Origin of the sequence: Siminovitchia thermophila, assembly GCF_016909185.1 — a bacterium.
GTDB classification, from domain to species: domain Bacteria; phylum Bacillota; class Bacilli; order Bacillales; family Bacillaceae_C; genus Siminovitchia; species Siminovitchia thermophila.
On the sequence record NZ_JAFBFH010000004.1, the window covers coordinates 1 to 57,671 of the forward strand.

Below are 57,671 nucleotides of genomic sequence, written 5' to 3' on the forward strand. Positions count from 1 at the left end.
TCATCATGTCCTCCATGTGTTTTTCTTGGTCGAAAACATTGTAACATGGTCATGATGGTGACCTATTCTTTTTACACAATTATATGGACTTTATCGGCTACAGGAGTGTGGAGAGCTATCTGTATGCCATCGGGGAGGAAAGAGAACCACGCTTTGACTATCTGATTCCGTATAATACTTATTTGAAGGATAAGACGCGTACATATAAGAATGACATCCGAAATCCCAAAAACTGGACCTATCTGGAGCATGATGATCAGTTCATCTGCCCAAATGGCCGGAAAGTGGTCTTTAAAACATACAAAAATAAAAAGAATACCTCAGGCCATATCCAAAGCTATAAGATCTACGAATGCAAGGATTGTTCGGATTGTCCGCTAAAAGCCCGATGTACAAAAGCCAAAGGTAACAGGCAGGTCCATTTAAATATGATCTATGAAGAAATGAAAACAAAGGCCAAGAGAGCCCTTGAAAGTGAAGAGAACGCGGAAATCTACGCCCGACGCAAAGTTGAGGTAGAAAGTGTGTTCGGTCACATCAAGGGCAATCGGTCGTTCCGCCGATTATTTTCAGGAGGAAACCCTACAAATGCAAAATCAGTCGTAGAAAAATGAACCATTTTTCTACGACTGATTTATTTTAGGGGCTTTTTGGACAGCCCCTACATTAAAGAGCACCACAACACTTTCCAGTGTAAATGAGTTTACCCGTACGTGGATTATAATTAGCATCCAATCTACATTTTTCATCATATTTACAACAGTCTCGTCTCTTTTTAGTACCGCAAACACCAGGTACTTGCTCTGGGGTTACTATATCATTTTTTTGTCGTTTTTGTTCCTTCATCATTTAAGTCACCTCCTCCCTCTTAATTAAGAGTGATTTTTGTTCCCTGAAATTAAAAAAAACAGTATATTTTTTGTTTACTATGTAATCGTCAAATACAACACACAATGGAAAAGGAAGAGCTGGAAGCCAAAATAAAATGGTACGAGGAGCAATTCGGCTTCAGCCAGCAGCGCAGATTTGGGGCTTCCAGTGAGAAGACCTATCCGGACCAGTTCTTCCTTTTCAACGAGGCTGAGGCCACAGCTGATCCGACAGTTGAAGAGCAACTGTCGAGACAATTAGATATAAGAGCAAGAAACAGCGCGGTCAACGTGAATACATGCTTGAAAACCTGCCTACAGAGACCATCGACTATCGTTTGTCTGATGAGGAATAGGTCTGTTCGTGTTGCGTTAGTGCGATGCATGAAATGAGCACAGAAGTACTTCTAAATTTGATTTTTTCTTTTGTTATTTAAGAACATTTATTTCACCTCCTATTGAAAGGAGGATTTTATATGGATGAATCAATAATTCCTGTTTTAGATAAAGAAATGAATTACGGGGTTTTATTAATAAATGCTCCTCGCTTTTGGAGTCAATTTATTTTAGGAACTGGCATTAACATAGCTGTAATAGATTCTGGTTGTTATATTGAACACGAACAGCTAAAAGATCAAATTATCGACAAGTATAACTTTACTGATGATGATAACGGCGATACAAGTAATGTTACGGATTACTTGGGACACGGGACGCACATATCTGGCATTATAGCAGCGCAAAATAAAAAAGCGGTTATAGGTGTTGCTCCCGGGGCTAATTTAGTCATTTTAAAAGTAATCGATAAAAATGGTGAAGGAAGTTATGAAAACATGATAAAAGCTTTAAATTTTGCCTCAGAATGGCGTGGAAATAACAATGAAAAAATAGATGTTATCAATCTTTCTTTAGGTGGACCTAACAAGGACTCAACATTAAGAAGAGCTGTTTTAAATGCAACATCCAATAATATCAGTATTGTTGCAGCAGCTGGGAATTATGGAGATGGTTCTGATTTAACCAACGAAATACTTTATCCCGGGTATTATAAAGATGTTATCCAAGTGGCCGCAGTTGATAAAAATCTGGCACCCACTTCATTCAGCAACACCAACAAAAACATTGATTTTTTAGCACCAGGTCATTTCATCTATTCCACTTATAATGATGGTGATTATAGAAAGCTTTCAGGTACATCAATGGCAGCCCCACACGTTTCAGGGGCAATAGCTTTACTTAAAGAATTTTTCCGTATAAACGATATACCGGCAACGCAGGAACGAATTTATGAATATTTAGTTTCACACTCTCAATTTTTAGAAGGTTATTCCACTAAGATACAAGGGAACGGATTAATTCAATTAGGAGGAGAGTAAAATGGACTCTGTTGATAAAGCAATCATAGAAACGTTTATAAATGCTGTTGGGAATTTCGGTTTTCCGTTAGTATTGGCAGTATATTTATTACTCCGGTTTGAAAAAAAAATAGAAGCTCTAACAGATGCGATTTCCACTTTAAAAGAAGTGATAAATAAACGAGAAGACAGGTAAAAACGAAAAAACGCTTTTAAGTGCTTTTTTATTATGCTGAAAAAAAACGAAAGATGATTTAAATAAATCGAAGAAAGTTAAACTCTGCTCACTTTCTTTTCAGAGTTCATAACGTGATTTCAATCAAATTTTATTTCAAACAAACTCTAAAATTAACAATTTTTTTAGTTTTTGAAAAAAAGTTACACCTGTATATATAGCTGAGAGAGGTGATGCAGAATTCAGAACATAAAAGGGATTATATTATTGGTTTATTAGAAATTTATCACTGAAAAAGGAGAGAGACGATGTTTATTAAATCTAACAAAGTAGATATTGCTACAAAAAATTTATTGACTGAAGAACTAAACAATCATGAGGATTTTGCCTTACTAGTAGCAGAGATTCAAAAGCATCATAAAACCTTATCTGAAAAACAAAAAGATATCTTTGAACTTGAATTTGCAGAAGATGAGGCTAAACAAGGAGTTAAAGTTAATGTAGTTTTTTTCACATTAACAGACGAGGTGATCATCGAAGGGATGAAAGTGGGAGACAAATTGCATGTTAAAGCTTATTTTTCCGCTGAGAATGATGAAGGTGAAAAAGTATTTCGCCAGGCGGTTGTAGAAGGTGGAAATGTTGAAATTGAGTCTGAAATGCAGTTTGATCCAGAAAAATTTATGTTTGTAAATGAACTTAAAAACCCACAAGGTGTAGAAGAACAGAAAGTCACACCTCAAGCATGGTACGAGGGGTGTTTAGTATTTTACAACTCCGGTAATGGCAAAACCTATAAGTACAGATATTGTGGTGCTAAATGTAGCGGTAAAAATTTCACACAAACACCTATTAATGCGCTTGATAAATGTTGTCAAGCACATGATCGCTGCTATAAGAACTTTGGAAAAGGTGACAATGGTTGTGATAAAAACCTTCAAAGTTGTGCGGATAGAACCAGTGATCCTGGATGGTGGATGGTTTCAGAGTTTGCAAGAAGATGCTCCTTAAATGAACTATCTTTCTGTTAAAAACAGCAAAATACCCTTTTTCATTGTGAAAAGGGGTATTTTGGCATTTTGATAACTTAAGTGTTTATTCAACCACCCATTGCTCTTACTAAGTAGTAGATAAAAGAATAGTAACCTAATGAGGGAACACATAAACATATCACAATGATTGATAGAAAGTAATAAATAGGGTTCTTTGAGTTATTTTTTAGAATGATATAAACCCCATAGGCTACACCTAATAAAAATAACAAAGGCCAATAATAAGACATTAGGTTAATAGGGATATATTCAGTTATTACACTAACAAAATCAGATGTTGAACTAACAAAAAAAACTAAACAGATTAATACGAAAATTAAAGAGATTATTACATTAAAAGTTAGTTTGATTTTTTCACCTTTCACAATCATCACCCCTCCATACGTTAATATTCCCTTTTTTAGTAAATTGTTCCCCCTTATATTAACAAAATAATTCGCAAAGTCAAAAAAAGAGCAATTTCCACTGTATGGTTATTTTGTTAGACATTTAAAAAGCCCTCCCCAATGAGCACGGTTTGAAGTGGATTTAATCTTCATATGCCCACTTTTGATTTATATAAAACAAATTTCACCTTTAGTATTGATTGATATTTAAAGGAGGAAGAAAAATGAATTCAACTATTACTGTTTTCATCAATCCTGCTTGTGGACCTTGTAATGCTCTTAAAGATTGGTTAAAGAAAAAAGGAATCTCATTTATTGAAAAAGATATTATAAATGATGAGGGCGTAGCCAGAGAGTTCAGGGAAGCAGGTGGGATGTACACTCCAACATCTTTTGTTGAAGTCGGGGAAGAAAAAATTGAAATCATAGGTGCGGATTTTGGGAAATTTGAGAAAATAATAAAAAACATTGGTTTAAGGAGGCGAGTTAAATGTCTATGAAACCTCCTATTGAAAAAGAACTTGAACAATACACTCAATTAAAAATTGATCTATTAAAGATTTCGAACTGTATTGAATATTGTGAAAAGAAAAAATATAAGGAAATTTATCAAAACATTGCTCTGGAATACAGTAAAGAGATGAAAAACCTAAAGGACACAATTGAAAAAGAATATCAAGTTATTCTTTGTAAATGTTGTAAATAGTAAAATTCCAGGTTCCGGAGCCTGTTGATATAAATACGCTTTTTGTACGTGCCCAACAAGCCTTTAATTGTTGATTGGTGAAAGGTCAATCTTAAAGCATGCAACTCTCAATCGAGAGTTGTTTTTAATTGTTGTTTTAAAATACTAAAACCTTTTTATGTTAGTTTCCTATTCCTTGTCTCTAATGATACTATGTCAAGAAAGTAGACACTGATTTTCTACCGCGCTTTCGTTTGGTGGCCTTCATAGAAAAATTTAAAAGAAGAACATTTTTAAACTTTTCTATGAAGGAAAATTCTATGTCACCGATTGTCGACCAAACATTTTCTCATATTCATTCGGGTATGATAATCAAGCGTTGAATGAATCCTCTTTGAATGATAGAAAAATTCTATGTGCTCAAAGAGTAATCTTCTTGCTTCACATCTTGTTTTATACCTCGTTTGATAAACGAGTTCACGCTTAAGAATGCCGTGAAAGGATTCGATACATGCATTGTCGTAGCAGTTTCCTTTTCGACTCATGCTACCTATCATATTGTATTGTTTTAGTAGCTTTTAATAGTCGCTGGAAGCGTACTGGACACCACGATCTGAATGATGAATAAGCTCAAAGAATGGGCAATTTCGCAAAGGGTGGTCAGCATCATGCTGGAGACGCAACACAATAATGTTGAGACATGCCGATTTTAATGAGCACTATGGCTTTTTATTGGGGGCATGGACAAGTATCTCTATAAAGGCATGGAAAACCACAATGGAGAAGTCGCTCTATTTTACTGTTTAAATGATTCATATAGGAACCCCTTACGCTACTTATCGAGGGTTATAGGCTGCCGAGAAAAGTATCGGCAGCTTTTTTTACCTCTTGGTATAATATGCAAGCAATTTTTTACCATATATTTACATGTAAAAACCATGTTGTCTCACTTAATGTGACAAATCAAAATATGTAAAAAAACCTAATTCTCTTTCTGTTTTATCTTTATTGAGGAATTAGACTTTTGATCTGCAACAATCACGCCCATTCGTTGAATAAGCTTAGTATTTGACATTAAAAATTCAAATGGATATTATAGATACATTAAATCTACAATAGGACTGATCATATGAAGTTAACAAAAGCAACGAACTATGCTCTCCACACCATGCTATTTTTAGCTGTTAATCCCTCCGATGAGCATATTGGAGTGGCAAAATTAGCTGAACGCCAAAAAGTTTCAACGACATATTTATCTAAAATACTAACAAAGTTAGTAAAGTCGGGTATGATTGAATCTGTCTCAGGTGCAAATGGGGGTTATAAATTAAAACCGGGTTGGGAAGAACTTTCATTACTCGATGTAATAAAAGCTATTGAAGGTTTGACACCTATTTTTGATTACTGCCTCAACCATAATCCTGATTGTTTAATTCAGAAGGCGATTGAATCAGCCGAGGAAAAGCTTTTGGATGAATTGAATCAAACACGTATAGTTGACCTGGCTAACAAAATGAATAAGGCATTATCAAATGAAGATGGCTCTTATTTAAATTGCAGATATTAAAGCTCTATGATATATATTTTAAGTGCGGAGGAACATCATAATGAAAAAATATGATTGTATTGTCATTGGTGGAGGACCTGCTGGACTAAGTGCAACCTTAACTTTAGGAAGAGCGCGTAGAAAGATTGCCTTATTTGATAACGGAACTAATCGAAATCGTGTGACTCAAGAGTCACATGGATTTTTAACAAGAGATGGCATTAAACCGCAACAATTCAAAAATATCGCCATTAAAGAATTAGAATCTTATCCTTCTGTTTCAGTTTTGAATGAGACGGTTATGGGGGTCAATAAAGATGACCAACATGATTTATTTTTAGTTCATACATCGAATAATCAGTCTTATATAACAGAAAAAATACTGTTAGCAACTGGTATACAAGAGGAATTTTCCTTAACACAGATTAGACAATATTATGGTAAAAGTTTATTCAGCTGTCCATATTGTGATGGTTGGGAATTGAGAGACAAGCCGTTAGCTATAATAGCAGAAAATGATGAACACATAAATCATCTGACTAAATTGGTTTTTAATTGGTCGAAGGATTTAATCGTTTTTACTAATGGTCATCAGCTCTCCAATAAAGTGCAAAATGATTTTAAAAGTAAAAAGATTAAGGTTTATACAGCTGTTATAAAAAATTTACACGGAAATCATGGGTACTTGGAAAGTGTTGAATTAGAAACAGGTGAAAACATTCTAAGAAGTGGTGGCTTCGTCGTTCCAAGTTTTTATCGCCCTAATAAATTTGCTAAACAATTAAAATGTCAAGTTGATGAAAACGGAGGAATGATTACAGACGATGCTGGACGAACAACAGAGAGTGGGGTATATATTGCAGGTGAAACTGAAAAGGCAGGCCCCTCTTCTTTGATGATCGCTGCCGCTGACGGCAATAAGGCTGCTTTTAGCATAAACATGGATATAACATTGGATAGATTTTAATTCGATTTTTTATAGATCTTACCTATGAGGAATTGAAACGTATCCCAAAACTTGTTAGCCCTTGGGTTTCCACCAGGTTTGATCCTCTAAGTACCTCCTAAAACACGGCTGAGGGAAAGCGATTGTGAGATTACCAATGGAATTAGAGGGTTTGGTTACTTGGAGGAAGAACATTGTCATAGGACTGGATGGACGCAGTCCGGTTTGTCATGGCTTTGAAAAGTAATTATCTGTGAGAAATCCGAATAGGTTCCAGTAACATATTTCATGGATCAACTTGAAAAAGATGTACAGAACCATCTTAAAAAATAAAAAGTTGGGCGCCAACATCATAAAGGTTGAAATTGGCCAATTGGAAAAAATGTCAGCGGCCCATCGGACTGTTTTATACGAGGCATATCAGGTTTATAAGGATGGGCTGGAGGAAATGGAACAAGGAGAGGTGAAAGAGCGCGTAACAGCAGGCGGCACAATAAGTTTATGGAGGGATGACGGGTGTGAAAGGTAAAAAATCAAATTAACTTTCAATGTAATAGCCTCTTTAACTTTCGAATTAATCTGTTTAGTTTTTTTATTAGTCTAACATCTGAGTATCTTCCTCTTAATTTAATGTCATATTATTGGCCATTGTTATTTTTATTAGGTGTATTCTATGGGAGTTATATCATTTTAAAAAACAAGGCAAACGATTCAATTTATCACACCCTGGAAATTTTTGGTATTTCTTCATGTGTTCCCTCACTAGGTCTCTATTCCTTTTTCTATTTCTTAGGAAAGACCATGGGAGGTTGAATAGACGCTCAAGTTATTAGAAAGCAAAATACCTTTTCAGAATGAAAAAGGCATTTTCCTGTTTTTAACATATTTTACCATGGGAGTATGCAACGATCCACCATCCTGGATCGTTGGCTTTTATTCGCACAATTGTAAAGTTTTTTATCACAACCATTGTCACGTTTTCAAAACTCGCATAGCAGCGGTCATGTGCTTGACGGTAGTGTGTTGATAGGTGTGGAATTTTTACCATTACATTTAACGCGACAATATCTATATGTTTTGCCATTAGAGGAGTTGTAAAACTTTTATCAATCGCTGTCACTTGAGTCACATCTTGATAATGCCCGGGAAAAAGTATTCCGTTGGAGCCATCTCTATAATTTCCAGCTGTTGCAACAACACTAATGTTATTGGATATTGCTTTTAAAACAGTTTTTCTTAAAGTGGAGTCCTTGTGGGGTCCACCTAAAGAAAATTGATAACATCTATTTTCTTCTTATTATTTTCACCCCATTCTGGCTTTCCTAACTCCCTCCATCTTTTCAATACTAAATTAGCCCCCGGCGCAACCTTATGACAACTTTATTGTTTTGTGCTGTTATCATGCCAGATGTGTGTGTTGTTGTCTAAGACATGTCCACTTTCAACCCAAGATGAGAATTACTTACCCCACCACGGACAATCTTTGTTAAAATAAATATAACTTCATTGATTCCAGGGAGGTAGCGTAGAGTGGCGCAAATTTTGTTGTTGGAGATTGCCAAGGCAATCGGGAAGTTTTTCATCCATCCCGTTTTCTATTTTTCTATTATTCTGGCGCTTGCAGCCGGATATTTACGAGTGAAACGGGAACGAAAAGATTTTCATGTCAGGGTCAACGGGGCTCTGCATGAATTAAAACAGTTGTGGCCTGCGGGTATCCTGGCGGGGGTCATACTCTCCATCTTTACAATGGTTCTTGGTGTGGCGGTACCGCTTGAATACATCATTTTGATTGCTGCTTTCTCCATTTTGTTGGGAGTCATTGCAAACGCGCGTTTATTATCAGCTGCTTTTACGATTGGATTGCCGGTTGTCTTTATTTATACCACTGTTTCATTAGAGCTTCAGATTCCTTACATAGAGCAACTGCGGGGGAATATGACTTTTTTATCAGGCTTATCCATTCTGCTTGCACTCCTTATTTTAATGGAAGGCATTCTCATGATGCGGGGCGGCTTAAAAGATGTTTCGCCAAAATTGCGTACAAGCCGCAGAGGTTTGACCGTTGGCGCTCTCCAGGTGAAACGGTTATGGCTTGTTCCGGTACTCTTTGTTTATCCGGCGGGTCCTTTTGTATCGACACTCGACTGGTGGCCTGTCGTTCAATGGGGCGGAGAAACATTTACGATCATTCTTGTGCCTTTTTTACTCGGTTTCCAACAGCAAGTTCAAGGTTGTCTCCCTAAAGACGCCGTAGTCAAGCTGGGGAAACAAACGCTGATTCTTGGGATTATCGTACTTGTTGTGGCTAATGCCCTTGTATTTTTCTATCCGTCGGTTGCCCCTCCAATCGTTGCCGGAATCAGTATATTGGGGCGCTTTTGGATTTCATACCGCCACCGGGTTCGTGAAAATAATACATTATATTATTACACTCCGCTTAACGATGGCGTCATGATTTTGGATGTCCTTCCCGGGTCCCCGGCTGACCGGATGGAGTTGAAAACAGGAGAAGTTATCGTAAAATGTAATAACCTTGAAGTAACCAATAAAAAAGAATTGTACAAAGCAGTGCTAAAAAACAGGGCGTACTGCAAACTTGAAGTGCTGGACGAACATCAAGAAATTCGCTTTGTCCAGTGTTCCTTGTATGAAGGCGATCATCACGAGTTGGGGATTCTGTTTATAGAAAGACGGGAAAGGCCAAAGGACACGGAAGTCGCTTCTTTTTAAACGATGAGACAATGATATTGAAACCCGAATTCAAAAAAAGCATGTTGGCCGCAGTTTTTTGAGTTCGGGGCTTTATTTTTTTAAAGGAGAGTTTATCGTGAAACATGTCATCTTGGGGATTGCCTGCGTTGTCATAGTCGGACAAATTGCAGGACTCATTTTATACCATATTCCCGGCAAACAGGAAAAGGCTCTGGAAAGTCATCCGGTTTTGGACAGCCAAGATAGTACGGTGACTGAGGAACAACCTTTGTTTGCCGAAGAAGTGATTGACTATTCCCTTCAACATGATAAGTTGAGTGTTACGTTTGATAAAGGTGAGAACTGGACCCCGGTTCCAGTTGAAAAAGAGTCTCTTTTTGGCGGGGAATATAACGGTAACCAACAAGAGCTCATTGAGAATAGTTATATCCTTACGAAAGAGCGGGCCGCGTTTTTATATTCGGTGGGGAATAGTTCGGAAAGCGTGCAAATTAAGATGGCATATTCTCTTGACCAAGGGAGGTCTTGGGAGGAGACCGTCGTGGCGGAGCAATATCCTCCTATGCGTTTCCGAAAAGTGTCTTTTTTAAATGATCAATTTGGTTATGTGATCAGTTCGGGAGGGCGCACGATGTCGCAAGAAGTGTCGAGTGTCTTTCTAACGAACGATGGCGGGAAAAGTTGGAGAGAAACTAACAGTTCGAATGTAACGAGATTACTGGCGGATGGCGGCTTTACAGATGAGCAGACAGGGTTTTTATCGTTTGGGATTATAAATCCCGAGCGTCCTGAGCTTCATGTGACACAAGATGGAGGGGATACTTGGGAGGAAGCGGAGATCCGTATCCCGGAGCAATATGAAAAAATCTTTGTGATCGCTGAAACCCCCTTTAAGGAAGGGAACAGCCTGGCGGTGCTGGTGAATCAGGGTCCGAACGGAGATTATAAGGGGGGAAAAGTAAAAGGAAAATTCGTTTCGGATGACAACGGAAAAACGTGGGTGTTTTCGACGGAGGTACCGGCAAATGAATGAACACTTTAAAAAATTTAGCGGTTGGGCTCTGCTGCTTCTGGCTTTGGGTTTATTTTTATGGCAGGGCGGATTTTTATACTTGCATGCCAAATTTCAAGTGGAGTACAGTGATGGCCGGCTCTTTTACATGATCAATATTTTCAGCATCATCTGCCTGGGATTGGCCCTTCTTTTGTTCGTTACAGCTACAAGAAAGTGGAGGGTGGCAGGAGGCCTGATCATGGTGATAGTCATTTTAACAAACGGGCTGCTACTCGTTGCGGACGCTCGGAAAACAAATAATATAGTTAGCCTGTCACCGAACTTGAAACATGTGTTATCCATGAAAGAAGATAAGAAAACAGGTGAGACCACATACTACAGGACTTACTATTATCTCTTAGCCCGGCCAAAAGAAAGTTTCCCTTATCCAACAGCAGGAGACTTCAAGGTGAAATGGATCGCCAACGACGTTGCGGCTGTCACTTATAAAGCGGCGGATCAAACGATTCATCAATACATCGGCACATACGGGGATCGCGGCAGTGGGGGATCCTATTACTATGTAGGACCATCCATTCACGGGCGCTGGTCCGGAGAAAATGCAGAGGTTATCAGCAATCAAGAAGGAATAACAGTGCGGCAAAACGGAGAAATGGATACCTTCAACTGGGATCAAGTTGTCCAGTTTGGAACCCTTGCGGTTGTGTTAGTGAACAATGGCGAAGCCGCTTGGACTATTTCTTTAAACGAAAATTTTGTTGTTCAATCCGATTCGTCTGTTCCGCCGATTGGAGACATCAGCCTATATAAGGCTACAATGGAGAAAAATGAGCCTGTAAAACTTACATATAAAGGTTCGGAATGAGGCCGCCATCGTCCGAAGGAGGTTGGGACATAAGCAAATACGAAACAGCAAATGGTAAAAGCTGATTCATATTCGTAAAAATCGTAAGAATAAAACCGCGTGAAATCAAGGTTTTAGGGGTAACCACCGTAACCACCTTGATTCCATGCGGTTTATTTCATTTTTACAGGGTTTTGTCCCGACCCCTGTTTTTGTAAAAATATGACACCTGTCATACATATTCACTTACAGGTGTGAATGTTTTTGAACTCTTTTCGCAGTTACAATAACATTATCAATCCGAATAAGAAAAGAGTGAGGAAGATGGAAGAACGCATAGGAAGAATCCGTCTGCTTGATATTCTGCGGGGCTTTGCCGTCCTGGGAACGCTGGGGACGAATATATGGATTTTTGCCCATCTTGGGGATTTGAGTTATATCACGACTTATCATTTTTCCGGATGGTGGAATGCGGATGATTTCTTGCGTATGGCCGTTCTGTTTCTTGTGAATGGAAAGTTTCTGGGGCTGCTGACTATCATGTTTGGGGTGGGTCTGGAATTAAAATACAGGCAGGCACTTCGAAAGGGGAATACCTGGCCCGGCGTTTATATATGGACATCCACTTTTTTGATCATCGAAGGCCTTATTCACTTTACCCTCGTGATGGAATATGACATTTTAATGAGCTACGGTCTTACAGCAATCATTGTCGCTTTCATTGTGAAAAAGGGCGACCGTTTTATATCGAAGACGATGAAGGTGATTGGGAGCATCCATGCTGTACTTATTTTAGGTATATTGATACTGAGCCTGCTGGCAGCGAATGCGTCATTGGGCCATTTCGGGGATGTTGTTTCCCTCTATAGGGATGGGACATGGCTTCAGCAAATTCAATATCGCCTTTCTCATTTCTTGCTGTTGAGAACGGAAGCGATTTGGGTTATTCCGATGAACATATTTTTATTTTTGCTCGGTGTGCGCCTGATGCGTTCCGGTGTTTTTGCCCCGGACGAAAATGGCAGGAGAAAGCGTGACAAGTTGTTTAAACTAGGGATTTATATCGGCTTGCCATTAAATCTGTTGATTTTTGTCCCTGGCGGCGATTTTGACTTGGCTGTCCGCTATTTATTTGCTCCGTTGATGTCGCTCGGCTATATTGCGATCATTGGAAGAATGATAGAATATAAGAAATGGAATAGACTTTGGAACCTTCTTGAAAATGTCGGCAAGATGTCTTTGAGCTGTTATGTGGTGCAAAATATTTTGTCATCCATCTTATTTTACGGATGGGGTTTTGCGCTAGGCGGGAAGCTGGACTCCCTGCAAGTCATTGTTTGTTGGGGGATCATCACCTTCATTCAACTGCTTTTTGCGTCTATCTGGTTCCGGTTCTTTCATCTTGGGCCGTTGGAGATGATTCGCAAGCGTGTCACTGGAATCGCTGTATCCCGATAACACCGGAGGATTTTTATGAAAAATAAAATCTACCCAAAAGAGCAAATCAAGCATTATTTGCTGATTGATGCCGTGTCTATCATATTTTTAAGTTACATCGTTTTGAGTTCAGAGAGCGATCTTGGCATCTTGGAAAGACTCTGTTCCCTGTTCATATTTTTTATATCGTTTTATGTTGCGCTTTGGTATAGGGACTGGCGCCTTTTGGCCGCTGTCATTACCGGTATTGCCATCTTGACACTGTTAGGCGTAATTGTTGGTTCTTCCGTTTTGCTGTTTGGTTTCATTTTTGCCGACCTTTTGGGAAGAGCGCATTCAAAGTGGCACATCGGCCTTGGCATTGTTGCTATTGCACTGATGTTTCTTCTCGTTCCCTGGAAAAGTCAAGAGGCCTTTTTCACACTGAAATATCCCATACTGTTGCCGATCATGATATTGCAAATAGTTTATCCGGTTTTGATTTATATAAAAGAAAAAAATAAAAGCCTGCGGGGAGAACTGGATGCAGCCAATCAACAAATACAACATTTTATTCAACAGGAGGAGCGGCAGCGGATCGCAAGGGATCTCCACGATACCCTTGGGCATACGCTGACAATGATTAAAATGAAAAGCGAGTTGACCGACCGGTTGATCGATCAGGATCCCCGGCAGGCAAAGAAAGAGCTGAAAGACATATTGGATACGTCCAGAATAGCTCTGAAGCAGGTCAGGGAGCTTGTCTCGGATATGAAATTCATTTCCCTTGAAAGTGAATGGGGGCACTCCAGACAACTGCTGCAAACAGCAGGTATGGAACTGTTCATCACCGTAAAGGGCCGTCTCCGGCTTTTATCAAGTGTGGAAGAGACGATGCTCGCCCTCTCTGTCAGGGAAGCGGTAACCAATATTGTCAAGCACAGCAAGGCGAAGCATTGCACGGTGGAACAGGGAGCGAACAGCCAAGTCTACTATGTAAAAATAATGGATGACGGAGTGGGGTTGGTAAAAACAGAAGGTGGAAACGGGATCCAGTCGATGAAGGAGAGAATGCAAGCACTTCAAGGGTCTGCTACGGTGGAAAATAGGCCTGACGGGGGGACGGCCGTCGTCTTAAAAATCCCCATTCGCCAAGATGGAAAGGGGAGACCTGCGTCATGATAAGAGTCGTAATAGCGGAAGACCAGCAGATGCTGCGCGGCGCCTTAACTTCCTTACTAAGGTTTGAGCCGGATATTGAAGTAGTGGCCGAAGTATCGGATGGAAAGAAAGCATGGGAAGTGATCCGGAGCTATCAGCCAGATGTGTGCGTGCTTGACATTGAAATGCCGGGGATCAGCGGATTGGAAGTTGCCGAAAAAATAAGGGATGAGCAATTGCCTTGCAAAGTCATGATTGTCACCACTTTTGCGCGTCCCGGCTATTTGCAAAAAGCAATGGATGCCCAAGTGGAGGGTTACTTGCTAAAAGATGAGCCGATTGATTTTTTGATTGAGTCCATTCGAAAGGTCATGGAAGGACAACGGATGATTAGCACCGACTTGGCTGCCGCTCTTTTTATAAGGGAGGAGAACCCGTTGAGTAAAAGAGAAGTGGAAGTGTTGCGCCTGGCGAATGAAGGCATGACGACAAACACCATCTGCAAGACACTCTTCTTGACGAAAGGGACCGTGCGGAATTATTTATCTTCGGCTATTCAGAAACTGGGAGCCGAATCGAGGCAACAGGCGGTAAAGATCGCCGAAGAAAAAGGATGGATATAAGAGAAAAAGGACCATTGGATTATTTTTTTAGGGAAGCCCTTGTTTTTCATTCCAAAACCCCACATCTATCTCTTCGCGAAAGCATTCACTTTCTCCTTGTGCGGTATAACTATTTGTGAACGAGTTATGCCGTTTTTTGTATCATGGCTTCACCATGGTTTGATCAACTTCCCAGTATATGGTCTGGACAAGAAAAACCAATATGGAGACGGAAAGCCTCATGAATACTTAAAGGATGCGACTTCCCTCTGTCATCGCCAAATACGATATGCATTGCTCCCTTACCCCATCTCTATAATGAATAGAGGGGGGAATGATTGACATGGACAGAATGGGCAGAGCATCTCGGAAAAACCACTTTGTTATTGGGAAGGTTTTTTGTCCATATCCTCATAAACTTTTTCAAAATCCGGTTTAGGGCCTGCTTGCCAAATGAGGGCAGCAGGCGCTTAGTTTTTCAAACGGTTTAGCTGCATTCGATTGTTAAACAACGATGGATAGGACAGGAAGCCCAGCATGGCGCCGGAAATGGCCGCGGCTGTCAGCAAAAGAAAGAGAACGAGCAACTGGAACATAACGGCCTGGAGCGGATCAGCCCCGGCGATGATCTGTCCGCTCATCATACCCGGCAATTGGACGAGTCCCATCGTTTTCTGGCTTTCGATCGTGGGAATCATGCTAGCTTTGATCGAAGAAATCAATTGGGAATGGATCGCCTGCTTCGGAGTGCCGCCCAGAGATAAAATTAATTCGGCCTCGTCTTCATGAGCTTCCACTTCGGAAATGAACCTGTTTAAGAAAAGAATAGAAAGCACCATGGCGTTTCCAATCACCATCCCGCTGATCGGTATGATGTATTGTGCAGTCGGGGGCGTAATCCGCAACCCGAGCAATATCCCTTGGGTGATAAGCTCAATGAATATAATCGTGATTGTCACTTTCCACGTAATGCCTTTAATAAAGCTCCCTTTTTTCCGAACATTTTCCACTGCTGCCCCAATCATTAACATAATCATCAATATCACATAGATGGGTTGCTCCGATTCAAAAACAAACTGCAATAAATATCCGACGATCAATAGCTGAATGATTGATCGGACTGTTGCCACAATCGTATCTTTTTCAAGTCCTAATTGAAGCGTTTTGGACAATAGGAGCGGAATGAGCACGAAAATGAGTGTGAAAGCCAATGCAGTATAGCTCATGACCATCCTCCTTCCACAAAGCGCTTCACTTTTTCTGTTTGCGGAGATTCAAGCAGGGTGCTTTCTCCAGCTTCAACGAGGCGCCCATCCATCATCACCCACGTATAATGTCCTATTGTTCTAGCCTGCTCCAAATGGTGGGTAATCCAAATCATCGTGACGCCGTATCTGCGGTTTATTTTTACAATCAATTGTTCAATCTCTTTCGAAGAAGCGGGATCGAGCGAAGCTGTAATCTCGTCCAACAGTAAAATATCCGGGCGATTGACAAGTGTCCTGGCTATCGAAACCTTTTGGCGTTGGCCGCCTGAAAGGCTTTTGCTGTCTCTATCTAAAAAAGCCTCGTCCAATCCAACGTCTTCCAAAAAAGAGGCAGCCTCTTTTTTCGGGAGGTTTTTTCCTGCCAATTTCAATGGTAAGGCCAGATTGTCATAAACTGTTCCTTTAATCATGGGCGCATTCTGAAGGGCGATCCCGGCCATTCGCCTAAGTTCAATAGGCGCATATTCATTTATATTTTTGTCATGAATAAAAATATCTCCGGAGGTGGGGGAGATCAAACCATTGCAGAGTTTCAACAGCGTTGTTTTCCCTGCTCCCGATGGACCGGCCAGCGTGGTGATTTTTCTGGCGGGAATCGAGCCGGTTATTTCTTTTAATATATCGGCATCACCGATAGAATAAGACACGCGGTGAAAATGAATGGCGGGTTTCAGCAGATGTTCTGTAGTAATTGTTCATGACACTTCCTTTCCCGACGTGAATCATGTATGAAATAATAGTACAGGAGATGCGAGTGAACCTCAAACAGGTTGTTTGCTTTTTGTTAAAATGGAGGAGCGGCACAGTTTTTTCACAATCATGTCAATTGTATTTGGCATCGTTCATGTTTAAGATAAAGAAAGAGGCTGGTGATCAATATGCAACAAATTAACCTTTTCCTTGCTTTCGGGGCGGGCTTTTTATCTTTTATTTCCCCTTGTTCCCTCCCATTATATCCGGCATTTCTTTCCTATTTAACCGGCATGTCGGTCAGTGAGTTGAAGTCGGATCAGGGAGTTTTCAAGAAGAAAGCCTTTATCCATACACTATTGTTCTTACTGGGCTTTTCCATCATCTTTTTGGTGATTGGCTTTTCTTCAACGCTGTTGGCGGACTTTTTCATCAAGTTTAAAGATCTTATGAGGCAAGTAGGCGCGATTGTCCTCGTTTTTTTTGGTTTAGTGTTGGCTGGTGTGCTGAACTTTAACTTCCTGAATATGGATAAGAAAATTCAATTTCAGAACAGGCCCGCAGGGTATGTGGGTTCTGTATTGATTGGACTGGCCTTTGCCGCAGGCTGGACTCCATGCACCGGGCCGATTTTAGTGGGGGTCGCTACCCTTGTCGCTCAAGATCCGGGAAAAGGACTCTTTTATATGGGCGCCTATGTCCTCGGATTTTCGATCCCATTTATTTTAATGTCTTTATTTATGGATAAAATGACATTCCTGAAAAGAAACGGACAGCGCTTTATGAAGATTGGCGGCATTTTGATGGTCATCGTAGGGATTCTTTTGTTCTTTGATTGGATGACTGTGATTATTTCCCTTTTACTCCCCCTATTTGGCGGTTTTACCGGGTTTTGAGATGCTTGGCATGGCATTTGTCACAAATTTATAATAATGAAAGTCGGTCCTGCGTTTTTGCGGGGCTTTTTCTATGTTACGATAAAAGTAAAACGAGGGGATTTTTATGACAGCTGTTCAAAGAGACCGTCGATTTTACGTTCTGCTATTTCTGCTCTTTCTTGTTCTTGGCGTCAATACATTCTTATATCGTTCCCCCATTACACCATTGGTTCTCTCTGCGGATGCGAATTGGGTCGTTATTGGGTCACTGATTGACTTGGCTATTGTTGCTCCGCTGCTCATTTTGTTCTTGAAGCGAGGGAAAAAGATCACGGTTAAATCATTCGTGATGTGGATGGTGCTTGGGGTTGTACTTGCCCGTTTTCTCATACCAAGCGTCTATTTCGAGCCATTCACCTACTTGCCAATTGCCGCCATCGGCTTGGAAGCTGTCATCTTATTGGCTGAATTGGGCTTGGTCGTTTTGCTGGCTTGGAGGCTTCCGGGCATTATTCGTTGGATCAAAGCGCATGGCGAAAGCCCGTTGTTCCTGCTCCCCGCAGCTGTTGAAAAGCGTGTTGGCTCCCATGTGTTGCTGAGGATTGTGGCACATGAAATCATCGTGTTCTTTTATGCGTTTGCTTCATGGAAAAAACATCCCCCGAAAGGTGAATCCTATTTTACCCTTCATCAAAAATCAAGCTTGATTGCTGTTTACATTATGCTGATTCATGCGGTGGTGATTGAGACGATTGGGATTCACTGGTTGATACACGGAAAGTCGCCGGTGATTTCTGTTATCCTGCTCATTCTTAACATTTACACTGTCATTTATTTTATCGGCGAAATTCAGGCGGTACGGTTAAATCCCTTATCGGTTAAAGATAAGAAACTGTATGTTTCGTTGGGGATGGGAAAGCGGATGGTTATCCCATTTGCAGAAATGGAGAAGATCCATTGGGGAAAGGAGGCAGCCGAATTCAACCTCAAGTCCAAAGAGCTGATTACGTTTATCGCCAAGGACTTTGAGGAAGTGCCGCCCCATTGTGTGATTGAATTTAGAAAACCGCTGGAGGCATCCATGCTTTATGGATTGAAAAAAACATACACGAAAGCGGCCATTCGCCTGGATGAGCCCGAACGCTTTAAATCACTTTTTTCATAAAAAAGAGCCGTCCTCGCTCCAGTGGCGGGACGGCTTATGATAATGCCAGTGTTCTACTAGTAGCAGACTGCTCCAATAATGACCAGCAGGATAAATAGTACGACGATTAACGCGAATCCGCCACCGTATCCGAAACCTCCGTATCCAAAGCCACCACATCCGAAACCGGGATATCCAAAACCGAAGCCCAAAAGTATCACCCCTTTCTCATTGAATTAGGAATTCCTTATTCACTGCTGCTTTCATTTTCTAGTCTCTCTTCTTCCCGCGGCCTTCCCCAAAAAAATGCCCAGGGATCCCTCGGAAGCTCCTCCCTGTCCCTATGAGGCTGCTCACGGACAAAATCCACATTTTGCGCGTGAATAACCAAATTATCCACGTGAATGACTTTTTCTTTCTTTTGGTTAGACATCGCTATCCTCCTCTCCCTGTGGGTAACGGTTCTTTGTTATATTATTCAACATGGATATTTGTGTATAGGCGAAAGAGGAAACGAATAAAAAAATTACCAAAAAAATTTGCAAAAACTTTAGATGGAAAAAAATGTGGGTTTTTAAAGCACAATGTGAGTATAAAAAATACATCCAAAAACCGGCTAACCTCCGTGAAAGGGGGTTGCCGGTTTGAATAAAGTGTTTATTTTTTTACAGCATGAATGTAATGAATCGTTTCAAAGGCAGACAGGTAGTCTGTACGTTTGTCAAAATATAGTTCGTGGATTCTTTCTGGAGTTAAGTGTTCATAAATGAGTAAACCCGATTGTTCCAACATGCTCTCCATTTCAGCATAGGAAAAGCATGACCTCATTGGTTCCCCGCTTGCTGCTGCCATTTTCACCATATTTTCTACTCTGTTGGAAACTCCTTTTTCTGTAAATAGCCTTTCATCGGCAAAATCCAAAACGATGGAACTTCCGTGTGGGACATTGGCAAATAACTGGTTGATCAGATTTGCGTTTTCTTCCTTCGTTAAATAATAAGATACGCCTAAAAGACTAAAAAGAGTTTTTTGGTTACTAAACCCAGCGTCCAGCAACTTTTGAACTAAGAAGTCTTTGGTGAAGTCCATGGCAACAAAATGAAGGTTGCCGGGAATTGTGAAGCCGGCTTTAGTCAATTTTTCCTGTTTCCATGCTTGTGTGTCGGGGTGATCGACTTCGAATATGTCAAGGGTATGCTCCATCTCGGGATGGCGAAAACAGAAAGTATCCAAGCCCGCTCCGAGTATGACATACTGTTTTAGCCCCAGTTTCATTTCAGTCCCCACTACCTGTTCACAATAGGCGGCTCGTGCCAATGGTGTTGGTGAAAGTTGAACTTGTGTGATCCATTTGATGATTTCTTCTTTATTTTCCAAAGATTTTTCCGCTATTTCTTGATTAAAAAACGCTATACCCTGAACCATATTTTCTTTAATGCTATGAAACTCTTCTGTGGTAATGAGCTCTTTGGCCAAATAGTCGTTAAAAATTTTCGGTGAATCGAATTCACTGTGATAAGCTCTGCCAAAAGCCGCTATCAATGAAGTTAAACTAGACTTGCCTTCTTCCACGCAAATTCACTCCTTCAAGTTAAAACGAAAAAAAATAGGATTCCCCTGGCCAGGAGAATCCTATTCTACAACTTAAATTCATAAAAGTAAATTATAGCACAAAAAATTAATTTTGTCAAGATATTAGGTGTAAGTAGTTAACGGGGGGGAAAATTCGGATTATTGAAATGAAAAGGGCATTCCAGGATGTCTTTTTTATAAAAAGCGTCAGGGAAGTCATGTAACAAAAATGTCATAAATAGATACGAAAAAATGACTTCTATATCCGAGGTTCAATGTTTGCAGTACTTGGTATCGCTTGCATGAAAAATTCACTTAAGCCTGCGAATTTCATTTTATACGTGTTCAATGGAAAAAACACCTTATTGTACAGATTTTGTAAAGTTTCACCATCCATAATCCTTTTTTGGGACCAAATTCAACGAGAACAGTAGTTCAAACTGTTTATTCGTTTTAGATCTCTCCAACGACTTGGCTTTTGACACCGATCTAGATGGGGGCACTTTAGACATCAAGCAGAAATCCTTCGTCTTTAAGAAAGCGAGAAAGCAGAGACTTGGGATTTGGTGTAAAAGCTGACCTTCTGAATGAGCTTCCGTGTTTTTCCCCCATCAAAGAGTGTAGAGATTTTCCCACTTTCTCATTTCGAAATGATGTGCCGAAGGAGGCGATTTTATCAAATGAATAGTTATGATGTCTGATTTCAAAAAACATTCAAGGAAAAAATTTTTGTTAGGGGGATTATGTTGAAATGGGGAAAAAGATTGGGCATATTGCCTTGTTATTCCTGCTTCTCTCTCAAACTTTTTTAAGCGGCTTTTCCAATTCGCCTGAAATAAAGAGCGCTGAAAAGCTGGAACAAGACTTGATCTCAAAGGTGACTCTGTTTGATGAAGAAGGAAAGATGATGGATTCAAGTCATGCAGTAAACAAAGATGACGTCGTAAATATACAGTTCGACTGGTCATATACAGAAGCTGTTCAAGTAGGGGAAACTTATACGTTTGCCATTCCCCGTGAATTGAAAGTTGTGAGGGAGCAACAGGGTTCATTACTGGGAACAAATGGCGACATTGGTTCTTTTCAAGTGAAAACAGATGGAACGGTCGCTCTGACTTTTCATGACAAGGTTGAAAATCGTGAAAATGCCCAAGGAACACTTCGTATTCAGGCTGCCTTCAATCAGGAGATCTTGAAAGGAAAAGATACAGCTTCCATTGAATTTGTCATTCAAGAAATAGCTCACGTATTGAACGTATCATTTCTAGCCGATTCAGCAGAGGAGAATCATGACAAGACAAATGCTGCACCAGGCTCTGATAGAGAGCAAAAAACGGAACCCACGAGAGTGGAGAACGAGAATGAAGCGAATAGCAAATCAAACAGTAAGACGGCTGAAGCAAGCGATATAACGAGTAGCAAAGCAACCGTCCGAGCACAAATGAACGCCGGAGCTGCTTCAGAAATAACAGAAAATATTTTAACATCGGTTTCCTTGAGGGATGAAGATGGAAATATCATTCATGCGGAAGAGAATCCGAATTATCGTCCAAGTTTGGGATCGACAGTGGGAATAGAATATACATGGAAGCTTGAAAATAATCATGGGTATGGAGCCGGGTCAACTTTTACATTTCAACTTCCAGAAATATTTAAAGTATATAATGACCTCGAAAATGAACCGCTGATATTTGGTGGTATCAATATGGGAACATTTACGGTCAAAACCGACGGCACGATAACCATGGTTTTTAACGAGGAAATAAAAAAACATTCCAATATTGAAGGTTCGTTGAAGCTATGGACGGAATTCAGGGAAGACTGGAAAGGAAGCGTCGAACAAGAGATTGTGTTCCCAATAAAAGATGGGGACACCATCAGCATTCCCGTACACTTTCAGCCAAAACCGGGTCCGGAAATTGATAAAAAGGGAATACCAAATCAAGCCTATAACGCAGAATCGATTGAATGGACAGTTGATTTTAACAAACAATTAAAGAAGATACAAAATGCTGTTCTCCGTGATCCGATCCAAACAGGGCAAAGGCTGCAAGCTGATTCGATCAAAGTTTACAAACTGGATGTCCAACTGGATGGAAGTGTGGTACAAGGGGATTTGATGGACCCGGGTGAATATGCCATAGAAAAAATAGCGGGCAGCGATTTTCTGGTTCGGTTCAAAGCAAAACAAATTGATTCCGCCTATCGAGTTGTGTTTGTAACAGATATTACCGATCAAGACGGAACCAAATATAAAAATGAGGCAGTATTGACAGGGGATGATGTAAGCCTTCCTGCAAGTGCAACGGTATCAGTGAACCGTGGAAAGCCAATATCCAAAAAATCAACACATTACGATCAACAAACACAAACGATCACATGGGAAATTCTATACAACTATAATGAAAAATCGATTTCCAAAAAAGATGCCTTTTTACAAGACTTTTTCAATAAAAGCCAAGGGCTCATTTCAGATTCTTTCGAAGTTTATAAAGTAACCATTGGTGAAGATGGAAATGAGGCGGGTACAGAGAAGGTTGAAAGTTTCTCGGTAACGCCAACATCCACAAAAAATCAAAACGGTTTTGAACTTACATTTAAGGAGGATATCGATTCCGCTTATAAAATTATTTATAAAACCAAAGCGACTGACCGCGTATTCGATTGGGAGAATATTACCAATAAAGTGGTGACGGGAGAAGGTAAAGAGGGTGAAGGATCAAGAGATATTCACCAGCAAATTTTGATTAAAGCCAATTACCCAAATCATCCTGAAACAGATTACGAAAAGAAAACGACTACGTGGGGAATTTCATTCAACAATGATAGCCACCTGATGAAAAATGTAAAATTAAAGGATGTTTTTTCTAATAAGGGGCTGACGTTTCAGCCTGATACGTTGAGGATCACAAATGCTGAAAAAACGTTAGTCGAGGGTGAAGACTATCATTTAATCGAAGAAGCTGATGGCTTTACAATCGAATTTGTTCATGATATTTCAATTCCGCATTTTATCGAGTATCAAACAAAATTTGATTATGATGCGAGAGAAAATGGAAAAAAGGCTTTTCAAAATAAAGCAACAATCATTTGGCAAGATAAGGATGGAGAAGAAAAACACAAAGATGATACGGCAGAGTTTGATCCGGATCATTATACAAAAGGCAATGGCTTTAAAAATGGGTCGTACAATGCGGTTACCAAAGAAATTACCTGGAATATCGGCCTTAACTACAATCTGAAGAAAGTCGAAAATGCTTTGGTGACTGATTATATCCTGGGTAACCAGAAATTGGTGAAAGACTCCATTGAAGTCTATGAGATGAAGCTGAATGGTTCGGCAAACGGAGTTGAAAAAGGCGCCCAGCTGACTCTTGGTGAGGATTTTACCATTGAAAATGTTGAAGATAAAAACGGAAATCCAGGGTTTAAAATTAACTTCAATGGAGATATTGATACACCGTACTGGATTACGTATAAAACAAGTCTTCAAGATCAACTGATCCAAAAGGAATATAATAACACCGCGAAGCTTTTCAACGGTGATAAGGAAATTACCAGTCTTGATGCGAAAGTATCTGTCGCTCATGGGGGGGAATATACACATAAATCGGGAGCTCAAAATGGAAAGGTGATTGACTGGAAAGTCAATATCAACTTTGGGCAATCGAAAGTTTCAGATGCAACATTAACCGATGATCCAAGTCCTAATCAAATCTTGCTGGAAAATTCATTCCATTTATACGGCACTAAAATTGCTGAAAATGGCACGGTGACAAAGGATCCCGAAAATGAACTGAAGCGAGGGGAAGATTACACCCTTGACATTAAAACAGATGATGAAGGCAAGCAAACCTTTGAAATAAAATTCCTCAACGACATTGATAAAGCCTATATTTTGGAATATCAGTCATACATCAATGCTCGAAATGGAGATGAAATAACCAATAAAACTTCATTTGACGGTAAGCAGATCACTACTGAAGTAACGGATTCTGAAGAAAAAATCGCCGTAAAAATAACCGGCGGTTCTGGAAGCGGCAGTGGCGAAACGGGCAGCCTGGAAGTGACGAAAGTGGATGCTTCCACAGGAGACGCGCTAAAAGGAGCGACGTTCACTTTATATGACAACGAAGGAAACATTGCCATTCGCACGCTGACAACTGGTGAAGACGGCAAAGCGGTATTCAAGAACTTGCTGTACAACGATTATATTTTAAAAGAAGACAAAGCGCCGGATGGATATGTTGTCGGCATCCAGGACAGCAAAACCGTCAAGATCGACTCCAAAGAGAACAACCAAATAACGGTGAAAAACAAGAAGATCGTTCATGCCGTTGAATTAATGAAAATAGATCAAGAAACGAAAGAAACGTTAGCCGGTGCGGTATTTGAACTCCAGCGCAAGGTCGGAGACAAATATCAAAAAGTGGCAGAACTAACAACCGATGAAAAAGGGGTCATTTTTAAAGAAGAGCTTGAACCAGGAGATTATCAATTTATTGAAATAAAAGCTCCATCAGGTTATCAACTCAACCCTGAACCCATTTCATTCAAAATAGATGAAAAGCAAACAGAAATTGTCAGGAAAACAGCAGAAAATCAAATCGTTTTAGGAGCGGTTGAATTAACAAAGGTAGATCAAGACGATCCAGAAACTGTATTATCAGGTGCCATATTTCAACTTCGGGATGAGAAAGGCAATATTCTCCAAGAAGGTTTAACAACAGATAAAAATGGCAAACTCATTGTAAAAGATTTACGGCCGGGTCCATATCAATTTGTTGAAATGAAAGCACCCGAACATTACGGCCTGGATTCTTCACCAATTCCATTCGAAATTAAAAAAGGACAACAAGAAGCGTTACAAGTAATAGTAGATAACGAATTGATACCAGGTTCAGTCGAGTTAATCAAGGTTGATCATGATAACAAGGAGATGACACTGGCTGGTGCAGAGTTCGAGTTACAAGATGCGGCGGGCAAGGTGCTGCAAACGGGCTTAACAACGAATGAGGATGGAAAGCTCATCGTTAAAGATTTGAAACCGGGCAAGTATCAATTTGTTGAAACGAAAGCACCTAAAGATTATGCGCTTGATTCCAAGCCACTGCCGTTTGAAATTGAGAAAGGCCAAAAAGAAATCCTTCTCGTGACAGTTGAAAATGAATTGGCGCCAGGAGCTGTCGAGTTGACGAAAGTGGATAAAGACAACAAAGCACTCCCTTTATCCGGTGCGGAATTTACGTTGCAGACGGCAGATGGAATAGATCTTCAGGCAGGGTTAAAAACGGATCAGGAAGGAAAACTGATCGTGAAAGGATTAAAACCGGGCAAATACCAGCTTGTTGAAACGAAAGCGCCCGAACATTATCTCTTGGATTCTACTCCACTTGCATTTGAGATTGTCAGAGGCCAAAAAGAAATGCTCAAAATCACGGCATATAACGAACTGATACCAGGCTCTGTAGAATTGATAAAAGTGGATAAAGATCGCAAAGACTTGTCATTATCCGGTGCGGAATTCAAGTTGCAAACGGCAGAAGGAACGGACCTCCAAGAAGGCTTGACTACGAATGCCGAAGGCAAGCTCGTTGTACAAAACTTGAAACCAGGCAAGTACCAATTCATTGAAACAAAAGCGCCTGACTTTTATCAACTTACAGCAAAGCCAATACCATTTGAAATCGGCAAAAGCCAAAAAGAAACATTGAAGGTAACGGCTGAAAATGAATTCATCCGCGGTAAAGTGGAATTAACGAAGTTTGATAAAGACAACAAGAACGCACCATTACATGGGGTAGAATTTGCATTGCAAGATGCTAGCGGCAAAACCCTTCAAGAAGGCTTAACAACAGACAAAGACGGAAAAGTCGTCATAGAAGACTTAAAGCCGGGCAACTATCAATTTGTCGAAACAAAACCGCTATTTGGCTATAAATCAAACAACACGCCAATCACATTTACAATTGCCAAAAGTAAAACGGAAGCAGATGTAGAATGGATTAAACTGACAGCAGAAAATGAATTGGTGCCAGGATCAGTGGAATTGACAAAGGTGGATGGCGACAATAACAAGGCCCCATTGGCCGACGCGGAGTTTGAGCTTCAAGATGCCAACGGCAAAACGCTTCAAGAAGGCTTGATGACAAATGAAAGTGGCAAGCTGATCGTAAGCAATTTAAAACCGGGCAAGTACCAGTTTGTGGAAACGAAAGCGCCTTTTGGCTATCATTTGGACCCGACCCCAATCGCATTCACGATTGAAAAAGGCCAAACAGAGGCAGTAAACGTAATTGCGCAAAATGCTCTTGCGACAGGCTCAGTCCAATTGCTCAAAGTCGATAAAGACAATGACGAGTTAACATTGGAAGGCGCGGAGTTTGAGCTTCAGGATGCCAACGGCAAAACGCTTCAGTCCGGCCTATCGACAAACAAGGAAGGCATAATTGCCGTCAAAGATTTAAAACCGGGCAAGTACCAGTTTGTGGAAACGAAAGCGCCTTTTGGCTATCATTTGGACCCGACCCCAATCGCATTCACGATTGAAAAAGGCCAAACAGAGGCAGTAAACGTAATTGCGCAAAATGATCTTGCGACAGGCTCAGTCCAATTGCTCAAAGTTGATAAAGACAATGACGAGTTAACTTTGGAAGGCGCGGAGTTTGAGCTTCAAGATGCCAATGGCAAAACGCTTCAAGAAGGCTTGATGACAAATGAAAGTGGCAAGCTGATCGTAAGCAATTTAAAACCGGGACAATACCAACTTGTAGAAACAAAAGCACCCGAACATTACAAACTCGATGCTTCACCGCTCGTCTTTGAAATTGTGAAAGGACAAAAAGAGGTATTGCGCCTCACAGCGGTCAACGAGTTAACTCCAGGTGCAGTGGAGTTAACTAAGATCGATAAAGATGATCAGGCATTGACGCTGCCTGGAGCAGAATTTGAGTTGCAGGATAAAGCAGGTCGTACACTTCAAGCAGGTTTAACAACAGATAAACAAGGAAAAATCATAGTCGACAGCTTGAAACCTGGTGATTATCAGTTTGTTGAAACGGAAGCACCTAAAGGCTATCAAAAACGAACGGAACCAGTACCATTTACAATTGAAAAAGGTCAGGAAGAGCGATTAAAGATCCAAGTAACGAATACGAAAGTTCCGGTTGATATAGGAGAGCAAAACGATTCTGATACTCCAGTCCGACCAGATAAACCAAACAACCCAATACAGCATCCAGAAAAACAAAATAGCGGGACGAAGCTCCCAAATACTGCTACAACCATATTCCAATATGCAGCAGCAGGACTGATTCTTCTACTAGTTGGCATTACTCTCACTAGATTTAGAAGAAATCGCCAAGAATAAACTGAAGTGCTTCCATATGCTAGTATAGTATATGGAAGCCATTACTTCTATTTGCCACTTCATACGGTCAGACACACCTCGACATTCTTCATGAAAGTTTCCCAAGTATATAAACATTTATTTTAAGAAATGAACTATACAATTTATGGTATAATAACTGTACATTTACTATTTCAATTTCAAGATGAAGATATAAATTTCCCAACTTCCTGTTGTTCATCAACATCAAAAAAGGTGCATTGCAACATCATTGATCTTCGTTGGCTTGAGCTTTTTTAGATATAGCGGCTTTTACCTTTGAAGTTCATCATATCCTTTAGCTCGGGTGGAAAAACTAGTTTTATACAATGAATGTCTTCCTTTCAAAGCACATTTGGAGATAAAACCGAAGTGTTTCGAGTTGCCCAAAGAATTGTAGAAAGTGGAGGACGCTGTTTCTAGTTAAAGGTTAGGGGCGGTGAAGGAAGGGCAAATGGTTTGGTCAGGACATCGGGATACGATTTTTCACTGGCCTGGAACATTCTAAACGAGTGACGGACTTCAAGTAAAAATGCTCAGCGGTGAATGTACATGTATGATCAAAAACAAAACGGAATTTTCTCCTTGCGGATGGTCATGCTTTTAATTGAAAAATATTGTAGGTGCAATTTGTTATCCATGCTTGATATGTAGAAGAAGCTTATGCCAAACCAGTGGAATCATTACCCGGCTTTCTTACTTAATTTACATTAAAAAGGTGGCTGTAATGTTGAGAGTTATTCTAGTTGATGACGAAGCCTTAGCTCTTGAGCACATGGAACATTTACTCGTGAAAATCTCTGGTGTTGAAATAGTTGGAAAATTCCAAAATCCATTCCGGGCACTGGAGGCCTCACTAAGAGAACGCCCTGATGTTATTTTTCTCGATATAGATATGCTGGAAATAAACGGAATTGAAATAGCGGAACAGATTCAAAGCTCTTATCCTGAAATATTAGTCGTATTCGTGACAGCTTATGATGAATATGCTGTAAAAGCCTTTGAAATCAATGCCATGGATTATGTTATCAAGCCTGTTCAGAGGACGCGGCTTGCTGAAACCGTTCGCCGCTTAAAGAAAAGGGTTCCTTCACAAGCAATTTCATCCGATGGTTCCGGTATCATTTGCTGTTTTCAAACTTTACAATTTAAGAGATCAATGTGGGATTCTGAATTTGTTGATGTGTACTGGAGAACATCCAAGGCCCGGGAATTGTTTTCTTTTTTAATCCAGCATCGCGGGCGTCCAGTGCGTAAAGATATTTTACTAGATATGCTTTGGCCCGAGGTTGACGATAAAAAAGGTTATGCGCAACTGTACGCCGCTATTTATCAAATTCGTCGAACATTAAGCGCTATTCAAATGAATATTACGATTTCCAGTCTCGATCATAGCTACGTGCTGGAATTAAATGAAGTCAAGCTTGATGTAGATGAGTGGCAGAATGGAATGGCTGCATTAACATCTGGAAGCGATGAAAATGTTGTCAAGCACCAAAACTTAATGACATTATATCGAGGGGACTATTTGGCCGAAGAAGGTTATTTGTGGGCGGAGAGCGAGCGGGAAAGGTTAAGGATTTTATGGCTTCACTACATAAATATGATGACGGATCACTTCGTTTCTAATGGTAAGTACACGGAAGCGATTTTACTTTATCGGCGTGTACAAGTATTACATCCATATGTGGATAGCAGCTATTTCATGCTGATGAAGCTGTATGATTTACTCGGGGATCATCACTCAGTTGAACAACAATACAAACATTTACGGAACATGCTAAAAGAAGAATATGACATGAAACCCAAACCTACAATTGAAAAGTGGTATGAGAAATGGAAATCAGAAATGAATAGACATAAAAACGGAGATGGAAACAATGAATGCCGCAGTCTTTAATGGCATTCATTGTTTATTTTTCGTTATGCAATAGCGGGCGATCACCTCATCTTCCGTTGCGGATGTGAGCCGGCTTACAAGTGTAAAAAATCATTTGAGAGGCGGGGAGTTTGGCAGGGAGAAGGCCAAATCTTGTATGAAGAAAAGACATATTTTACTTATGCTGGGCTTACTTTTGATCGTTTTATCAAGTTCGCGGATTTTTTGGATGGAATTATTTCGGGATCAAAAGCAGCGGCCAGTTGAAAATGGGCAATTAGATTTGCGTAATTGGGATGCAGAGGACGGTGAAGTTCTTTTATTGGATGGTGATTGGGAGTTTTATCCATCAAGCTTGTTGATGGACGAAGAGCGGCAACCGGGACTGGGCAATGCGGCGCCACAGCTTATTCAAGTTCCGGGTAAATGGAATGAAGTATTGCACTCGCCGTATGGTTTTGCCACCTATCGATTGCGTGTTCTTGTCAATCCGGAAAAAAAGGATCTGAATTATAGCATCCGTGTACCAAGTGTACGCAGTTCTTCGGAAGTATATGTGAATGGGCGTCTGCTGGCCAAATCCGGGAAAGTGGCAAAACATCAAGAGGAATATATTGCGAAAAATTTACCCTATTCCACTACTTTTACAGCGGATGATAAGGGCGTCATAGAAATCGTCATTCAAGCCGCAAATTATGCGGATATACGAGGCAGCGGCATCATTCGCTCGATTAAGTTCGGTACGGAAGAAGCCATTGCCAAGGAAATGAAACTATCTTCCTCCATGCAGCTTTTAACTGCGATAATGTTCTTGATACATTCTGTCTATTCTCTTATTTTGTTTTTTCTGGGAAATCGAGAAAAGAAGCTATTATTCTTTTCTTTACTTACACTTTGTGTGGCATTGGGAAATTTATTCAGTAATGATGAGAAACTGTTTCACCAAGTTTTTTACATAGGGTATGAATGGGATTTTCGCTTGGCGAATGCAGCTGTACTCATCGGATGTTATGCGTTGCTTGAATGTACCGATCATCGGTTACTTCCGTATTGGCGCAAGATTTATCGCATTTATACTGTCAGCACCTTGGGCATTGCCGGTATAACGTTGTTGTTAACCCCAACCCAAGTGATAATGATCTTCCCGGTTTATTTTGTATTGGTGGGAGTTGCAGTCGTGATCACGGGGATTGCCATCATGCAAAAGTTCATCAAGGATATCAAAGCTAATCTGTTGCTGCTTTTTTCACTTACTGCTCTCATCCACCATTTTATTTGGGCAATCGGCTGGCGGGAAAATGGTATTAGTGTTGCCCACTATCCGTTTGATCTGTTTATTTCGATCGCCTGTTTTGCGTCTGTATGGTTTAAGGATTATTTTAAAATGCACGCCGACACAAGGGAGCTTGCCGCTGCATTACAAAGGATGAATGATCATAAGGATCAATTTTTGGCAAACACTTCACATGAATTTAAAAATCCGCTCCATGGCATTTTAAACATGTCACAAACTGTCTTAAAAAGGGAACGGGATATGCTGCAGGAAAGAAGTGTGAAAGAACTCGAAACGATTTTATCTGTCGGGCGGCGGATGACACTCATATTAAATGATTTGCTGGATGTAATGAGTCTTCAGGAAGGCAATCCGCGGCTGCAGAAAAAAGTCATCGCCATTCAGCCCATCATCACAGGGGTGCTGGATATGCTCCACTTTATGGTAGAGTTCAAGCCCGTGAATATTGTGAATCAAATTCCAGAAGATTTCCCTCCCGTATATGCGGATGAAAATCGGGTCGTTCAAATTGCATTCAACTTGCTTCATAATGCGGTCAAATATACGAATGAAGGTCAAATTACCATTCGGGGCTTTGTAAAAGAAGGAAGAGGTTTTATCGTGATTGCGGATACCGGGGTCGGAATGGATAGAGCCATGCTAAAGCGTTTGTTTAATCCTTATGAGCAAGCAAATTCCGGTAAGACGATGATTGAAGGCGGTTTTGGGCTGGGATTAAGTATAAGCAGACAATTGGTCGAACTTCATGGAGGAGAACTGGAAGTGTCTTCTGCCTTGGGAGAAGGCTCCACATTTACATTTTCTCTAAAATTAGCCAGTGTAAAAGAGAAGGAAGCGGGTAATGTATCCGGATCATTTGAACAGTCCGTCCCGATTCAGGAAAAAACTTCGCTTGATTGGACCAAGCTCGACATCTCGCCTGTTGTCAAGCGACCTCCATTAGGGGACACTGCGCTTGATCGTCCGGTCATCTTAATAGTGGATGATGATCCAGTAAACCTCCAAGTGCTTGAAGCCATTTTACCTCCGGAAGAATACGATGTGACGATGGTTACGAGCGGAAAAGAAGCGCTGGCCATATTGGGCGAGGAAGAGTGGGATTTAGTCATATCGGACGTCATGATGCCCCAAATGTCAGGGTATGAGTTAACTCAGATTATCCGCAAGCGGTTTTCTTTTACCGAGCTTCCCATATTACTGCTTACGGCGAGAAGTCGGGCAGAGGATATTCAGAGTGGATTTTTGGCTGGTGCAAACGACTATGTAACAAAGCCGGTTGAAGCGCTGGAAATAAGATCACGGATTGAGGCATTGGCGATGATTAAACAAGTTGTGCGGGAACAGTTGCAATTGGAATCCGCCTGGCTGCAGGCACAAATTCAGCCTCACTTTTTATTTAACACGTTAAACGCGGTAACAGCGTTAAGTGAAATTGATTTGGATAAAATGCGTGATTTGCTTGATCATTTTAGCCATTATTTAAGAAATAAATTTCAATTTCAACATATGGATGCGCTGATTCCAGTTGAAGAGGAGTTAAGCATCGTGCGCTCTTATTTGTACATTGAACAGGTGCGTTTTCAAGACAGGCTGCAAGTTGTTTGGGAAATAGACGAATATAATGACTTGAAAATCCCATTCCTGACGATCCAGCCTTTAGTAGAAAATGCGATCAGGCACGGCATTATGAAACGGATCAGTGGCGGAAAAATAATGATTCGGATTTCCCAAAACGAAAAGCAGGTGGACATATCCGTTGAAGATGATGGGGTAGGAATGGAAGATGATAAATTGCGGAAAATAATGGATAGAAAGAAAAGCGGCCAGTCGGGAGTCGGTCTAATTAATACCGACATGCGCTTAAAGCGCCATTTTGGAAGGGGACTGCATATTCAAAGCACCCCCGGTTTGGGGACAAAGGTTTCTTTTACAGTGAGTAACCAACACTTGCAAACATCAACGGAGATTCATCAAGAGTCGTAGTCTTTTTTAGCCCCAAAAAGGTGGAGAAAAACGATGATTCGTTTTCTCCACCTTTTATTGAAGCATTACCTTGATGCGAAAAATTCCTTCGCTTTTTCCAAATAAACTTGGTCTTCCGGAAGCAATTCCTCTTCGTGATAAATGGCCTCCACGGGACAAACGGCTTGGCATGCGCCGCAGTCGATGCAAATATCGGGATCAATGTAAAACATTTTTTCCCCTTCTTCTATACAGTCGACCGGACAAACGTCTACGCATTCGCCGAATTTTTCACCTTCGCAAGGAGCTGTAATGACATATGACATTCGATAACCCACCCTTTATTTAATGTATATGAAATAGTTCGCAGCTTGTGCGGTTCAAACGGTAGAGAAAATGAAACTACTGCTAATATAGCAAACATGAGGCTTGTTTTCAATGAATCGGGCTGAATTACCAATAAGTAGGAGCATTTTTTCAGCAATTTTAACAGATTGGTTGCATATGGAACATGAATGTATTAAGATTGGAATATGAACATATGATCATATAAAAGGTGAGTGTGTTATAAATGGAACGTAAAAATGATAACCATGATGAGCATGATGAACTTGATGAAGAAACATTATTTATTGTTTCCCAAACATTCAAGGCATTGGGAGATCCGACTCGAATTCGGATTTTGCATTTGTTGTCGGAAGGGGAACGTTCAGTAAACCAAATCGCTGAGGCGCTTCATCTTCAACAGTCAACAGTTTCCCATCAGCTTCGATTTTTAAAAAATTTGCGGCTCGTTAAATATCGCAGAGAAGGCACGAGCATGTATTATTCACATGATGATGAACATGTTGTAAAAATACTTGAACAGACGATTGACCACGCAAGGCATTAATGAGGGAGGTTATATGCATGGCTGAATATCGCCTTAAAGGTCTTTCCTGCGCAAATTGCGCCAGGGAGATGGAAGAGGAAATTCAAAAGTTGGATCATGGTGACAATGCTAAAATAATGTTCAATTCTAGTAAATTAGTCGTTTCCGATGAAGTCGCCTTGCATAAAGTGGAAAAAATATTGGCGAGCGACGGCGCTTCCATTGTCCGTGAGTCAAGTGACAGCACACATGACGACCATGATCACGGAAGTGGGCGCAAGCTACTCTATTTTATAGGTCTTTCAGCAGTTTTATTTGCGCTTGCCATTGCCCTGGAAAACATGATTCCGACTGTTGCTGCGGCCGGTATTTACGTCGCTGCTGCAGCCATCAGCGGCTATAAAACGTTTATAAAAGGCCTCAAAAACCTGGTAGCGTTCAAATTTAACATTGATACGCTTATGACAATTGCCCTCATTGGGGCTTTTGGAATCGGTGAATGGAAAGAGGGTACGCTTGTTGCGATCCTTTTTGGCATCAATGAATACTTGGAAGGCCTGGGAATGGAAAAGGCGCGCAAATCAATGGAAACACTGTTAAAGGTGGCTCCGAAAGAAGCGATACTGCTTTCCGGAAAAGAAGAAAGAGTAATCCCGATCGCCGATTTGCAAGCCGGAGATGTGGTTCTCGTGAAATCGGGTGAAAAAATTCCTTCCGACGGTGTTGTATCAGAAGGAAGAAGTTCGGTGAACGAAGCAGCCATTACGGGGGAAGCGATGCCTGTTGAAAAAACACCCGGCGAAACCGTATATGGCGGAAGCATTAATAACGAAGGTGTTTTGAAAGTTACCATTACAAAGCCTTACGAAGATTCCTCCCTTGCCAAAATATTGCATCTTGTTGAGGAAGCGCAGGAAACGAAAACACCAACGGAACAGTTTATTAACAAGTTCGCGAAATATTACACTCCGCTTATTATGGTGATCGCCCTTATTGTGATGATTGTTCCCCCGCTTTTCGTAGGAGATTGGGGAAGTTATTTTTACCAAGGCTTGGCAGTCCTCATTGTCGGTTGCCCGTGCGCGCTGATCATTTCTTCCCCCATTGCCATTATTTCCGGTATTACCCGGAATGCCCGAAACGGGATTTTGATCAAAGGCGGCGTGTTTTTGGAGCAGCTTGGGCATGTCGACGCCGTTGCATTTGATAAAACCGGTACGTTGACAAAAGGGGAACCCCATGTAGAAGAAATGATCGCCTATACGAATATTAAGGAATTGTTAAGAATCGCCGGATCAATTGAAAAGTCTTCCTCCCACCCGCTTGCAAAAGCTATAATGGAGAAGGTGGAACAACAATCTATTCCACTCGAAGAACCGACTGATTTAAAAACGATTGCCGGCCAGGGAGTTGAAGCGAACATTTCCGGACAGACATACAGACTGGGGAACGAAGCGAGCATACCATTTGACGAAATTCCACCGCAAATTCAAAGCGATCTGGAGCAATTAAAAGACGACGGGTACACAATTGTCGTTGTTTCAGATCACGAGCAAGTTTTGGGCTTGTTTGGGATTGCTGATGAAATTCGCCATGAAAGTAAAGAAGTTGTCGCTGAATTATACGACGCAGGGGTTAAAAATGCCGTTATGTTGACAGGCGACCATGATAAAACGGCGAAAAAGGTAGCTTCCGCCGTTGGACTGAGCCATTATTACGCTAATCTTCTGCCCCATATGAAAGTGGAAAAAATGAAAGAGCTGATCAAAAAAGGAAAAACAGCCATGGTTGGAGACGGAATTAATGATGCTCCGGCACTGGCCGTTGCCGATCTCGGGATCGCGATGGGGAAAGGAACGGACAGCGCCATTGAAACAGCGGACATTGTCCTCATGCAGGACCATCTTGGAAAATTGCCGGGAGCCATAAAAATCGCCAAGCGAGTAAATACTATTATTAAAATAAATATTTCTCTCGCGTTAGGCTTGAAAATAATAGCTCTATTATTAACCATTCCGGGATTGTTGACACTTTGGATCGCCATTCTTTCAGACATGGGGGCGACCATCCTTGTAACGCTAATCAGCTTGACCGTATTGATTGACAAAAACAAAGCCGGCACGCAAAAGTAAGGAGGTTAAAACCATTGGAACGGGTACTTGTCGTGGATGATGAACCATCCATCGTCACACTTCTTCAATATAACTTGGAAAAAGCGGGATATTCCGTCACAACAGCTGGAAATGGCGAAATCGGTTTGCAAAAAGCAATGCAGGAAAGGCCTGATCTCATTGTTCTTGACTTAATGCTTCCTGGAATCGATGGCATGGATATTTGCAAGAAGCTTCGTCAGGAAAAAATCAATACGCCTATTTTAATGTTGACGGCCCGTGACGATGAATTTGATAAAGTGTTGGGACTGGAATTGGGCGCTGACGATTATTTAACGAAACCTTTCAGCCCGCGCGAAGTCGTTGCGCGGGTCAAGGCGATATTACGCCGATCAAAAATGGTCGAAGAACCGAATATTGTCGTGGAGCAAAAAGGTGAACCGATGTACAAAATTGGAGAGCTGGCCGTTTTTCCGGAAAGATATGAAGCGCTTCTGCGGGAAGAAAAACTTGAGCTTACTCCAAAAGAGTTCGAACTGCTGGCGTATCTTGCCGCAAATGAAGGGAAAGTGCTAAATCGCACGCAGCTGTTGGATGCCGTCTGGAATTACGACTTTGTCGGTGATTCGCGGATTGTCGACGTGCATATTAGTAACTTACGTGAAAAGATTGAATTAGATACACGTAAGCCGCAATATATCAAAACGGTCCGAGGCTTTGGCTATAAGTTGGAGAGACCATAGCAATGCAAAAATTATGGCTTCGGATTACTTTTTCTTTTCTTTTATTAATGTCTATCGCATTGCTTGTTTCCGGTTTTTTTATAGCCGACAAAGTAAAGGATACATACATGGATCTCAAAAAGGACCAACTATACGAAATGGCGCAATTAACTGTAAGAGCCATTAACACGGGCACTGATAGCGAAGTAAGGCTGCAGGAACAGGTAAAAGAGCTTTCCAAGACCATTACTTCACGAATTACAGTGATTGACCGGGACGGACATGTGCTTGCCGATTCAGAGGACAACCCTTCTGCCATGGAAAATCATGCCGACAGGCCGGAAGTTCGGCAGATTATAAAAAGCGGAAAGGACTCGGGGATATCGATTCGCTATAGTAAAACATTGGGGTACAACATGATGTACGTCACGATCCCCATGATTGAAGGTGACCAGGTAAAAGGTGTTGTTCGGACATCACTATCCTTGGAGAAGGTGGAACAGGCAATCGAGCACCTGACAGCCACATTGACATTTGTTCTTTTTACAGCGATGCTGTTAACGACAATCGTCGGGGTCAGAATGGCAAAAGGGATTGCCAAGCCGATTGAAGAAATGATTACGGTATCCGAACGGTTAAAGGATAAAGATTATTCTGCAAGAGTGAGAATGCAGCCAAAAGGTGAACTGGGGCGGCTTGCAAACGCCATCAACGTATTGGCGGCCAGCTTGAAAAGCCAAATGGAACAAATCCAGGAAAATGAGCAGCAGCTGATGGGTGTGTTAACCTACATGAAAAGCGGGGTACTGCTCGTTGATAAGGACGGAAGGATTTTACTCGCCAACCGTGCCATGGGGGACATGCTGGGGCTTGAACCAGAAACGCTAAAAGGCAAATTGCACGTAGAGGTGGGAAAAAGCGCTGATCTGAGCCGCCTTATTGATCAATGTCTCCTTGAAGGCAAGGAAATTAGAGATGAAATCCAATTTTATTTTCCAGATGAACGGATACTGGATGCCCACTTAGCCCCTTATGTTGGAAAAAGGAACGAATTAAAGGGCATCGTTGCGGTTCTTCATGATATTACGGATATCCGGCGTCTCGAGAAAATGCGCAGCGAGTTTGTGGCAAACGTTTCGCATGAATTGAAAACGCCAATTACTTCTGTTAAAGGGTTTGCGGAAACGCTGCTCGATGGAGCCATGGATGATGAGGAGTTGCTCCACGATTTCTTGAATATTATTCATAAAGAAAGTGTGCGGCTGCATCGGCTCATCAATGATATTTTACATCTATCCAAAATTGAACAGCATCTCGTTACACCGATAGTTGAAGAGGTAAACGTGACGGAAGTCATCCGTAACGTGGCGGAGACCATTCGAAAAGAAGTGAAGACAAAAGGGCTTGAGCTTGAACTTCCTGACAACACAAATGTATGGGTGGAAGGAGAAAGAGACCGGATTCAGCAAATTATTTTAAATCTCGTCTCCAACGCGGTCGTCTATACGCCTGAGGGCGGAAAGATTTCCGTATCCGTTTCGGAAAGGGAAAACGAAGTTGATATTCGTGTTCAAGATAACGGCATTGGGATCTCGAAAAAAGATCTTCCACGTATTTTTGAGCGTTTTTACAGAGTTGATAAGGCAAGAGCGCGTGATTCTGGCGGGACGGGACTCGGTCTTGCCATCGTGAAACACTTGATAGAATCGCATCATGGTTCCATTAAAGTAGAAAGTGAAGAAGGAGAGGGGACCATTTTTACAGTGACCCTCCCGAAAAAACAAGCAAACATGTAAAGGCCCCGAAAGCATTCAATCTTTCGGGGCTTTTTTTGTGGAGAGTCTCCTGGTCTACAAACTTAATCATTGGGACGAACCATTCCAAAAACATCTGAACATTGGTCTAAACGCCATAGCTTAAAGCCGGGCAGCGGGTGAACAATGATTGCGGATTTTCGCTTCTTCTCAGTGAGGGCGGCTAACATGCTCCGATAATAATTACCGCTGTTGAAGCATCGTATCTTAATTATTTAGTTCGATCATTTTACCGGCTGCCATATAAACAATCCACTCGCAAATGTTTGTTGTGTAATCACCGATTCGTTCCAAATACTGGGCAACAAGCAAGAGGTGTGATGATTGGCTTATGGATGCCCGGTCACTTTTCATTAAATCAATCAGATCAAGAAAAATCTTTTTAAAATAAGCATCAACTTCATCATCCCGTTTGGAAATGGCGATGGCTTCATCCTTGTTCATTTCGATATACGCATCGAGCGTATCGCGAAGCATTTTTTGGGCGAGTTCCGCCATTAACGGGATATCCACCAGCGGTTTCGCATAGGTTTCATCTTTTAAATGAATGGTTGCTTTGGCGATGCTGACGGCGTGGTCCGCCATACGCTCCAAGTCTGTCGCTACTTTCAACGTCATGGCAATTCTTCTCAAATCGCTCCCGACGGGCTGTTGCAAAGCGATCAAGGAAAAACAAGATTTTTCAATGTTGACTTCGGCATCGTTGATCAGCTTGTCGCCTTCAATGACGGCTTCTGCAAGCGGAATATCCTTTTGAACGAGCGATTTGACCGATTTGTGTACTGCCTCTTCCACCATGATGCCCATCGTGAGAAGCTGTTGGTGCAGTTCCTTTAATTGCTCTTCAAACTGGGATCTGAGCATATTAAGTGTCCTCCTTTTTTAACCGAAGCGTCCGGTAATATAGTCTTCCGTTCTTTGATCGGAAGGGTTGGAAAACATGATGGAAGTATCATCGAACTCAATGAGCTCCCCGTTCAGGAAAAAGGCTGTCTTATCTGAAATTCTTGCAGCTTGCTGCATATTATGAGTAACGATGATAATACTGTATTTTTGCTTTAGCTCTTGCACCAACTCTTCGACTTTCATTGTCGAGATGGGGTCAAGTGCCGAAGTAGGTTCATCCATCAAGATAACATCCGGTTCCACTGCTAAACATCTCGCGATACATAGGCGCTGTTGTTGTCCTCCGGAAAGGCCATAGGCGTTTTCATGTAAGCGGTCCTTTACCTCATTCCAAAGGGCTGCACCCTTTAAGCTTTTTTCTGCAATTTCACGGAGAATTTTTTTATCCCGAATGCCGTGAATGACCGGGCCGTATATAACATTTTCATAAATGGATTTCGGAAACGGGTTGGGCTTTTGAAACACCATGCCCACTTTCGTTCTCAATTCCTCTACTCCGTACTTGCGGTCTAATATATTTTGATCTCTATATAATAACTGTCCAGACATTTTTACAGTCGGAATCAAATCGACCATACGGTTAAGGGATTTGACAAATGTGGACTTGCCGCAACCGGATGGTCCGATAATGGCGGTAACGTTATTTTCGGCAATGGCAATATTGATGTTTTTTAAAGCCTGGTCTTCTCCGTACCAGAGGTTTAATTCTTTAGCTTCAAAAACAGTATTCTGTTCAACACGGCTTTTTTTGGTTGTTTCCGGAGCTTTCTGTACTGCCTTTATAGTCATAGCCGACATATAAAGTCCTCCCTTTCGGTTTTAATAGCGTTTTGAAAACTTGTTTCTGATAATAATGGCAATCGAGTTCATCAAAATGAGCATGAACAGAAGGACAATAATTCCTGCAGCGGCTACATCATGAAACTCTGCTTGCGGTCTGCTTGTCCAGTTGTATATTTGGATTGGCATAACGGTAAAGCCCGACCAGATGCTTTCTGGAATAAATGCGATAAAAGTCATCGCTCCGATCATAATGAGTGGGGCTGTTTCACCGACTGCACGTGATAATGCCAAGATCGAACCGGTTAAGATTCCCGGAATGGCCGCCGGTAAAATGACGCGACGAATCGTTTGCCATTTCGTTGCTCCCATTCCGTAGGAGGCTTCTTGAAGATCCTTCGGAACGGCCCGGAGCGCTTCTTGTGATGCTACGACAATAACGGGAAGGATCAACAAACTCATGGTTAAACCACCGGCGAGAACACTTCTGCCCATTTCCAACATCCTTACAAAAACCGTCAGGCCCAAAAGACCGAAGACGATGGAAGGGACACCCGCCAAGTTGGAAATATTTACTTGGATAAAACGTGTAAAGCGATTTTTTTTCGCGTATAACTCAAGGTAAATCGCACAACCGACACCTAAAATAATCGAGACCGGCCCGGTAATCGCCATCACCCACAAGGTCCCAAAGATGGCGGCCTTAATTCCAGACTCTTCTGGTTTGCGGGAGGCAAAGTTTGTCAGAAAATCAAGGTCCAAATATCGGATGCCTTGACTCATTATACGATAAATGAGGATGGCCAAGACAATCAAACCTATCGACGTAGCCAGCATAAACAGCCATTTGGAAATGGTGTTTTTTATGAGCCGGCTGCCGATTCTTTTTTTAACCTCGGCTTTATTGATGAGTTCCATTAATATTCCTCCCTAAATCGCCTTGAAATCCATTGAGCAATCAAGTTCATAATGAGCGTGAAGACAAAGAGTGTCATTCCAACTGCATAAATGCTGTAGTAAATCGTTGAACCATAGGCAGCATCTCCGAGGCTCACCTGAACAATATAGGCGGTCATCGTTTGTATCGTTTCTGTTGGATCGAAAGTGAGGTTAGGCTTAGCGCCTCCGGCAATCGTTACAATCATCGTCTCACCTATTGCCCGAGAAAGCCCGAGGACAAAGGAGGCGATAATGCCTGATAATGCAGCGGGCAATACGACTTTCAAAGATACTTCAAGCTTTGTGGAGCCGAGCGCCAATGCCCCTTCCCTCATCGACCTTGGAACTGCCGACATGGCATCTTCCGATAATGAAGCAATAGATGGGATGATCATAATACCGACAACGATTCCCGGACTTAAAGCATTGAAGAAGTTAAGGTCAGGGATTATTTTTTGAAGGACGGGCGTTACAAATGTAAGTGCAAAAAAACCGTAAACAATCGTAGGGATACCGGCCAATACTTCCAAAATCGGTTTAATCACCTTTCTTGCTCTTTCACTTGCGTATTCACTTAAATAAATAGCAGCTGCGAGGCCAAGCGGAAATGCCACGATCACAGCGATCAAGGCAACGAGCAATGTTCCGGATATAAGAGAAATGATGCCATATTTTGGATCCGCTTCAAAAAAGGGAAGCCATTCTTTGCTCGTTATAAAATGTATAAAGTCAACACGGCTGAAAAATGTGAAGGTTTCAAATAGGAGTGTAGCAACAATGCCAATGGTCGTTAAAATAGAGATAATAGCCATTAAAAACAAAAAAACCGGAACGGATTTTTCGGCCAATCCCTGTTTAAATTTATTCTTTCTTTTATTTTCTTCAATCATTTTTGCAATGGAGATTTGCTCATTTTTCAGTTCCATTGGAAAACTCCTCATCTATTCATTAGTGAAGGTGAGGGGATACCAATCCCCTCACCTGTAACATTACTTTTTAAGTTCTTCCAACTTTGCCAAGCCATCCTCATATTCTTTTTCCTGGAGGCTGATATAGCCTACATCTTCAGATAAAGAACTTGCATTTTCAAGTGCGAATTTTACGTAATCATATACATGTTCTTTTTCAGCAATTGATTTATTGTTTACATAAAAGAACAGTGGACGTGAAAGCGGCTCATACTCGCCGTTCATGATCGTGTCATTGTCAGGAGTAATTGCTTCTCCTTTGCTGTTTACAATCGGAACGATTTTCAGGTCGTCTTTATTTTCAATGTAGTACGCGTAACCGAAAAATGCGATGGCGCCTTTGTCTCCCATGACACCTTGTACAAGCACATTGTCATCTTCAGATAAAGTAGCATCTTTTCTCATTTGCTCTTCTTCCAAAATGACTTCATTCCAATAGTCATATGTTCCGGAATCTGTTCCTGGGCTGAAGAAAGAAATTGGTTCTTCCGGCCATCCTTCACGGACGTCCGCCCACGTTTTTACCTTTCCGCTTTCCAACCACATTTTTTTCAACTCATCAACTGTTAGTTTGTCCACAAAGTCATTATCTTTATTTACGACAACCGAAAGGCCGTCATAGGCAATTTTAAATTCCGTGTATTCTATTCCAGCCTCTTTTAACTTAGCTGCTTCCTCATCTTTAATAGGCCGGGATGCGTTGCTGATATCTGTTTCGCCAGCGATGAACTTATTAAATCCTCCACCCGTTCCGGATACTCCTACGGGGGCTTTTACGTCAGGCTGCTCGGCAGCATATTCTTCAGATACGGCTTCCATGATTGGAAAGACGGTTGATGATCCGTCAATACCGACTGTTCCGGATAGTTCTTCCGCGCTTTTTGAATTGTTCCCACTTGAATTTTTCTCGTTGTCAGAGTTGCTGCCGTCCCCATTACCGCAAGCAGTGAGCAGCAATCCAAAAGATAAAGTGAGTGTTGCCAATGCGGGCTTCAATTTCATTGATAATTTTCCCCCTGTGTTTATGTGATGTTTACTACATGATCATCATAAGCGGACTTTATCAAGGTGCGGTTAATCTAATGTAAAGGATTTGTAAATATTTTATTAAGGAAAAATGAAGATCGCTTGATTGATAGATTGCAGACAAATAGGGAGACAAAGGAATTGGTTGTTTTTCGTTGCGAAACTCACATCTTTTACTGCTTTTTTACATAGCTTTCATACTGCTTGAACGCATTCTTAAATATGAAATAGTACATTGAATATGCTAGCCTGCTTTCATCATAAAGGGGGTTTTTTACCTTGAGGAAAAGGTATATGGAGATGTTGGCTCTTATTTTTGCCATGGCGGTGGCATCTGGGTGCATTGGCAAAGGCCAAACAGATGCCGCTCCCACATCAGAAGACCTTTCAGGTTCGATAACGATCGTGGGATCAAGTGCTCTGCAGCCATTAGTAGAAGCGGCTGCCCAACAATTTACAAGTATGCATCCGGATGCGGCCATCCATGTACAGGGAGGGGGCAGTGGAACAGGCTTGAGCAGTATTAGCGAAGGATATGTTGATATTGGAAATGCCGATTTATTTGCCGAGGAAAAAGCGGGTGTCGATCCTTCCCAACTCGTTGATCATAAAGTAGCTGTTACTGGAATGGGGCCGGTCACACATCCGGATACTGGTGTTGCCAATATTTCACATGAACAATTGATCGATATTTTTACCGGAAAAGTAAAGAATTGGAAAGAAGTGGGAGGAAAAGACGAGGAGATCGTGATCATTCATCGGGCGAAAGGTTCCGGTACAAGAGAGGTATTTGAGCAGATCGGGCTTAAAGAGGCCGAGCCAGCACCCGGAATGGAGCAGGATTCTTCCGGGACTGTCAGGAAAATTGTAAGTGAAACCCCTGGAGCAATCAGCTATCTTTCATTCTCTTATTTTGATGATTCTGTTATTGCTTTGGCCATTGATGGCATTGAACCGACATTGGAAAATGTCAGTACAAACTATTGGAAGATTTGGGCATATCAGCACATGTATACAAATGGAGAGCCGACGGGGTTAACGAAATCGTTTCTGGATTATATGTTATCCGATGAGGTTCAAGAAGGGCTTGTGCCTGAGATGAATTATCTCCCGGTTCGTGAAATGGCTGTCGAGCGGGATGCGGAAGGAAATGTGATTGAAAAATAGTAGGTACCATAGGAGGAGCATTTTTTGGGAAAATCAATGATAGATTTGCATCCTTTGTATCAGGCAAATCCTAAATCCAAAATAGAACGAACAGTGCGGATGGCCCTGCGAGGGGCGGCATGGATTGCTCTATCTATAGCCCTATTTATTCTTGCTTTTGTGCTATGGAAAGGGCTGACGCCATTTATCGTAAATGATGGAAGCATATTCGTTTTTTTAACTGGGCACATCTGGGATCCGGGGGCGGTCAACGGGTTGGGAAAGCCTTTGATCGGCGCGTTGCCGTTGATTTTGGGGTCATTTTCGGTGACGATCCTGTCGGTGCTGGCCACTGCCCCGATCGCCATCGGGGCAGCCATATTTATAAATGAAATTTCGCCGCGAATAGGCAAAACATTTTTGCAGCCGGTATTGGAATTGTTAATCGGAATTCCTTCTGTCGTATATGGTTTTTTGGGATTAAGCATGATCGTGCCACTGATTAGAAATCATATCGGGGGAAGCGGTTTTGGAGTGGCGGCGGCAGCCGTTGTACTATCTGCGATGATGTTGCCTACGGTGACATGTTTAGCGGTCAATGCTCTAAAACGGGTGCCTCCAGAATTTAGGGAGGCTTCTCTTGCTCTCGGTGCCACACGTTGGCAAACGATTTCTCGAATGGTGATGACGATTGCCCGCCCCGGTTTATGTTCAGCCGTCATTTTTGGTATATCCCGTGCTTTTGGAGAATCATTGGCGGTACAAATGGTGATAGGAAACGCTGTGGTGATTCCCGACTCACTGTTTCAGCCTGCTGCTACAATCACGAGCATATTAACTATGGGAATGGGCAATACGGTAATGGGCCAGACGGAAAATAACGCTTTATGGTCTCTTGCTCTTATTTTAATGGCGATGTCCTGTATTTTCATGATTTTCATGCGGTTGACAGGAAATTTAAGGAGAACTTTTTCATGAACCGAAAAGTGGCAAATCGGATAGCGACTATAGTGTTTTATTTGATTGCCGCAGTTCTTGTTGTCGTTTTGGCAGCCCTGCTCGGCTATAGTGTTTATCAAGGATTTCCCCAAATAAGCCGGGAATTTATCACATCGCCTCCGAACATATTTGCAGAAGGGGGAGGGATAGGTCCGCAACTGTTTAATTCCTTTTATTTAATGGTCCTTTCCATGTTGATGGCAACGCCTGTCGCTCTGGGGGCAGGCATTTATCTGGCCGAGTACGCCAAGAAAAATGTTTGGACTGAATGGATAAGAGCTTTAATTGAAATGCTGGCATCACTTCCGTCGATTGTGATAGGAATTTTTATTTTTCTCACCTTTGTCGTCCATATGGGCTGGGGTTTTTCCATTTTATCAGGGGCAGTGGCATTAGCCATTTTTAATATGCCGCTCTTGGTCCAAGTCGTTGAAGAATCGGTACGAAGCGTCCCCAAGCAACAAAAACAGGCTGGTCTGGCCCTTGGTGTTTCCCAGTGGGAAACAATTGCTCATATCGTCTTGCCCGCTGCGCTTCCGGAGATCGTTACGGGGATGATTTTAGGGGCTGGAAGAGTGTTTGGTGAAGCGGGAGCCCTCATTTATACGGCGGGTATGAGCTCGCCCAATCTCGATTTTGCGAATTGGAATCCGTTCTCCCCTTCCTCTCCGCTCAATCCGATGAGACCGGCCGAGACGCTCGCAGTTCATATTTGGAAGGTGAATGGGGAAAGTATTGTACCTGATGCAGAAGCGATTTCAAGTGGTGCGACCCTTCTTCTCATCTTGTCCATCTTTATTTGTAATATCAGTGCCCGTATCATTGGAGCTTTCGTTTACCGAAGACTCACTTCTTCAAGCAAATAGGGGAGGCGCGAATCCGGATGTCTGTGTTTCAGATGGAAAAAACGGTAGATATCACAACACTACCCCAAGTAGAAACGATCGCTATAGAAGCGAAATCTATAAGTGTTTATTACAGAAAAAAGCATGGAATTTACAAAGTATCCCTTCGTTTTTCAGCCAACCATGTCACCGCGCTCATCGGTCCATCCGGCTGCGGAAAAACGACTCTGTTGCGCAGTTTGAACCGAATGAATGACGAAGTGGAAGGATGTATCGTGTCAGGGTCGATTTTATTCAGCGGGGTCAATATAAATGCTCCATCCATCAATGTATTTGAATTAAGAAAGCGGATTGGCATGGTTTTTCAGGAGCCGAATGTGTTTGCCAAATCGGTTTATCAAAATGTGGCGTTTGGACCTATCCGCCACGGTGTAAAAGATAAGCATCGCTTGGCGGAAATTGTGGAAGAGAGTCTGCAAATGGCCGCATTATGGGATGAAGTAAAAGATAAGCTCCACAGCTCGGCGTTGACGTTATCGGGAGGGCAGCAGCAAAGGCTTTGCATCGCCAGAGCGATTGCTTTACAGCCTGAAATTTTGTTATTGGATGAACCAACCTCATCCCTCGACCCGATTTCTACCGGGAAATTGGAGCAGTTGATCGGAGAACTGAAAAAGAATTATACGATCATCTTCGTCACCCACGATATGCAGCAAGCGGCGCGCATATCGGATTATACAGCTTTTTTTCACATGGGTAAGCTGATCGAAAGCGGAAGGACGAAAGAGTTGTTTACAAATCCAAAGGACGAGCGCACTGAAAGGTTTATCAGCGGAAGGTTTGGATGATAGAGTATAGGAGTTTGAAATGCTGTTTCCGCAGCCGGTAAAAGTACGGTATGTGCGGGGCAGCTTTGTTTATTTTCCATTATATATGGTAAGTCGGGATAAAATCACTTTGAAGGGAACCGGTCTCATGGTACAATCTTCAAAATAAAGAAATGGATGGGTGATGCAATTGGGAATACATCATTATTTTAAAAGCTTGTCGGACTTAGAGATGATTTACCGCTGTCCCGGGAAGTTTAAGTTTCAGGAACATTCCGTTGCCAGCCATTCTTTTAAGGTGGCCAAAATTGCCCAGTTTCTGGGTACGGTAGAAGAGTTGGCGGGCAAGGATGTCGATTGGCGGCTTTTATATGAAAAAGCCTTAAACCATGATTATGCCGAGCTTTTCACAGGAGATATCAAAACTCCGGTGAAATATTCTTCCCCAGAATTGAAGCGGCTTTTCAATGAGGTGGAGGAGGAGATGACGCGGAAGTTCATTGAAAGGGAATTTCCGAAAGAATTCCAGAAAGTTTACTTGGGGCGTTTCAAGGAAGGGAAGGATGAAACGCTTGAAGGGCGAATTTTGGCAGTGGCGGATAAAATTGATTTATTATATGAATCCTTCGGCGAAATTCAGAAGGAAAATCCGGAGCCGTTATTTTTGGAAATTTACGAGGAAGCTTTAAGTACGATCCTATTATTTAAGGAAATGACGTGCGTTCAGTACTTTTTGCAGGAAATCCTCCCGGATATGCTGCGGGAGCGCTTTATTGAGCAGAGTGAACTTGTGGAGATTACGGAAAAGATGGTTGAAGCGAGCAAAAACGATTAAAAAACTGCTTGCACTTTTCAAGCGTATCGGAAACACTTGTAATAGGCGATCGTTTGAGACGGGGGGATGTCCATGATTGATAAAATCATTTCAGCAATCTTTTTGCCAGCTTTCTTTATGATCTTTTTTACAAGGGTGACTTATAGCCGGCTTGTGGGATTTTTGCTTACCGTGGCGCTGATAATCGTGTCTGCGTATAATGGTTACTTGCATAAATGGTGGGTGATTATTATCGAGGCAGCGTCGCTCACGATTGGTCTTTTTATCGTGAACTGGACAATAATGAAAAAAAGAAACAAGAAAAACACTTCATAAATCGGAAATGAACATCCCGATGACATGAAGTGTTTTTACATTTCTGATCCGGCCGCAAATGTAAGTGGCGCGTAAAACAAACCAAACCCGACAGTGCTCCAAAGAAGCCATTCCATTGGCCGGGCTTTCAATTCCCGTATTAGTGGCAAGAAATTTCCCTTAATTAAGCTAGGGTTTATTTATGGTGTTGTTGTTTTTATACTCGTGATTGTCATGCAGTTAATCATAGAGTTTTGTGTGCAGGCAAAAAGTTGACACGCTCGAAAAAAGTCCTTGAAGCCATGGCGGTGGTGGTATAGGGAGTCAAGTGCTTTTTGACGAGGCGAATTTCACATTCGCTTATGTCAGGAAGCGGGAAGGGGGCAATAAGTCAATGCCCTTCCCTTCTATTATAACAGAGATATGTAAACGCCGTTCGACTTAGTTCGACAGAATCAGAGCAAACTTCGGCAGTGACACATCGATATTTTCAAGAATGTCTGCCTACAGCAGTACAAGTGCAAGCGAAGGTGACAGGGTAAAAGGAAAGATTTGAAAGCATCGTCAGCGCCTAAAAGATGCTATAAGCTTTTTCAAGGACGTCGCTCTCTGAAGTTGCCAACAGGACACTGCGATCTCAGGCCTTTGGTGTATTTTTATCAGAGGGACTTAGAGTTGGCAGACTAAGCAAACTTCCTCGTATAGCAACGCCTGCATGGGCCCAACGCTCCGCCTGCTAGCAGTTTCGCTGTATCTCATAGTAGAGGGCTCCCGTTTAAACGGCCGCTCGTGTTATAGCAATCTTGTTTCCACTTCTTTTTCTTTTAAGACCGCCTTGTCTTTTAGAAACATGTTGGCGATTTCCTTGCCGGCGATGGAGCGGCTGAACAGAAAACCTTGCACTTCATTGCAGCCGTATTTTTTTAGGAGTTGATATTGGGCACTCGTTTCCACTCCTTCTGCGATTACTTTTTTTTGCAGCCCTTTCGACAATTCAATGATAAATTTAACAATCATCTCATCTTCAACACTGTGAACGATGTTATGTATAAAGGATCTGTCGATTTTGATCGTATGGAATGGATACTGCTTTAAATAGTGTATGGATGAAAAGCCTGTGCCATAATCGTCCAAAGCAATGCTGATGCCCATTTCCGCCAGTTTTTCCAGTTGCTTTCGGATGAGTTCGCTTGATTTTAACAAGGAACTTTCCGTTAACTCCAGTTCAATGGAAGAAGGTGGTACAGAATAATCTTTCAAGCACTGCCTTATCCTGTCTATTAGGTCATTTTTCAAAAAGCTTTTTGCTGACAAGTTTATGGAAATTTTATGAAAAGGGACCTGCTCTTTTTTCCATTGCTGGATTTGTTGGCAAACCGTACGGATAACAAAGTCATCAATGAGTTGAATGACTTTCCCGTTTTCTTCGGCCATCGGAATAAATGTTGCGGGTGCCACATTCCCTTTGAAGGGATGCTCCCAACGGACAAGCGCCTCGGCTCCAATCGCTTTTTGAGTAAGGACATCAATTTTTGGTTGGTATTCTACATAAAGCTCTTCATTTTGTATGGCCTTTAGCAAGTCGGCTTCCAATTCAAATTTTTTCAGTGTTTCTGCTTTCATCTCGGGCAAATAAAATTGGAAGTTTCCGTTTCCCCGTTCTTCAGCATGTTTCAAAGCAATTCGCGCTTTTTTAAACAATGTTTGAAAATTTTTCCCGTCATAAGGAAACATGCTTCCCCCGATTGTTGCTGTAAATTGAAGATCTTGATGGTTTATGGTGAAGGGGGTTTCAATATGATTGATCAGCTTTTGAGCATCGGAAATGTATTGGTCGTAAGTGTCTGGCTCTGTCCCTTTTAGAAGAATGCCAAGAGTATTTTCTTCGATGCGGAAAACGATATCGTCGTTCTTTTCGTTATTGGTCATATGAGAAACGATTGATTGAATCACTTTTTCTCCTGCTTCAAGTCCGTATACATCAATCACGTCATCCAGTTCATCAATGGTTACATAAAAAAAAGCAAAGGTGTCATTTTTATCCACATGTGAAAGCCGTTGATTGACATATTTCTTGGCATGATAATAGCCTGGTTCGCCTTTTAAATAATTAAGCTTTTGGCATGTTTTCAGCTCGATGATGACGACAACTCCTAATAAATCATCATCAATGGATAACGGAATAAATGTAAACTCAGTGTTCAACTGTTGATTGTCAGGGCCTTTGACCGTTGCCTCACTAATGAGGATGGATTCGTCAGCGGCCTTATTCACTTTAAAATATGAAAAAATATGATCAAATATGTTTAGAGCAGATGGATTTTCAATGTCTGCTATATGTAGCAGTTCATGCCCTTTTTGATTGCAAAAAATGATGTTGCCCTTATGGTCAAAAAGGCAAATTGCATGTTCGGAATGCTGGAATGCAATAGAAAAAGCTTCTTCCAAGTTTATGGGCGGCCTGCGTATTTGCCGCCTTTTCCATGTAACTAGCTTCTTAAAGTTCAATGTTGCCCCTTCTTTCCATACTACGCTAATATCGGATCACCTTGCAGAATACAAAGAGTGTCATTATTGTGTTTGATCCATCGCTTGTTTTAATAATTCCTTTTGTTTCAGGTTTAATAATTGGTCGAGTTCTTGACTAAGCTTAACCGTTTTAGCGGCTGTTAGGCCAAATTTTCGCGCACTTCTAATCATTTGTTTCTTCTTAATATAAATGGAGTAATCAATAAAAGGTTTTATAGTCGTGTCACCTCCAAACAAAAAAATCCACCCGATAGAAAAGGTGGATTTTTATTGCATGGAAAAAGTGAACAAAATGATACAATAGTTCCGTCATTTCCAGATCCATCCTTCTTCGGTAACCCGGCTGCCATAGATTTCCCGTAGGCCCGTGGCTTTGCGTCCCTGATTTTCATCAAGTTTGCCATTATCGAAAGGTAGTCATATGTACCCACATTTTAACACCCCATTTTTTTATTTACAACGAAAATTGCCGAAATTTATAATAAATGGTCGAAAATGGTATAGTCTTTTAGGCCTGCCCTTTTCAAACGGCTCTGTATGGCAATGTCATACGAAAATATGTTCGGCCAAACTGTTTACGAAGGCGCATGTTGTGTTAAAATGAATGTATGTGAATCTTATCCATTACCTTTCCGATTAACAGTCGGAAGATCATATAGATAGCAGATAAAGGGAGGATGCGGCTTTGATCAATCAGTTTGATATCGTATCGAATTATAAGCCGTCCGGCGATCAGCCAAAGGCGATTGCTCAGCTTGTGGAAGGAATTCGTTCCGGAAAAAAATATCAGACGCTTTTGGGGGCAACAGGAACGGGAAAAACGTTTACGGTGTCGAATGTCATTAAGGAAGTAAACAAACCGACACTCGTCATTGCCCATAACAAGACGCTCGCCGGTCAGCTTTATAGTGAGTTTAAAGAGTTTTTTCCTAACAATGCTGTTGAATATTTTGTCAGTTTCTATGATTATTATCAACCTGAGGCCTATGTTCCCCAGACAGATACATTTATTGAAAAAGACTCCAGTGTCAATGATGAGATCAACAGACTCAGGCACTCGGCGACGTCAGCTTTATTTGAGCGGAAAGATGTCATTATTATTGCGAGTGTTTCCTGTATTTACGGACTCGGTTCCCCGACAGAATACCGTGAGCACGTCCTTTCTCTCCGGACAGGAATGGAGATTGAAAGAAACAATCTGCTTCGCAGGCTGGTGGATCTACAATACGCGCGCAATGATATTGAATTTACAAATGGAACTTTTCGGGTTCGTGGGGATGTCGTCGAAATTTTCCCGATTGCGCGAGAAGAACAATGCATACGGGTGGAATTTTTTGGAGATGAAATCGACCGGATTCGAGTGGTCGACGCCCTCACGGGGGAAATAGTGGGAGACAGAGAACATGCCGCTATTTTTCCGGCTTCCCACTATGTGACAGCGGAAGATAAATTGAGAATTGCCATTAAGAATATAGAAGAAGAACTGGAAGAGCGTTTAGCCGAGCTGCGTGCGGAAGATAAATTGCTCGAAGCCCAGCGTCTAGAACAAAGAACCCGGTATGATTTGGAAATGATGCGGGAAATGGGCTTTTGCTCAGGGATTGAAAACTATTCCCGTCATTTAACGCTCAGACCGCCAGGCGCAACGCCATACACGTTGCTCGACTATTTTCCAGATGACTTCCAAATAGTCATTGACGAATCACACGTAACACTCCCGCAAATCCGCGGCATGTATAATGGAGATCAGGCAAGGAAGCAGGTGCTCGTTGATCACGGTTTCCGCCTCCCGTCAGCCTTAGATAACCGGCCGCTCAAGTTTGAAGAGTTTGAGCAGTACATCCACCAGGTTATTTTTGTGTCGGCCACACCAGGCCCTTATGAACTGGAAAAAACACCCAAAATGGTGGAGCAAATTATCCGTCCGACCGGACTGTTGGATCCAACCATTGATGTCCGGCCAATTGAGGGCCAAATTGATGATTTGCTCGGCGAAATTCAGGATCGGGTTGCCAAAAACGAGCGTGTCCTTATTACGACGCTGACGAAAAAAATGTCGGAAGATTTAACGGATTATTTGAAGGATGTAGGGGTCAAGGTACAGTATTTGCACTCGGAGATAAAAACACTTGAGCGAATAGAAATCATACGGGATTTACGTGTCGGCAAATTTGATGTCCTTGTCGGTATCAACTTGCTCCGGGAAGGGCTTGATATTCCGGAGGTATCGCTTGTAGCTATTCTTGATGCCGATAAGGAAGGATTCCTCCGTTCCGAGCGTTCACTGATTCAAACAATCGGCCGGGCCGCTCGGAATGCGAACGGCCATGTGATCATGTACGCCGACAATGTGACAGACTCGATGAAAAAAGCGATTTCCGAAACAAAGCGGAGGCGCGCCATCCAAGAAGAGTACAATCGAAAACATGGCATTATCCCAACAACCATTCAAAAAGATATTCGCGACGTCATTCGCGCGACGGTTGCGGCTGAAGACGGCGCAGAATACGAATATCAAACGGAAAAACTATCGAAAAACGAAAAAGAAAAGCTGATTGCTTCAATGGAAATAGAAATGAAAGAAGCAGCCAAAGCGCTTGATTTTGAAAGAGCGGCACAGCTTCGAGACGCTATTTTGGAGCTAAAAGCGGAAGGATGAAACGACGATGGCACTTGATAAAATAGTTGTTCAAGGCGCACGGGCCCATAATTTAAAAAATATTGATGTCACAATCCCGAGAGATAAATTGGTAGTTGTTACGGGATTATCAGGCTCCGGGAAATCTTCGCTTGCATTCGATACGATTTATGCAGAAGGTCAAAGACGCTACGTGGAATCACTTTCTGCTTATGCACGGCAGTTCTTGGGACAAATGGATAAGCCTGACGTCGATGCAATCGAAGGGCTGTCTCCGGCGATCTCGATTGACCAGAAGACGACGAGCCGGAATCCGCGCTCCACTGTCGGTACGGTGACAGAGATTTATGATTATTTGCGTTTGCTGTTTGCCCGAATCGGCAAACCTGTATGTCCGATTCACGGAATCGAAATTACGTCGCAAACGATTGAACAAATGGTTGATCGAATCATGGCGTATCCAGAGCGCACACGACTTCAAGTTCTGGCGCCTGTCGTTTCTGGACGCAAGGGAACACACGCTAAGGTGCTGGAAGAGATTAAAAAGCAGGGCTTTGTTCGTCTCAGGGTTAATGGTGAAACGCTTGATCTCAGTGAAGAAATTCGCCTGGAAAAAAATAAAAAACACTCTATCGAAGTCATAGTTGACCGCATTATTGTTAAAGAGGGAGTGGAAAGCCGTCTGGCAGATTCCCTCGAAACGGCTCTCGGCCTTGGGGATGGAAAAGTCATCATTGATGTCATTGGAGAAGAGGAACTGCTTTTCAGCGAACAGCTCGCATGTCCGGAATGCGGTTTTTCCATTAATAAGCTGGAACCGCGCATGTTTTCTTTCAACAGTCCATTTGGAGCGTGCCCAGATTGTGACGGACTCGGCTCCAAGCTCGAAGTAGATAAAGAACTTGTCATTCCCGATTGGGATTTGACGTTGAACGAGGGTGCGATTGCCCCATGGATTCCGGTGAGCTCCCGATATTATCCACAGTTGTTACAATCGGTTTGCCATCACTATGGCATTGATATGGATGTTCCGGTAAAGAACTTGCCTAAAGCCCAAATGGACAAAATTTTGTATGGTTCCGGAAATGAGGTCATCTTGTTCCGATATCAAAATGACTTTGGGCAAATACGCGAAAACAAGATCCGGTTTGAAGGGGTTTTGAGAAATGTGGAACGGCGTTATCAGGAGACGAGTTCTGATTATATCCGAGAGCAAATGGAAAGATATATGGCGGAACATCCTTGCCAAAGCTGTAACGGTTATCGGTTGAGGGTGGAAAGCCTCGCTGTAAAAGTGGAGGGCAACCATATCGGCGAGGTGACCGAGTTATCAATCAAGGAAGCGCAGCAGTTTTTTCAAACGATTCATTTGACGGAAAAAGAAAAACAAATTGCGAACCTGATTTTAAAAGAAATATCTGAACGCCTGCACTTTTTGGTGAATGTCGGTCTGGATTACTTGACGTTGAGTCGTACGGCCGGAACATTATCAGGCGGTGAGGCGCAACGGATCAGGCTTGCCACCCAAATCGGCTCCCGGCTGACCGGAGTGCTGTATATATTGGACGAACCGTCTATTGGTCTTCATCAGCGTGATAACGACAGATTGATCGACACGCTTAAAAGCATGCGCGACATAGGCAATACTCTTATCGTCGTGGAGCATGATGAAGATACGATACTTGCGGCTGACTATCTCATTGACATCGGTCCGGGAGCGGGCGTGCATGGCGGTGAGGTTGTCGCGTGTGGAACACCCGAAGAAGTGATGAAGCAAGCAGGCTCATTGACGGGAGAGTATTTGTCTGGAGTAAAATTCATTCCCATTCCGTTAGAGCGTCGTCCGGGAGATGGCCGATTTCTGGAAATAAAAGGTGCGAAAGAAAACAATTTAAAAAACGTCAATGTGAAGCTTCCACTTGGTGTTTTTATTACAGTAACCGGCGTTTCCGGGTCGGGAAAAAGCACACTCGTAAATGAGATTTTGCATAAAACATTAGCGCAAAAGTTCCACAAAGCAAAAGCAAAACCCGGCTTGCATAAAGAAATCAAAGGTTTGGAGCATTTGGAGAAAGTCATAGATATCGACCAGTCGCCCATTGGCCGGACGCCAAGATCAAACCCGGCAACCTATACGGGCGTATTTGATGATATACGCGACGTGTTTGCTGCCACGAACGAAGCAAAGGTGCGCGGGTACAAAAAAGGCCGCTTCAGTTTCAATGTGAAAGGCGGCCGCTGTGAAGCTTGCCGCGGGGACGGAATTATCAAGATTGAAATGCACTTTTTGCCTGATGTGTATGTTCCATGTGAAGTGTGCCACGGAAAAAGGTATAACCGCGAAACGCTGGAAGTAAAATATAAAGGCAAAAATATCTCAGATGTACTTGATATGACCATTGATGACTCATTGGAGTTTTTCGAAAATATCCCGAGGATCAAAAGAAAATTACAAACAATTACGGATGTCGGACTTGGTTACATGAAGTTGGGCCAACCAGCCACGACGCTTTCGGGCGGAGAGGCCCAGCGTGTGAAGCTTGCTTCCGAATTGCACAAGCGTTCAAATGGGCGCTCCATCTATATTTTGGATGAGCCGACAACGGGGTTGCATACAGATGATATTGCCCGGTTGTTGACGGTATTGCAGCGTCTTGTCGACAGCGGCAATACGGTGCTTGTGATCGAGCATAATCTCGATGTCATCAAGACGGCCGACTATATTATTGACCTTGGACCGGAAGGCGGGGATAAAGGAGGAACGGTCGTTGTGACAGGAACTCCTGAAAAAGTGGTGCAATGTGAAAACTCTTATACAGGACGATATTTAAAGCCCATATTAGAGCGTGATAAAAAGCGGATGAAGCGGCTCATTTCCTCGGAAGCAACCAGTGTGAAACAGGCTGTTGCCAAATAAATCTTTTTAAAGTGAAACAAAAAGGCTGCTCTAATCGTATAATCCAGTACACAACCAAAAAGGAGGAGCGACATGAATCAAGATCGAAAAAGAATACTTGAAATGGTACAAGAGGGGAAGCTGTCCGCTCAGGAAGCGATTATTTTGCTCGATGCATTGGAAGGGAAAGCACCCGCTCCTGATTTGAAAAGTGGTGCCGCTGAAGAAAGCCAGGCAGAATTTGATTTTTCAACAACTGATTCATCTGCAAAGCAAAGTGCTGGAAAAGAAGGTACAGAAAGTGGAAAAAACGAGGAAGACAATTTTTACAAGCAAATTGAAAATGCTGGTGAACGAATTTTTGACTTTGTCAATACGGCGTTGCGGAAGGTTAAAGAAATGGACTTTCAGTTCAATCAATCCGTTGAAATACCGCATGTTTTTCAGCAAAGCGGGGAAGGAATTGAGAGGATCGATATCGATATCGCCAATGGGCCGGTAAGGGTCATTCCTTGGGACCAAGAAGAGGTGCGCATCGAATGTCAAGCCAAAGTATACCGTATTGAAGATCGGGAAGAAGGGCGCAGCTATTTCTTGGATAATACGATTTTTTCACAAGACAACAGCATGCTTTGCTTTGCTACGAAATCAAAGTGGATGCGGGTTGAATCTATCGTTTATGTTCCGAAAAAAAGGTATAAAAAGATTGCGGTTCGGATTTTTACTGGCGAATTGACGAGTGAACGGTTGGAATGTGATTATTTGCTCGTGAAAACGACAAACGGAAAAGTGGATTTGGAAAATGTTTCAGGTGAAAAATTGGAGATCGAAACGGTCAACGGGCAAATTAAAGTGAAGGAATCCCAGGCTGATGAAGTGGAAGCTGAAACGATTAATGGGGCTATCGATGTAATTGCTTCATGTAAAAAAGCGGAGCTCAAATCGTTTAACGGAAATATCACTTGTTCTCTAAAAGATACTGAAACGAAAATATTCGAGGCAAAAGCTGTAACGGGAAATATTCATCTATATGTTCCGGTTACCGCTGGAGTGGACGGGGAACTTCGTTCCAATCTCGGAAGTTATACTCTTAATTTGCAGGATGTAAACATCTTGCATGAAAAACGGGAAGTTATACAAAAGCAGATGAAGTTTAAACGGACAGGTACTGAGGGAGAAACGATCCATGTTCTCGCAGATACTAAAACCGGTTCCGTATTTGTCTCAAGCAATGCCGAAAAGGAAGCCTAACATATGAGGTGGCTTATCGGAATTGTCATCAATGGGATTTTGTTTATCGCTCTTGCTGGCTATTTTGAGGGCTTTTACGTTTCCGGTTTCGGAGCCGCACTTGCCGCCAGCCTAGTGCTGTCTATCTTAAACATACTTGTGCGGCCGATTCTGATTTTGTTTACCTTGCCCATCACGATTTTAACGTTAGGACTGTTTCTTCTTGTCATCAATGCCCTTACATTATTGATGACGGACGCCCTCATGGGCAGCAGCTTTGAAATCGACGGCTTTGGATTGGCATTTCTCACTGCCATCATCATGTCCATCGTCAATATCATCATTCAAAAAGCGGTTATCGAACCCCGCAAGTAAAAAACCGGACAGCGCGGCTGTCCGGTTTTTTTTTATCCGCGTATAAAGCAAAATACCCGTGTATAGCGGAATCAATTTT

The 57,671-nt window shown here is 41.9% G+C and carries 49 protein-coding genes, 3 pseudogenes and 1 riboswitch; of the genes and pseudogenes, 35 read left to right on the forward strand and 17 right to left on the reverse strand.

All coding sequences use genetic code 11. The annotated features are described in order from the left end of the window. The first annotated feature begins 107 nt into the window (after positions 1-107). A complete protein-coding gene (locus JOC94_RS03735) occupies positions 108-614 on the forward strand; it encodes a transposase (RefSeq protein ID WP_077113961.1) in 507 nt (168 codons plus the stop codon). Positions 615-666: 52 nt separating this feature from the next. Here JOC94_RS03735 and JOC94_RS03740 read toward each other — a convergent pair whose 3' ends face one another. Next, positions 667-849: a hypothetical protein gene (locus tag JOC94_RS03740; RefSeq protein ID WP_077113960.1), complete on the reverse strand. Its 183-nt coding sequence runs from the start codon at positions 847-849 to the stop codon at positions 667-669. Between the two features lie 104 nt (positions 850-953). Between JOC94_RS03740 and JOC94_RS03745 the strand changes: the two are divergent. The 6 genes and pseudogenes from JOC94_RS03745 to JOC94_RS03770 form a co-directional block, all read left to right on the forward strand. Beyond that, positions 954-1,222, forward strand: a pseudogene (locus tag JOC94_RS03745) (transposase domain-containing protein); the annotation flags it as partial. Positions 1,223-1,345: 123 nt separating this feature from the next. Then, entirely contained in the window at positions 1,346-2,245 is a 900-nt protein-coding gene (locus JOC94_RS03750; RefSeq protein WP_077113959.1) for a S8 family peptidase, read from the forward strand. A gap of 1 nt (position 2,246) precedes the next feature. Continuing rightward, on the forward strand, positions 2,247-2,420 hold the full coding sequence (locus tag JOC94_RS03755; RefSeq protein WP_083717735.1) for a YvrJ family protein: 174 nt from the start codon (positions 2,247-2,249) through the stop codon (positions 2,418-2,420). A gap of 287 nt (positions 2,421-2,707) precedes the next feature. Further along, positions 2,708-3,430 (forward strand): hypothetical protein, encoded by a 723-nt coding sequence (locus JOC94_RS03760; protein WP_077113958.1) that lies wholly within the window; start codon positions 2,708-2,710, stop codon positions 3,428-3,430. A 631-nt stretch (positions 3,431-4,061) separates the two neighbouring features. Further along, complete coding sequence (locus JOC94_RS03765; RefSeq protein ID WP_077113957.1) at positions 4,062-4,337, forward strand: glutaredoxin family protein; 276 nt, start codon at positions 4,062-4,064, stop codon at positions 4,335-4,337. Then, a complete protein-coding gene (locus JOC94_RS03770; RefSeq protein WP_236016964.1) occupies positions 4,328-4,543 on the forward strand; it encodes a hypothetical protein in 216 nt (71 codons plus the stop codon). The genes JOC94_RS03765 and JOC94_RS03770 overlap by 10 nt, the downstream gene beginning before the upstream one ends. A 302-nt stretch (positions 4,544-4,845) precedes the next feature. Here the strand turns inward: JOC94_RS03770 and JOC94_RS03775 are convergent. Further along, a pseudogene (locus JOC94_RS03775) lies at positions 4,846-5,151 on the reverse strand (IS3 family transposase); the annotation flags it as partial. A 500-nt stretch (positions 5,152-5,651) separates the two neighbouring features. On the opposite strand from JOC94_RS03775, the gene JOC94_RS03780 reads away from it, so the two are divergent. From JOC94_RS03780 to JOC94_RS03790, 3 genes are all read left to right on the forward strand, one after another. After that, on the forward strand, positions 5,652-6,089 hold the full coding sequence (locus tag JOC94_RS03780; RefSeq protein ID WP_077113956.1) for an Rrf2 family transcriptional regulator: 438 nt from the start codon (positions 5,652-5,654) through the stop codon (positions 6,087-6,089). A gap of 40 nt (positions 6,090-6,129) precedes the next feature. Then, positions 6,130-7,035, forward strand: coding sequence for an NAD(P)/FAD-dependent oxidoreductase (locus JOC94_RS03785; protein WP_077113955.1), 906 nt, complete (start codon positions 6,130-6,132; stop codon positions 7,033-7,035). A 286-nt stretch (positions 7,036-7,321) separates the two neighbouring features. Beyond that, a complete protein-coding gene (locus JOC94_RS03790; protein ID WP_077113954.1) occupies positions 7,322-7,543 on the forward strand; it encodes a hypothetical protein in 222 nt (73 codons plus the stop codon). Between the two features lie 348 nt (positions 7,544-7,891). Here the strand turns inward: JOC94_RS03790 and JOC94_RS03795 are convergent, their stop codons facing one another. Then, entirely contained in the window at positions 7,892-8,134 is a 243-nt protein-coding gene (locus JOC94_RS03795; RefSeq protein WP_139345735.1) for a hypothetical protein, read from the reverse strand. Between the two features lie 410 nt (positions 8,135-8,544). Between JOC94_RS03795 and JOC94_RS03800 the strand changes: the two genes are divergently transcribed. The 6 genes from JOC94_RS03800 to JOC94_RS03825 all read left to right on the forward strand — a co-directional run bounded on the left by JOC94_RS03800 (position 8,545) and on the right by JOC94_RS03825 (position 14,788). Next, entirely contained in the window at positions 8,545-9,747 is a 1,203-nt protein-coding gene (locus JOC94_RS03800; protein WP_077113953.1) for a PDZ domain-containing protein, read from the forward strand. Between the two features lie 97 nt (positions 9,748-9,844). Next, a complete protein-coding gene (locus JOC94_RS03805; protein WP_077113952.1) occupies positions 9,845-10,762 on the forward strand; it encodes a WD40/YVTN/BNR-like repeat-containing protein in 918 nt (305 codons plus the stop codon). Continuing rightward, positions 10,755-11,609, forward strand: a complete 855-nt coding sequence (locus JOC94_RS03810) for a hypothetical protein (RefSeq protein WP_077113951.1) — start codon at positions 10,755-10,757, stop codon at positions 11,607-11,609. The genes JOC94_RS03805 and JOC94_RS03810 overlap by 8 nt, the downstream gene beginning before the upstream one ends. A gap of 303 nt (positions 11,610-11,912) precedes the next feature. Further along, on the forward strand, positions 11,913-13,046 hold the full coding sequence (locus JOC94_RS03815; protein WP_205178703.1) for a DUF418 domain-containing protein: 1,134 nt from the start codon (positions 11,913-11,915) through the stop codon (positions 13,044-13,046). 15 nt (positions 13,047-13,061) lie between these two features. Continuing rightward, entirely contained in the window at positions 13,062-14,186 is a 1,125-nt protein-coding gene (locus JOC94_RS03820; protein ID WP_077112915.1) for a sensor histidine kinase, read from the forward strand. Further along, the gene (locus tag JOC94_RS03825) at positions 14,183-14,788 is read left to right on the forward strand and encodes a response regulator transcription factor (protein WP_077112914.1); all 606 of its coding nucleotides are present in this window, start codon (positions 14,183-14,185) and stop codon (positions 14,786-14,788) included. Before JOC94_RS03820 ends, JOC94_RS03825 begins: the two co-directional genes overlap by 4 nt. A 449-nt stretch (positions 14,789-15,237) precedes the next feature. On the opposite strand, the gene JOC94_RS03830 is transcribed toward JOC94_RS03825, so the two are convergent. Together JOC94_RS03830 and JOC94_RS03835 are read right to left on the reverse strand one after the other, a co-directional pair. Beyond that, positions 15,238-15,993, reverse strand: a complete 756-nt coding sequence (locus tag JOC94_RS03830) for an ABC transporter permease (RefSeq protein ID WP_077112913.1) — start codon at positions 15,991-15,993, stop codon at positions 15,238-15,240. Continuing rightward, complete coding sequence (locus JOC94_RS03835; RefSeq protein ID WP_253191903.1) at positions 15,990-16,682, reverse strand: ABC transporter ATP-binding protein; 693 nt, start codon at positions 16,680-16,682, stop codon at positions 15,990-15,992. The genes JOC94_RS03830 and JOC94_RS03835 overlap by 4 nt, the downstream gene beginning before the upstream one ends. Before the next feature lie 231 nt (positions 16,683-16,913). On the opposite strand from JOC94_RS03835, the gene JOC94_RS03840 reads away from it, so the two are divergent. Beyond that, positions 16,914-17,621: a cytochrome c biogenesis CcdA family protein gene (locus JOC94_RS03840; RefSeq protein WP_077112911.1), complete on the forward strand. Its 708-nt coding sequence runs from the start codon at positions 16,914-16,916 to the stop codon at positions 17,619-17,621. 106 nt (positions 17,622-17,727) lie between these two features. Then, positions 17,728-18,768 carry a hypothetical protein gene (locus JOC94_RS03845; protein WP_077112910.1) on the forward strand — a complete coding sequence of 347 codons (1,041 nt, stop codon included), beginning with the start codon at positions 17,728-17,730 and terminating at the stop codon, positions 18,766-18,768. Between the two features lie 56 nt (positions 18,769-18,824). Here JOC94_RS03845 and JOC94_RS03850 read toward each other — a convergent pair whose 3' ends face one another. The 3 genes from JOC94_RS03850 to JOC94_RS03860 all read right to left on the reverse strand — a co-directional run bounded on the left by JOC94_RS03850 (position 18,825) and on the right by JOC94_RS03860 (position 20,319). After that, the gene (locus JOC94_RS03850; RefSeq protein ID WP_077112909.1) at positions 18,825-18,959 is read right to left on the reverse strand and encodes a YjcZ family sporulation protein; all 135 of its coding nucleotides are present in this window, start codon (positions 18,957-18,959) and stop codon (positions 18,825-18,827) included. A gap of 35 nt (positions 18,960-18,994) precedes the next feature. After that, positions 18,995-19,180, reverse strand: a complete 186-nt coding sequence (locus JOC94_RS03855; RefSeq protein ID WP_077112908.1) for a hypothetical protein — start codon at positions 19,178-19,180, stop codon at positions 18,995-18,997. 224 nt (positions 19,181-19,404) lie between these two features. Further along, positions 19,405-20,319: a class I SAM-dependent methyltransferase gene (locus JOC94_RS03860; RefSeq protein ID WP_077112906.1), complete on the reverse strand. Its 915-nt coding sequence runs from the start codon at positions 20,317-20,319 to the stop codon at positions 19,405-19,407. A 751-nt stretch (positions 20,320-21,070) separates the two neighbouring features. On the opposite strand from JOC94_RS03860, the gene JOC94_RS03865 reads away from it, so the two are divergent. The 3 genes from JOC94_RS03865 (at position 21,071) to JOC94_RS03875 (ending at position 32,862) form a co-directional block, all read left to right on the forward strand. Beyond that, entirely contained in the window at positions 21,071-27,688 is a 6,618-nt protein-coding gene (locus tag JOC94_RS03865) for a SpaA isopeptide-forming pilin-related protein (RefSeq protein WP_205178705.1), read from the forward strand. Positions 27,689-28,433: 745 nt separating this feature from the next. Then, positions 28,434-29,606: a response regulator gene (locus tag JOC94_RS03870; RefSeq protein ID WP_205178707.1), complete on the forward strand. Its 1,173-nt coding sequence runs from the start codon at positions 28,434-28,436 to the stop codon at positions 29,604-29,606. A gap of 136 nt (positions 29,607-29,742) precedes the next feature. After that, positions 29,743-32,862, forward strand: coding sequence for a hybrid sensor histidine kinase/response regulator (locus tag JOC94_RS03875; RefSeq protein ID WP_205178709.1), 3,120 nt, complete (start codon positions 29,743-29,745; stop codon positions 32,860-32,862). 65 nt (positions 32,863-32,927) lie between these two features. On the opposite strand, the gene JOC94_RS03880 is transcribed toward JOC94_RS03875, so the two are convergent. Then, complete coding sequence (locus JOC94_RS03880; RefSeq protein ID WP_171973952.1) at positions 32,928-33,167, reverse strand: indolepyruvate ferredoxin oxidoreductase subunit alpha; 240 nt, start codon at positions 33,165-33,167, stop codon at positions 32,928-32,930. Positions 33,168-33,412: 245 nt separating this feature from the next. Here JOC94_RS03880 and JOC94_RS03885 point away from each other — a divergent pair, with 245 nt between their 5' ends. Genes JOC94_RS03885 through pnpS form a run of 4 tightly spaced genes read left to right on the forward strand, consistent with a single transcriptional unit; the run spans position 33,413 to position 38,341 of the window. Continuing rightward, positions 33,413-33,733 (forward strand): ArsR/SmtB family transcription factor, encoded by a 321-nt coding sequence (locus JOC94_RS03885; protein ID WP_077112902.1) that lies wholly within the window; start codon positions 33,413-33,415, stop codon positions 33,731-33,733. Positions 33,734-33,750: 17 nt separating this feature from the next. Then, entirely contained in the window at positions 33,751-35,844 is a 2,094-nt protein-coding gene (locus tag JOC94_RS03890; RefSeq protein ID WP_205178711.1) for a heavy metal translocating P-type ATPase, read from the forward strand. Positions 35,845-35,858: 14 nt separating this feature from the next. Beyond that, a complete protein-coding gene (locus JOC94_RS03895; protein ID WP_077112900.1) occupies positions 35,859-36,566 on the forward strand; it encodes a response regulator transcription factor in 708 nt (235 codons plus the stop codon). A gap of 2 nt (positions 36,567-36,568) precedes the next feature. Continuing rightward, positions 36,569-38,341: a two-component system histidine kinase PnpS gene (gene pnpS / locus JOC94_RS03900; RefSeq protein WP_205178713.1), complete on the forward strand. Its 1,773-nt coding sequence runs from the start codon at positions 36,569-36,571 to the stop codon at positions 38,339-38,341. Between the two features lie 225 nt (positions 38,342-38,566). Here the strand turns inward: pnpS and phoU are convergent, their stop codons facing one another. The 5 genes from phoU to JOC94_RS03925 all read right to left on the reverse strand — a co-directional run bounded on the left by phoU (position 38,567) and on the right by JOC94_RS03925 (position 42,954). Beyond that, positions 38,567-39,223, reverse strand: coding sequence for a phosphate signaling complex protein PhoU (gene phoU, locus JOC94_RS03905; RefSeq protein WP_077112898.1), 657 nt, complete (start codon positions 39,221-39,223; stop codon positions 38,567-38,569). 18 nt (positions 39,224-39,241) lie between these two features. Further along, a complete protein-coding gene (pstB, locus tag JOC94_RS03910) occupies positions 39,242-40,054 on the reverse strand; it encodes a phosphate ABC transporter ATP-binding protein PstB (protein ID WP_139345682.1) in 813 nt (270 codons plus the stop codon). 30 nt (positions 40,055-40,084) lie between these two features. Then, positions 40,085-40,963 carry a phosphate ABC transporter permease PstA gene (gene pstA, locus JOC94_RS03915; RefSeq protein WP_077112896.1) on the reverse strand — a complete coding sequence of 293 codons (879 nt, stop codon included), beginning with the start codon at positions 40,961-40,963 and terminating at the stop codon, positions 40,085-40,087. Further along, positions 40,963-41,910, reverse strand: coding sequence for a phosphate ABC transporter permease subunit PstC (pstC, locus tag JOC94_RS03920; RefSeq protein WP_083717624.1), 948 nt, complete (start codon positions 41,908-41,910; stop codon positions 40,963-40,965). Before pstC (JOC94_RS03920) ends, pstA (JOC94_RS03915) begins: the two co-directional genes overlap by 1 nt. A gap of 63 nt (positions 41,911-41,973) precedes the next feature. After that, entirely contained in the window at positions 41,974-42,954 is a 981-nt protein-coding gene (locus JOC94_RS03925; RefSeq protein ID WP_077112894.1) for a PstS family phosphate ABC transporter substrate-binding protein, read from the reverse strand. Between the two features lie 303 nt (positions 42,955-43,257). Here JOC94_RS03925 and JOC94_RS03930 point away from each other — a divergent pair, with 303 nt between their 5' ends. The 6 genes from JOC94_RS03930 to JOC94_RS03955 all read left to right on the forward strand — a co-directional run bounded on the left by JOC94_RS03930 (position 43,258) and on the right by JOC94_RS03955 (position 47,945). Further along, positions 43,258-44,145, forward strand: a complete 888-nt coding sequence (locus JOC94_RS03930; protein WP_077112893.1) for a phosphate ABC transporter substrate-binding protein PstS family protein — start codon at positions 43,258-43,260, stop codon at positions 44,143-44,145. 36 nt (positions 44,146-44,181) lie between these two features. Then, a complete protein-coding gene (pstC, locus tag JOC94_RS03935; protein ID WP_077112924.1) occupies positions 44,182-45,102 on the forward strand; it encodes a phosphate ABC transporter permease subunit PstC in 921 nt (306 codons plus the stop codon). Next, positions 45,099-45,989: a phosphate ABC transporter permease PstA gene (pstA, locus tag JOC94_RS03940; RefSeq protein ID WP_077112892.1), complete on the forward strand. Its 891-nt coding sequence runs from the start codon at positions 45,099-45,101 to the stop codon at positions 45,987-45,989. Before pstC (JOC94_RS03935) ends, pstA (JOC94_RS03940) begins: the two co-directional genes overlap by 4 nt. Before the next feature lie 17 nt (positions 45,990-46,006). Then, a complete protein-coding gene (gene pstB, locus JOC94_RS03945; RefSeq protein ID WP_077112891.1) occupies positions 46,007-46,816 on the forward strand; it encodes a phosphate ABC transporter ATP-binding protein PstB in 810 nt (269 codons plus the stop codon). Positions 46,817-46,985: 169 nt separating this feature from the next. Beyond that, a complete protein-coding gene (locus JOC94_RS03950; protein WP_077112923.1) occupies positions 46,986-47,630 on the forward strand; it encodes an HD domain-containing protein in 645 nt (214 codons plus the stop codon). Positions 47,631-47,702: 72 nt separating this feature from the next. Further along, a complete protein-coding gene (locus JOC94_RS03955; protein WP_077112890.1) occupies positions 47,703-47,945 on the forward strand; it encodes a DUF2198 family protein in 243 nt (80 codons plus the stop codon). 50 nt (positions 47,946-47,995) lie between these two features. Here JOC94_RS03955 and JOC94_RS03960 read toward each other — a convergent pair. The 3 genes and pseudogenes from JOC94_RS03960 to JOC94_RS03970 all read right to left on the reverse strand — a co-directional run. Beyond that, positions 47,996-48,124 (reverse strand): annotated as a pseudogene (locus tag JOC94_RS03960) (multidrug resistance efflux transporter family protein); the annotation flags it as partial. Between the two features lie 592 nt (positions 48,125-48,716). After that, positions 48,717-50,432, reverse strand: coding sequence for a sensor domain-containing protein (locus JOC94_RS03965; protein WP_077112889.1), 1,716 nt, complete (start codon positions 50,430-50,432; stop codon positions 48,717-48,719). A gap of 63 nt (positions 50,433-50,495) precedes the next feature. Continuing rightward, a complete protein-coding gene (locus tag JOC94_RS03970) occupies positions 50,496-50,690 on the reverse strand; it encodes an aspartyl-phosphate phosphatase Spo0E family protein (protein WP_077112888.1) in 195 nt (64 codons plus the stop codon). A gap of 93 nt (positions 50,691-50,783) precedes the next feature. Further along, positions 50,784-50,865, reverse strand: a riboswitch (cyclic di-GMP riboswitch). Between the two features lie 273 nt (positions 50,866-51,138). Here JOC94_RS03970 and uvrB point away from each other — a divergent pair. The 4 genes from uvrB (at position 51,139) to JOC94_RS03990 (ending at position 57,592) form a co-directional block, all read left to right on the forward strand. Continuing rightward, positions 51,139-53,112 (forward strand): excinuclease ABC subunit UvrB, encoded by a 1,974-nt coding sequence (uvrB, locus tag JOC94_RS03975; protein ID WP_205178715.1) that lies wholly within the window; start codon positions 51,139-51,141, stop codon positions 53,110-53,112. A 7-nt stretch (positions 53,113-53,119) separates the two neighbouring features. Then, the gene (uvrA, locus tag JOC94_RS03980) at positions 53,120-56,008 is read left to right on the forward strand and encodes an excinuclease ABC subunit UvrA (protein ID WP_205178723.1); all 2,889 of its coding nucleotides are present in this window, start codon (positions 53,120-53,122) and stop codon (positions 56,006-56,008) included. Between the two features lie 72 nt (positions 56,009-56,080). Next, positions 56,081-57,238, forward strand: a complete 1,158-nt coding sequence (locus JOC94_RS03985) for a DUF4097 family beta strand repeat-containing protein (protein WP_077112885.1) — start codon at positions 56,081-56,083, stop codon at positions 57,236-57,238. Positions 57,239-57,241: 3 nt separating this feature from the next. Continuing rightward, positions 57,242-57,592, forward strand: coding sequence for a phage holin family protein (locus JOC94_RS03990; protein ID WP_077112884.1), 351 nt, complete (start codon positions 57,242-57,244; stop codon positions 57,590-57,592). The last annotated feature ends 79 nt before the right edge of the window (positions 57,593-57,671 follow it).

Excerpts from the sequence above, each read along its gene's own strand:
- JOC94_RS03815 (WP_205178703.1), top strand. The coding sequence starts at position 11,913 with ATGGAAGAACGCATAGGAAGAATCCGTCTGCTTGATATTCTGCGGGGC.
- uvrA (WP_205178723.1), top strand. The coding sequence starts at position 53,120 with ATGGCACTTGATAAAATAGTTGTTCAAGGCGCACGGGCCCATAATTTA.
- JOC94_RS03830 (WP_077112913.1), bottom strand. The coding sequence starts at position 15,993 with ATGAGCTATACTGCATTGGCTTTCACACTCATTTTCGTGCTCATTCCG.
- pstA (WP_077112892.1), top strand. The coding sequence starts at position 45,099 with ATGAACCGAAAAGTGGCAAATCGGATAGCGACTATAGTGTTTTATTTG.
- pstB (WP_077112891.1), top strand. The coding sequence starts at position 46,007 with ATGTCTGTGTTTCAGATGGAAAAAACGGTAGATATCACAACACTACCC.
- JOC94_RS03780 (WP_077113956.1), top strand. The coding sequence starts at position 5,652 with ATGAAGTTAACAAAAGCAACGAACTATGCTCTCCACACCATGCTATTT.
- JOC94_RS03990 (WP_077112884.1), top strand. The coding sequence starts at position 57,242 with ATGAGGTGGCTTATCGGAATTGTCATCAATGGGATTTTGTTTATCGCT.
- JOC94_RS03845 (WP_077112910.1), top strand. The coding sequence starts at position 17,728 with ATGACAGCTGTTCAAAGAGACCGTCGATTTTACGTTCTGCTATTTCTG.
- JOC94_RS03825 (WP_077112914.1), top strand. The coding sequence starts at position 14,183 with ATGATAAGAGTCGTAATAGCGGAAGACCAGCAGATGCTGCGCGGCGCC.
- JOC94_RS03820 (WP_077112915.1), top strand. The coding sequence starts at position 13,062 with ATGAAAAATAAAATCTACCCAAAAGAGCAAATCAAGCATTATTTGCTG.
- JOC94_RS03760 (WP_077113958.1), top strand. The coding sequence starts at position 2,708 with ATGTTTATTAAATCTAACAAAGTAGATATTGCTACAAAAAATTTATTG.
- JOC94_RS03865 (WP_205178705.1), top strand. The coding sequence starts at position 21,071 with ATGGGGAAAAAGATTGGGCATATTGCCTTGTTATTCCTGCTTCTCTCT.
- JOC94_RS03880 (WP_171973952.1), bottom strand. The coding sequence starts at position 33,167 with ATGTCATATGTCATTACAGCTCCTTGCGAAGGTGAAAAATTCGGCGAA.
- pstC (WP_083717624.1), bottom strand. The coding sequence starts at position 41,910 with ATGGAACTGAAAAATGAGCAAATCTCCATTGCAAAAATGATTGAAGAA.
- JOC94_RS03855 (WP_077112908.1), bottom strand. The coding sequence starts at position 19,180 with ATGTCTAACCAAAAGAAAGAAAAAGTCATTCACGTGGATAATTTGGTT.
- JOC94_RS03790 (WP_077113954.1), top strand. The coding sequence starts at position 7,322 with ATGTACAGAACCATCTTAAAAAATAAAAAGTTGGGCGCCAACATCATA.
- JOC94_RS03755 (WP_083717735.1), top strand. The coding sequence starts at position 2,247 with ATGGACTCTGTTGATAAAGCAATCATAGAAACGTTTATAAATGCTGTT.
- JOC94_RS03810 (WP_077113951.1), top strand. The coding sequence starts at position 10,755 with ATGAATGAACACTTTAAAAAATTTAGCGGTTGGGCTCTGCTGCTTCTG.
- JOC94_RS03750 (WP_077113959.1), top strand. The coding sequence starts at position 1,346 with ATGGATGAATCAATAATTCCTGTTTTAGATAAAGAAATGAATTACGGG.
- JOC94_RS03875 (WP_205178709.1), top strand. The coding sequence starts at position 29,743 with ATGAAGAAAAGACATATTTTACTTATGCTGGGCTTACTTTTGATCGTT.
- JOC94_RS03985 (WP_077112885.1), top strand. The coding sequence starts at position 56,081 with ATGAATCAAGATCGAAAAAGAATACTTGAAATGGTACAAGAGGGGAAG.
- JOC94_RS03785 (WP_077113955.1), top strand. The coding sequence starts at position 6,130 with ATGAAAAAATATGATTGTATTGTCATTGGTGGAGGACCTGCTGGACTA.
- phoU (WP_077112898.1), bottom strand. The coding sequence starts at position 39,223 with ATGCTCAGATCCCAGTTTGAAGAGCAATTAAAGGAACTGCACCAACAG.
- pstA (WP_077112896.1), bottom strand. The coding sequence starts at position 40,963 with ATGGAACTCATCAATAAAGCCGAGGTTAAAAAAAGAATCGGCAGCCGG.
- JOC94_RS03770 (WP_236016964.1), top strand. The coding sequence starts at position 4,328 with ATGTCTATGAAACCTCCTATTGAAAAAGAACTTGAACAATACACTCAA.
- JOC94_RS03955 (WP_077112890.1), top strand. The coding sequence starts at position 47,703 with ATGATTGATAAAATCATTTCAGCAATCTTTTTGCCAGCTTTCTTTATG.
- JOC94_RS03740 (WP_077113960.1), bottom strand. The coding sequence starts at position 849 with ATGATGAAGGAACAAAAACGACAAAAAAATGATATAGTAACCCCAGAG.
- JOC94_RS03925 (WP_077112894.1), bottom strand. The coding sequence starts at position 42,954 with ATGAAATTGAAGCCCGCATTGGCAACACTCACTTTATCTTTTGGATTG.
- JOC94_RS03765 (WP_077113957.1), top strand. The coding sequence starts at position 4,062 with ATGAATTCAACTATTACTGTTTTCATCAATCCTGCTTGTGGACCTTGT.
- JOC94_RS03840 (WP_077112911.1), top strand. The coding sequence starts at position 16,914 with ATGCAACAAATTAACCTTTTCCTTGCTTTCGGGGCGGGCTTTTTATCT.
- pstB (WP_139345682.1), bottom strand. The coding sequence starts at position 40,054 with ATGACTATAAAGGCAGTACAGAAAGCTCCGGAAACAACCAAAAAAAGC.
- pstC (WP_077112924.1), top strand. The coding sequence starts at position 44,182 with ATGATAGATTTGCATCCTTTGTATCAGGCAAATCCTAAATCCAAAATA.
- JOC94_RS03870 (WP_205178707.1), top strand. The coding sequence starts at position 28,434 with ATGTTGAGAGTTATTCTAGTTGATGACGAAGCCTTAGCTCTTGAGCAC.
- JOC94_RS03890 (WP_205178711.1), top strand. The coding sequence starts at position 33,751 with ATGGCTGAATATCGCCTTAAAGGTCTTTCCTGCGCAAATTGCGCCAGG.
- pnpS (WP_205178713.1), top strand. The coding sequence starts at position 36,569 with ATGCAAAAATTATGGCTTCGGATTACTTTTTCTTTTCTTTTATTAATG.
- JOC94_RS03885 (WP_077112902.1), top strand. The coding sequence starts at position 33,413 with ATGGAACGTAAAAATGATAACCATGATGAGCATGATGAACTTGATGAA.